The organism is Mycobacterium sp. P7213, assembly GCF_900604305.1.
In the GTDB taxonomy this organism is placed as follows: domain Bacteria; phylum Actinomycetota; class Actinomycetes; order Mycobacteriales; family Mycobacteriaceae; genus Mycobacterium.
The window spans coordinates 1-57,671 of record NZ_UWOA01000018.1 but is presented as its reverse complement, the minus strand read 5'-3'; the positions used below and the strand labels follow the sequence as shown (position 1 = coordinate 57,671).

Below are 57,671 nucleotides of genomic sequence, written 5' to 3'. Positions count from 1 at the left end.
GGCCACCGTGGCCGCGGCCGCGATGGTCGCGGTGCTGCTGAGCGTCACCGGCGGCGGCTTCGTGCTCGGTGGGGCGGTCATCGCCCGACACCGTGCCCAGGCCATCGCCGACTTGGCGGCGCTGGCTGGTGCGGGCCGGCTTCCCGCCGGGCCCGCCGAGGCCTGCGCACGGGTCAAGATGCTGGGCGCGCGGATGCATGCCGGTGAAATCACCTGCACAGCAGATGGTCTCGATGTAGTGGTCACCGTCGCAATGCCGGTTCCCGGCTGGCGCCTCGGTCCCGCCTCGGCGACGGCGCGGGCCGGGCCGGTCGGCTAGGGAGCCTCCCCAGCGGCGCTCAAGCCGGCTTCGGCGAGTTCGGCGTCGTCAGGCAGTCGCAGCGCGACCATCCCGGCCACGGTCCCCTCGTCGAGTTCCACCTGGGTGATGGTCACGTGGACCGGCGCCCAGCCGCCGTCGTGCTGGCGCAGTCGCAGCACCCCGCTGACCGGCCCTTGCGAGCGGGCCATCTCGTTCTCCATCCGGGTGGCCTGCTCCTGGTCGTCTGGGTGAACCCGCGATGCCGCCGGACTGCGCCAGTCGTAGAGCGGGCACGGCTCATCCAGCCACTTCAGCAGTCGCCGGTTGGACAGATCGCCCATGACCCGGTACACGCCCGGCTGGGCCAGTGCGCGCAGGATCTGCTGCGCCAAGTAGTCGGGGCGTTGCACTACGCCATCGAACTGGCAGCGCCAGTTCATCCCGCGTGTCACCAGATGCACCCGCCCGCCGGGGACGGTCTCGCGCGCCGTGCGGACCACGAAGCCCACCCGAATGGTCTCACCGGTGAAATCGGTGACATCCCAACTGCTGCAGATGGTCTGTCCGGGCTCGGCGCGGATCGCCAGGGCCAGCACCTTGTTCTCGTTCGGGCTGAACTCACGGGCGGGCAACTCTTCGACGAACGCGCGGCCGTGAGTGGCCTCCACCTCCGGGTCCTTGCCGCTATTGATCAGCGACTCCCTGGTGTCAGTGGCCACCCCCAGCGTCAGGTCCCACTTCAACGGGCCGGGGATGGGGCGCTCGGGCGGCTCCATGTCGGCCGGTCCCGTCCAGACGTGCACCCCGTGCACCCGGCCATCGGACATCACCACCGGTTCGGTGCGGATCACCCGATCGCGGCGGGGCGTGATGCTGGCCAGGGCCTGCCCGGTCCGAACCGATTCGGCGATCGCGGTGTGAATAGCCGCGAGGTGTGGGCTGCGTCTCAGGAACTGGGCCAGCGACACGAGATTCTTCAGCTGGCGGCCCTGCGCGACGACTACCGGTTCACTCCCGAGAGTTTCTACCAGCAACCAGTCGTGCGCCATAAGTCGGGATATTACGACTACTGCCCTTCTACCAGCGTCAACAGTGAGCAATTTCCCGGATTCGACGCTCGCTTGCCGCCGTGCGCCGCGCCCCCGAGTTGCGGGGGGTCCGTTGCAGCCGGTAACTTACGGCCGCATCCGGTCATGTGCCGGTTTGGGAACGGATCGCATCTCTCGACCGTTCGTCTTACTGTCCCGCGTGTCCTTTCGCGCGGTGACGCTCGTCACTGCGACGCAGTCGACGGGGTAAGGGCTCGGGGGAGTCGGCCGTTCGGGGGGTCGGCCGACTCCCGCAGTCATTCCGGGCCCGCATGCGAGCCGTCGAGGTTGCCGAGCACCAATCGCAGCACTCGCACCGCGCCTTCCTTGTCCAACGGGTCATTGCCGTTACCGCACTTGGGCGATTGCACGCACGACGGGCAGCCGTGCGGGCACTCGCAGGATTCGATCGCCTCCGCGGTCGCGGTAAGCCAGGTGGCTGCCGCGCGGAACCCGCGCTCGGCGAAACCGGCGCCACCGGGGTGACCGTCGTAGACAAAGACACTGGGAAGGCCTCCCAGCGCGTCCGGGCCCGCCGCGGTGGACAGGCCGCCGATGTCACCGCGGTCGCAGCTGGCCACCAGCGGGAGCAGGCCGATGGCCGCGTGCTCGGCGGCGTGTAACGCCCCGGGGATCGCAGGTTCGGCGATCCCGCGGTCCGCCAGCGCGTCGGCAGTGATGGTGTAGACCACCGCCATGGTGGGCAACGTCGCCGGCGGAACGTCCAGGTCGATGAAATCCAGTACCTCCCCGGTCGGCAGCCGCCGCAGATAGCCGACGATCTGGCGCGTCACCGTCACCGGCACCAGGCCGAGACTGACCGGACCGAACCAGGCGCGTTCGCCCTCCCCCGTCACGTCGATGTCGGTGATCTCGCGTGCGAACGTGGCGTAGCCGGGGTCCTCGGCGTGCACGAACGCGATCTGCCGCTCGGTATCCAGCGAATCGACCACATAACTTTCACCCTGATGCAAATACACCGCGCCGGTGTGCACCGTGGCCGGCGCTCGCCCGGCGTCGACGCTGCCCAGCAGGCGGCCGGTGTCGGCTTCCACGATCACCACCTGCCCGCCCGCCGACCCGCGGATCTCCACCGTCGCGTGCGGGTCGAGCCCGGGCGCCGGGAAGTACTTCTGCGACCGCCGTCGCAACAGTCCGTCGTCGACCAGACCGTCGGCCACCTGCTCGGCGCCCAACTGCGCCACCTCGGCGACGGTCAACGGCAGTTCGGCGGCCGCACACAGCAGCTGCGGCCCCAGCACATAGGGGTTTCCCGGGTCGATCACCACCTGTTCGATCGGCTTGTCCAGCAGCGCCGCGGGGTGATGCACCAAATAGGTGTCCAGCGGGTCGTCGCGAGCGACCAAGACGATCAGTGCCGTCTGGCCCCGCCTACCCGACCGGCCGGCCTGCTGCCAGAACGAGGTCACCGTGCCGGGAAAGCCGGCCATCACCACCGCATCCAACCCGGCGATGTCCACACCGAGTTCCAGGGCGTTGGTAGTCGCCAGGCCATAGAGCTCACCGTCGGCCAGCGCGCGCTCCAAGGCACGGCGATCCTCGGCCAGGTAGCCGGCCCGGTAGGAGGCGACCTTGTCGACCAGCGCCGGGGCGACCGATTCCAGCCGGGTGCGGGCCGCCAGCGCGGTGAGTTCCGCCCCGCGACGCGAGCGCACGAAGGTCAGGGTGCGGGCCCCCTCGGCGATCAGGTCGGCCATCACCCGGGCCGCCTCGGTACCGGCGGCGCGGCGCACCGGCGCACCGTTCTCACCCGTCATATCGGTGCGCAGCGCCGGCTCCCACAGCGCCACCGTCCGGGCCCCGTGCGGCGAGCCGTCCTCGGTGACCTCGGCGACGGGCCGGCCGATCAGCGCCGACGCGCTGGCGCCCGGTGCCGCGGTGGTCGCGCTGGCGAAGATCAGGGTGGGCCCGGCCGCCGCACCCGGCGCCGCATAGCGCTCGCACAACCGCAGCAGCCGTCGCAGCACCATCGCCACGTGTGAGCCGAAGATTCCCCGGTAGTAGTGGCACTCGTCGACGATCACGAAGCGCAGCCCGCGCAGGTAGGCCGCCCAGCGGACGTGGTTGCGCAGCAGCGACAGGTGGATCATGTCCGGGTTGGAGAACACCCAGCGAGACCGCTCCCGGGCGAACCGGCGGATCTCGGCGGCGCTGTCGCCGTCGTAGGCGGTGGGCGCCACGGCTCCGGCAGCGCCACTGAGGCGTGGCACCGCCGCGGTCAGGCTGTGCGCCGCGCGCAGCTGATCGTGCCCCAGCGCCTTGGTCGGTGACAGGTAGAGCACCCGGGCGCGCGGATCGGTCGCCAGTGCCTGCAGCACCGGGAGTTGATAGGCCAGCGATTTCCCCGACGCCGTACCGGTGCTGATCACCACGTGACTCCCGGCGTGCGCCAGGTCGGCGGCGGCCAGCTGATGCGACCACGGCGCCTCGATCCCGCGCCCGGTAAAGGCGCTGATCACGTCGGGATCGGCCCACTTCGGCCAGGCTGCGGTACGGCCCGCCGACGCCGGCAGGTCGGCGACGTGACGCAGTGGATCCTCGCCCGTTTCCACCCCGGCGAGCGCGGCGGCCAGCAATTCACCGCCGAAATTCGCCATCGTTGGTCCCATCTTAAATTGCCCGGTTTATGCGGCGGTCCCAGCTTCGCCTCTCCTACGTCGAGCCTCGCTGAACCGCCCGGTTTATGCGGCGGTCCCAGCTTCGCCTCTCCTACGTCGAGCCTCGCTGAACCGCCCGGTTTATGCGGCGGTCCCAGCTTCGCCTCTCCTACGTCGAGCCTCGCTGAACCGCCGGGTTTATGCGGCGGTCCCAGCTTCGCCTCTCCTACGTCGAGCCTCGCTGAACCGCCGGGTTTATGCGGCGGTCCCAGCTTCGCCTCTCCTACGTCGAGCCTCGCTGAACCGCCGGCCTCGAATGCCCGCTGCCGTATTGTTCACCCTTCGGCCGAGATTTCGGCACCGCAGTCTGTCCTCGGCGCGACGAACATGGTTGACTGATGGACGGTCGTAGCTTCTGTGTTCGTGTTAAGCCTTCGCAGGATCTGTGGTTGCGGCCGCAGTACCCGCGGGGGTGTGTCGGTGGCAGCATCGACCGACCGCCAGGGTACGGCGGCCGGAACAGGCCCGGGGCAGCGAAAATCGGTGCCCCGAACAACGGTGCGCACTGCATCGGGCAAGAAGAGTAAGGAAAGATCGACAAATGCCACAGGGAACTGTGAAGTGGTTCAACGCAGAAAAGGGCTTCGGCTTCATTGCGCCTGAAGACGGGTCGGCGGACGTGTTTGTCCACTACACGGAAATCCAAGGGTCCGGCTTTCGCACCCTCGAGGAGAACCAGCGGGTGGAGTTCGAGGTCGGCCAGAGCCCCAAGGGTCCTCAGGCCACGGGCGTCCGCGCCGTCTGAGCCACGGAATTTGACGTCACCCCCCGGGCAGCTCCCGCCAACGGAGCTAAGCCGGGGGGTTTCGTTTCGGGCAGGTAGGACCGCCCCGGCTGCCGCCGGATGGTGGACCGGCTTACTGTCGGTGACGTGAGCCAGCTTTCCTTCTTTTCGGCAGAGTCGGTGCCGCCCAGCGTTGCCGACCTCACCGGGGTGCTGGCTGGCCCGGGACAGATCGTCGTGGTGGGCGATGGCGCGCGACTGTCGGTCGTGGTCGACGCCCCCTGGCGAGCTGTGGCACTGGCCGAGTTGATCGGCGAAGCCGGTCTGCCGTCCGAGGTCACGCGCACCGAGGAAGACACCCCGCTGGTGCGGACTGCGGTTGACACGCGCCTGCGCGCGCTGGCGCAGGCCTGGACCCGCGGGGCGGTCAAAACGGTGCCGCCGCAATGGCTGCCGGGACCACGTGAACTACGAGCATGGACACTGGCGGCCGGAACCGCCGAGGACGACCGATACCTACTCGGCCTCGACCCGCACGCGCCGGACACCCATGAGCCGCTGGCCTCGGCGATGATGCGGGTGGGGATCGCGCCCACGCTGATCGGGACTCGTGGCGGCCATCCGGCGCTGCGGATCACCGGCCGCCGCAGGTTGTCGCGGCTGGTCGAAAACGTCGGGGAACCGCCCGCGGACCCCGAGGCGTTGGGTCAATGGCCGCGTGTCGGAGCCACGATTCCGGGCCATGCGGGCGGTCTTTGAGACAATGCACTGCTGAGCGCCGGTTTGCATCGGCACGGGCGTGAGTGCGAGATTGTCAGTTGTCCACCGGCGGCGTGACGCGGCGGTGCGGACAGAAGTGGAGTGGTAAGCGCAAGGTGGCTGACTCTAAGACGGTGAGCGCCCGCAATGGCGATCAAACACCCGTGCGGCGGCTCGTCATTGTCGAGTCGCCGACCAAGGCACGGAAAATTGCGAGCTACCTGGGACGCAATTACGTCGTGGAGTCCTCCCGAGGACATATCCGAGACCTGCCGCGCAACGCCGCCGACGTACCGGCGAAGTACAAGACCGAAGCCTGGGCGCGATTGGGCGTCAACGTCGACGCCGACTTCGAACCGCTCTACATCGTCAGCCCCGACAAAAAGAGCACCGTTGCCGAGCTCAAGGGCCTGCTCAAAGACGTCGACGAGCTCTATCTGGCCACCGATGGTGACCGGGAGGGCGAGGCGATCGCCTGGCACCTGCTGGAGACCCTGAAACCGCGCATCCCGGTCAAACGGATGGTGTTCCACGAGATCACCGAGCCGGCGATCCGCAACGCCGCGGAGAACCCCCGCGACCTGGACATCGACCTGGTCGACGCGCAGGAGACCCGACGCGTCCTGGACCGACTGTACGGCTACGAGGTCAGCCCCGTGCTGTGGAAGAAGGTCGCACCGAAGCTGTCGGCGGGCCGCGTCCAGTCGGTGGCCACCCGCATCATCGTGCAGCGCGAACGCGAGCGGATGGCGTTCCGCAGTGCCTCCTACTGGGACGTGGTCGCCCAACTGGACGCCAGCGTCTCCGACCCGTCGGCCTCCCCGCCCAACTTCAGCGCCCGCCTGGTCGCCGTCGACGAGCTGCGGGTGGCCAGCGGCCGCGACTTCGACTCGCTGGGCGCGCTGAAGAAGCCTTCCGAAGTCACCGTCCTCGACGAGGCCGCGGCCACCGCCCTGGCCACCGGCCTGCAAGGCGCGTCGTTGTCGGTCACCTCGGTGGAGGAGAAGCCCTACACCCGGCGGCCCTACGCGCCGTTCATGACCTCGACGTTGCAGCAGGAAGCCGGCCGCAAGCTGCGGTTCTCCGCCGAGCGGACGATGAGCATCGCCCAGCGGCTCTACGAAAACGGCTACATCACCTATATGCGTACCGACTCGACGACGTTGTCGGCCAGCGCTATTGATGCCGCCCGCACGCAGGCCCGCCAGCTCTACGGCGAGGAGTACGTGTCGCCCTCGCCGCGGCAGTACACCCGCAAGGTCAAGAACGCCCAGGAAGCCCACGAGGCGATCCGGCCGGCCGGCGAGACGTTCGCCACCCCCGACGCGGTGCGCAACGAGCTGGGCAGCGACGAGTTCCGGCTCTATGAGCTGATCTGGCAGCGCACCGTCGCCTCGCAGATGGCCGACGCCCGCGGCACCACCCTGAGCCTGCGGATCGGCGGGAACTCCGGGTCTCAGCAGGTGACGTTTGCCGCCAGCGGCCGCACCATCACCTTCGCCGGCTTCCTCAAGGCCTACGTGGAGACCGTCGATGAGCTGGCCGGCGGTGAAGCCGACGACGCCGAGCGGCGACTGCCCCAGCTGACCCAGGGCCAGCGGGTGGACGCCACCGAGCTGACCCCCGACGGGCACGCCACCAACCCGCCCGCGCGCTACACCGAGGCCTCACTGGTCAAGGCGCTCGAAGAGCTGGGCATCGGCCGGCCGTCGACGTACTCCTCGATCATCAAGACCATCCAGGACCGCGGCTACGTCTACAAGAAGGGCAGCGCCCTGGTGCCCACCTGGGTGGCCTTCGCGGTGATCGGCCTGCTCGAGCAGCACTTCGGCCGGTTGGTCGACTACGACTTCACCGCCGCCATGGAGGACGAGCTCGACGGGATCGCCGCCGGGCGCCAGCGCCGGGTCGACTGGCTGCACAACTTCTACTTCGGTGGCGACTACGGGGTCGAGGACTCGATCGCCCGGGCCGGCGGCCTGAAGAAGCTGGTCGGGGTCAACCTGGAGGGCATCGACGCCCGAGAGATCAACTCGATCCGGCTGTTCGATGACGCCGAGGGCAGGCCGGTTTATGTGCGGGTGGGAAAGAATGGGCCCTACCTGGAACGGATGGTCACCGGTGACGACGGCGAGCCGACTCCGCAGCGGGCCAACCTGGATGACTCGCTGCCGCCGGACGAGCTGACCCTGGCGCTGGCCGAGGAACGCTTCGCCACCCCGCAGGAGGGCCGGTCGCTCGGCATCGACCCGGTCAGCGGGCACGAGGTCGTCGCCAAGGACGGCCGCTACGGACCGTATGTCACCGAGGTTCTGCCGCCGCCCCCGGACGACGAGTCCGGCAGCACCGCCAAGAAGGGTAAGAAGCCGACCGGCCCGAAGCCGCGCACCGGTTCGCTGCTGCGCAGCATGACCCTGGAAACCGTCACACTCGACGACGCCCTGAAGCTGCTGTCGTTGCCGCGGGTGGTCGGTGTCGACCCAGAGTCCGGTGATGAGATCACCGCGCAGAACGGCCGCTACGGTCCATACCTGAAGCGCGGCACCGATTCTCGGTCGCTGGCCACCGAGGAGCAGATCTTCGAGATCTCCCTCGAAGAGGCGCTGAAGATCTACGCCGAGCCGAAACGCCGTGGCCGCCAAGCAGCGGCGACCGCGGCGCTGCGGGAGTTGGGTGCCGACCCGGCGAGCGGCAAGCCGATGGTGATCAAGGACGGCCGATTCGGTCCGTACGTGACCGACGGCGAGACCAACGCCAGTCTGCGCAAGGGCGATGAAGTGGCCACGATCACCGATGAGCGTGCCGCCGAACTGCTCGCCGACCGGCGGGCGCGCGGGCCGGCTAAGAAGGCCGCCAAGAAGACCGCCCGCAAGGCGCCGGCGAAAAAGTCACCGGCGAAGAAGGCTGCCGCGAAGAAGGCCGCCAAGAGCTGAGTCAGTCGGCTGCGGCCGCGGGCTCGGCGTCCTCGGCCGGAATCGGTTCCAGCGCAGCGAGATTCAACGGTCGCGCCAGCTGAGTGGGAGCGGCACGTCCGCGCAGTTCGACGATCTCGCCCACTTCCCAGCACAGCGCCTCGGCGTCGACCGCGCCGCTGACCGCCACCGCCGAAGCCAGCACGTGGCCCGGCTCCAGCTTGGCCAGCTCGGTCAGCCGGGCGGCCTCGTTGACCGGGTCGCCGATCACGGTGTACTCGAAACGGGCACGGGCGCCGATGTGCCCGGCGATGGCCCGTCCGGCCGACACCCCGATGCCGAACTCTTCGGACTCAAGCACCGGCAGCAGGCCGTCGTGCAGTTCGCGGGCCGCTGCCAAGGCCGCGCTCGAGGCGTCCGGATGCTCGATGGGCGCTCCGAAGATGGCCAGCGCCGCGTCGCCCTGGAACTTGTTGACGAAACCGCCGTGCCGTCCAACGGCCTCGACCACGACCCGGAAGAACTCGTTGAGCAGGTTGACGACCTCGCTGGGCGGCCGAGTCGCGGCCAGCTGGGTGGAACCCACCAAGTCGATGAAGAGCACCGCCACGTCACGTTCCTGGCCGCCCAACTCGGTGCCACGCTCCAAGGCGCGCCGCGCCACATCCTCGCCGACGTACCGGCCGAACAGGTCGCGTAGCCGCTGCCGCTCGGCCAGGTCACGCACCATGTCGTTGAACCCGGCCTGCAGCAGCCCGAGCTCGCTGGCGTCGTAGATCTGCATGTGCGCGTTGTAGTTGCCGCGCTGCACCTCGCCCAGCGCCCAGCGCAACTGCCGCAGCGGGTCGGCGATCGACATGGACACCAGCACGGTGCCGGCCAGACCGATGACCAGGGCAGCCAATGCCATCAGCAGGATCGGGGTGAACAGTTTGTCCGGTGAGGCGTTGAGCAACGACGCCTTGTCGGCCAGCACCGAAAGCACAATCGCCAGTACCGGTACCCCAGTCGACAGCAGCCAGGTCAGCAGCTGGCGCAGGATGACTCCGGGTGCCCGCAGATTCTCCGGCGTGCCGTCACGCAGCGCCGCGACGGCCACGGGGCGCAGCACCCGCTCGGACTGCAGGTAGCCGATGATCGCGGTGGCGGCGGCGCCCAGGGCGGTCGCGGTCACCACGATCGGTACGACGTCGTAGACCACCTGCCAGCTGATCACGACGAACACCACGCCGCCCACGGCCCAGTAGCAGATGCTGATCAGCGAGCGGTAGAACGGCATCCGCAGCGCCCGCGACCTCGCCAGCTCGGTATCTGCCGGATCGAAGTCGCCGTTGGTCTCCAGATCGGCCAGCAGGGCCTCGCGGCGTTGCCAGCGGAACACCGGCATCAGGAGGGCGGTGCTGACCGAAAAGCCGAAGGCGAACAGGCACAGCAGCACCACCGCGAACAGCGCCAGGTTCAGGCGCGGCAGGTCCTGCAGATTGATCCGGTCCTCGTCGGGCAGGCCGAACCGCAGAAAACCGAAGACGAACAGCGATCCGATGATGTCGGCCTGCAGCATGCTCAGCGTGAAGACCGGCCAGGGAGTGCGCACGACCCAGCGGACGAATCGGTTGATCCGCCCGACCAGGGTCGTGGTGCTCACCAGCACACCGTATCGGGCGAGAGGGGGAATGACCGAGGCTGATGGCTTGTCATGTCCGGGGCATGTCCGGTCAAGCCACTACTGTGACCGATGATGTCCGGGGTTTTCGCGCGTTTGGTGGGCCAGCAGTCGGTCGAAGCCGAGCTGCTGGCTGCCGCGCGGGCATCTCGACGTGATTCAGCACACAGTGGCATGACCGCCGGCGGTATGTCGCACGCGTGGCTGATCACCGGCCCGCCCGGATCGGGCCGGTCGATCGCAGCGGTGTGTTTTGCCGCGGCGCTGCAGTGCACGGCCGACGAGTCCGAGGGTGGGCCCGGCTGCGGCCAGTGCCGTGCCTGCACCACGACGATGGCCGGCACCCACGCCGACGTGCGGCGGGTGGTGCCGGAGGGGCTGTCCATCGGCGTGGACGAGATGCGGGCGATCGTGCAGGCCGCCTCCCGGCGTCCCGGGACCGGCCGTTGGCAGATCGTGGTGGTCGAGGACGCCGACCGGCTCACCGAGGGCGCGGGCAACGCCCTGCTCAAGGTCGTCGAGGAGCCGCCGCCTTCGACGGTGTTCCTGTTGTGCGCTCCCTCGGTCGACCCCGAGGACATCGCCATCACGCTGCGGTCCCGGTGCCGGCACGTTGCGCTGGTGACCCCGCCGCCGGCGGCTATCGCCCAGGTGCTGATCGACGCCGACGGGCTTGACCGGGAGACCGCGGACTGGGCGGCCGCGGTCAGCGGCGGGCACGTGGGGCGGGCCCGGCGGCTGGCCACCGATTCTGAGGCCCGGCAGCGTCGCCAGCGGGCCCTGTCGCTGGCCCGCGACGCGGCGACCCCGTCGCGGGCGTTCACCGCGGTCGACGAGTTGGTGGCCGCGGCGGAGTCCGAGGCCCGGGACCTGACCGCCGACCGCGACGAAGCCGAGACCGAGGAACTGCGCACCGCGCTGGGCGCCGGCGGCACCGGCAAGGGCACCGCCGGTACGCTGCGCGGCACCGCCGGGGTGATCAAAGACCTGGAGCGCCGGCAGAACTCGCGCCAGAAGCGGGCCGCCCGCGATGCGCTGGACCGGGCCCTGATCGACCTGGCCACCTACTTCCGCGACGCCCTGCTGGCGGCCACGGGATCGGCCGGCATCGCCCGGCCGAACCATCCGGACATGACCGATGCGGTGGCGGCGATCGCCGCTCACGCGTCGCCGGATCGGCTGTTGCGCTGCATCGAGGCGGTGCTCGAGTGCCGCGACGCGCTCGCGGCCAACGTCAAGCCCCGCTTCGCCGTCGGAGCCATGGTGGCAACCGTCGGGCAGGCGCTGCGAGACGACCTGTAGACTGACCCGGCCCGGTTTAGGCGGGGCGCGCCACCTTAGCTCAGTCGGTAGAGCAATTCACTCGTAATGAATAGGTCAGGAGTTCGATTCTCCTAGGTGGCTCCACCAGCTCGACCCTCACGTTATTGACAATGATTGTCAATAACCGGTGCTGCGCGCTAGCCTGAGAGCCGCGCACCGCACCGGCCCAACGGTCGTTGCCGATGCGCGCCAGACCGCGCCGATGAAACGAGCAATCCCGTTGTCCAGCAACGCCATGCCTGAAGTTTCCTCACTCTTTCGCTACGTGGAGACCCTGCACGCCGACCGAGAGTGGGGCGCCATGCTGGATTCCGGCGCCGGAGTGAAGTCCCTGCAATGGATCCAGGCGCTGCCGACCGACCGGTGGACGGCGATCACCGCGGCGCCTGGCATGGCCGAGGCGACACGTGCCGCGCTGGGCGACGGAATCCGGTCACAGGACCAGCTGTTGGTCGGCAACTGGATCGATGACGGCCTGCTTGCCGGCGAAACCTTCGACACCGTGCTGGTCGACTATCTGGTCGGCGCGATCGAGGGTTTTGCCCCGTACTGGCAGGATCGGGCGTTCGAACGATTGCGTCCCCTGGTCGCCGACAATGGCCGGCTCTATGTCATCGGGCTGGAACCCTACGTTCAGTACAAGCCCAAGACCGAAAGCGGCCGCATCATTTGGGAAATCGGCCGGGTCCGCGACGCGTGCCTGTTGCTGGCCGGCGAGCGGCCCTACCGTGAGTACCCCCTCGAATGGATGCTGCGGCAGCTCGAACGGGCCGAGTTCCGGGTCGTGGAGAGTCGACGTTTTCCGATCCGATACGGGTCCCGTCATGTCAACGGCCAGCTTGATATGTGCCGCAGGCGACTTGAACGCTTCAATTCCTCTGCAGTCGGCAGCTCGATGCTCCAGTATGTCGAAGAGCTACGGCTTCGAGCGCTGATCGTCCTCGCGCGCGAAGGTGGCCTGCGGCACGGTCACGACTACGTGATCGCCGCGGAACCGCTGCCCTGAACGTGGCTTTAGATGTACATCGCCGGGTCGATGTAACTGGTCGGGTCCACCAGCGGCTCCCGCTGTTTCTCGGTGCGATGGCGCACCGCAGCCGGGATTCCGGTGGCGATGCAATCCTCCGGGACATCCTGGGTGACAACGGCATTGGCGCCGATCGCACTGCCGTCGCCGATGGTGATCGGGCCGAGGACCTTCGCGCCGGCGCCCACCGTGACACCGTTACCGATGGTCGGGTGGCGCTTGCCGTGACTCAGCGAACGTCCGCCGAGGGTGACGCCGTGATAGACCATGACGTCATCGCCGATCTCGGTGGTCTCGCCGATCACCACGCCCATGCCGTGGTCGATGAAGAACCGCCGCCCGATGGTCGCGCCCGGGTGAATCTCGATGCCGGTGGCGAATCGGGTGGCCTGAGCCAGCAGGCGGGCCACCCCGCGCAGTGCCGGCCTGGCCCACAGCCGATGCGCGATTCGATACGACCAGATCGCATGCAGACCCGAATAGACCAGCGCGTTCTCGAAGTCCCCGCGCGCGGCCGGGTCATGCTCGCGGGCGTTGCGCAGGTCCTCGCGCAGCCGCGCCAACACACCACTCATAGGTGTGATCATTCCCGAATGTGCTCGAACAGCGGCGTGGAGATGTAGCGCTCGCCGAAGTCGGGGACCACCACCACGATCAGCTTCCCGGCGTTCTCGGGGCGCTTGGCCAGCTCGAGGGCGGCCCACACGTTGGCGCCGGCCGAGATTCCGCCGAGGATCCCTTCCTCGGTGCCCAGCGCGCGAGCAACCCGGATGGCGTCGTCGAATTGCGCGTCGATGATCTCGTCGTAACAGTCGCGGTCGAGTACCTCGGGGACGAAGTTGGCGCCCAGGCCCTGGATCTTGTGCGGACCGGGGTCGGCGCCGTGCAGGATCGCGGAGTCCTTGGGTTCCACGCCGACGATCTGGACCTCGGGCTTGTGGGCCCGCAGGGTGTGCGAGACGCCGGTCAGCGTGCCACCGGTACCGATGCCGGCGACGAAGATGTCGACCGCGCCGTCGGTGTCCTTCCAGATCTCTTCGCCGGTCGTCCGTTCGTGGATGGCCGGGTTGGCCGGGTTGGCGAATTGGTCTGCGGACAGGGCGTTATGGGTGTCGGCGACTATCTGCTTGGCCTTGGCCACCGCACCGGCCATGCCCTCCGAGCCGGGAGTCAGCACGATCTCGGCGCCGTAGGCGCGCAGCATCACCCGGCGCTCGGTGGACATGGTGTCCGGCATGGTCAGGATCACCTTGTAGCCGCGGGCGGCGCCGACCATCGCCAGGGCGATGCCGGTGTTGCCGCTGGTGGCCTCGACGATGGTGCCCCCGGGGCGCAGCTGGCCGGATTGCTCGGCGGCGTCGATGATCGCGACGCCGATGCGGTCCTTGACGCTGTTGGCGGGGTTGTAGAACTCCAGTTTGGCCGCCACCTGGGCGCCCAGGCCCTCGGTCAGCCGGTTGAGTCGCACCAGCGGGGTATGACCGATCAGGTCGGTGACGTTGTCGTAGATCCTGCCCATCAAATGCCCTTTCCTACCAAGGCCGTCATAGGTGCTAGGCGCTCCCTTCGGCGATACGCCGTACGGCCTTGATGAAGACGTCGATCTCTTCGAAAGTGTTGTAGAACGCGAACGACGGTCGCACGGTGGCCTCCAGGCCGTAGCGGCGCAGGATCGGCTGCGCGCAGTGGTGACCTGCGCGCACCGCGATGCCCTCGGAGTTGAGCGCCTTGCCCACGTCCGCCGGGTCGTGGCCGGCCAGGACGAACGACAACACGCTGGCCTTCTCGTCGGCGGTACCGACGAGCCGCACCCCGGGGATATCGGCCAGGCGTGGGGTGGCGTACTCCAGCAGGGCGTGCTCGTAGGTGGCGATGCGTTCGATGCCCACCCGTTCCACATAACGCAGGGCTTCGCCCAGGCCGACCGCGTCGGCGATGTTTCCAGTGCCCGCCTCGAACTTGTTGGGCGGTTCTTGATAGATAGAGCGTTCCAGGGTGACGTCGGCGATCATGTTGCCTCCACCCTGCCACGGCGGCGTCTCGGCCAGCGCCTCGGCGGTGCCGTAGAGCGCTCCGAGACCGGTGGGACCGAAGATCTTGTGTCCGGAGAACGCGAAGAAGTCCGCGCCCAGTGATTGCACATCGATGGGAATGTGCGGGATCGACTGTGCCCCGTCGATCAGCACCCGCGCGCCGTAGCGGTGTCCGAGCTCGACGATGTCGTGCACCGGGGTGACGGTGCCCAGCGCGTTGGAGACATGGGTGGCGGCAACCAGTTTGGTCCGCGGACCCAGCAGGTCCTCGAATTCGCCCAGCAGCAGGTTGCCCGCGTCGTCCACCGGGGCCACCTTCAGAATCGCCCCGGTCTTCTTCGAGATCATTTGCCACGGAACGATATTGGCGTGGTGCTCCAGATGAGTGATGACGATCTCATCGCCGGGGCCCAGATTCTTGCCGCCCCAGGCGTAAGCCACCAGGTTGATCGCCTCGGTGGTGCCGCGCACAAAGACGATGTCCTCACTGCGCGGTGCCCCCAGGAATCGCCGCACGGTGTCGCGGGCGTCCTCGTAGGCGTCGGTGGCGCGGGCCGCGAGTTCGTGCGCGGCCCGGTGGATGTTGGAGTTCTCGTGGGCGTAGAAGTACGACAGCCGGTCGATCACGGCCTGCGGCTTCTGTGTGGTGGCGGCGTTGTCGAACCAGATCAACGGCTTGCCGTTGACCGTCTCGCGCAGGATCGGAAAGTCGGCGCGCACCGCGTTGACGTCGAAGATCTCATGCGAGTCCGGCACCGTCGGAGCCGGTTGGGCGGCCGGCACCCGATGCGACAAGAAGGCGTAATTCGCCTCGTCGCCACCCGCGGCCGGCGCGGCGGTGTCATGCCAATCCAGCTGCGGAACCACCGGCACCACCCCGGGCCAGCCAGGAGCCGACCCACGTGGCGCAACCGGGACAGCCCCGGCCGGCGAGCCGGCCAGCACCCCCGGCACGGTCGGCACGATGCCGCTCGGCACCGCGAACGCCGACAGGTCGGCCAGCCCCGGCGGCAGCAGCCCGGACGGGTCGGGAACACCGCCGCGCGGTGCCACCGCGGTGGTCTGCGGCGGCGAGTCCGGACCGGGCCGGGCGGCATACAGCTGGTTAGCCAGTAACTCCAGCTCAGCGGCGCTGACCGGTGGGGTTACCGGCCCGGGATCACTTGTACTCATGGAAACGGTCCACCGAGACGTCGTCGAGCACGGCGAGCGCATCATCGGTGAGCACGGCCAGCGAGTTGTACAGCGTCACCAGGTAAGACGCGATCGCCGACCGGTTGATACCGGTGAACCGGACCGACAGGCCCGGCGCCTGCTCACCGACCAGGCCGGGCTGGAACAGCCCGACGACACCCTGGCGTTCCTCCCCGGTGCGCACCAGCAGGATCTTGGTCTTGGAATCCTCTACCGGCACCTTGTCGCTCGGCACGATCGGGATGCCGCGCCAGGTGATGAACTGGGCGCCGAACAGGTTCACCACCACCGGCGGGACCCCGCGGCGGGTGGCTTCGCGGCCGAAGGCGGCCACACCGAGCGGGTGGGTCAGGAAGAACCCGGGGGTCTTCCACACCTTGGTGATCAGCGAGTCCAGGTCGTCGGGGGTGGGCGGGCCGGTCAGCGTGGAGATGGTCTGCTCCGGTGTGACCTGCGCCAGCAGGCCGTACTCCGGGTTGTTGACCAGCTCGTACTCCTGGCGTTCCTTGATGGTTTCGATGGTGAGTCGCAGCTGCTGAGCGACCTGGTCGTGCGGGCTGGAGTACAGGTCGGAGACCCGGGTGTGCACATCCAGCAGCGTGGAGATCGACCGCAGGGTGTACTCCCGCGGGCTGGTCTCGTAGTCCACGAACGTCTGCGGCAGCGGTTCGGTCGAACCGGCGCCCTGCTCGGCTGCAATGGCGACCTGGCCGGGGTTGACCACCCGGTTGACCCGGTAAATACCGGCTTCGACCGCGACCCAGTTCAACAGGTGCAGCAACCAGCGCGGCGTGATGGTGGCCAGTTGCGGGACAGTCTTGGTCGCATTCGCGAGTTGCCGTGCGGCGAGGTCCCCGAGCGCCTGAGATTCGTTCTGAGCGGACGTCATTGCTTTCCTCCTGATGAGTGACGGCGCCAATCATGGACCATGGTCCGGGTTTGCCCACCAGTTGCGCTCAGGGCGAATTGAATCCCTCGCAGTTCGCGCCGCTGCGGTACATGTCGTAGGGTATGTGTATGTCGAACATCACGCTGCCACAGCCGCACGCTTTGTGCCGCCGCGCCGCGTGTTGTTGTTGTTGATTCTCTGACGCCCTGATTCCTTAGCGTCGCAGCCCGCCCCTTTTCTCGGCGAGATGCTGCCGTGCGCGCTTCAGACCAGAAAGTCGACTCGGCATGACCGTTTCAACCTCCCTTTTTCCCGTTCTCGACACCGAGCCCGTGGTGACCGTCCGCCGCAGGGTGCAACCCCGCCCGGCCGCCGATATAGACCGAATGACCCGCTATCACGGCGGCACGTATTCGCACACCGTCGACCGGATCGTGTTCACCGACGGCACCAGCGCGCGCACCGATCTGATTCGCCTGAACCCCGGCATCGCGGCATATTCGCTGGACTTCCACGGCATCGCCCCCACTCGGCCGTCGGCGTACCGGATCGACACCTGGTCGGCGGTTCCGAACCTGCGCAGTCCCGGACAGGGCGCCCGTGACCCCCGCGAAGTTCAAGTCGACTGGATCCTGCGCAACTCGGTCCCGCGGTTGACCACCGTCGAATTGAGCCGTCGGCTGCGTGCGGCCGGCCACCAGCTGGGCCGCGGCAACATCACCGAGCACGAGGCGATAGCCGCCACCCAGGCCGCGATCTGGCGGCTGACCAACGGTCTGGAGCTGGACACCCGTGCCCGCACCGAGCCGGTCCGGGTGCTGCGCGACGCCGACGGGGTGACCGTCGAGTTCGAAGAGGCGCTCGAGTTGGGCGGCTACGCCCTGGAACTGGTCGCCTCGGAGCCGGTGACGCTGACCCTGCACAAATCCGACGACGGCCGTACCTGGCGAGAGGTGCCCTCGTCGCGGCTGGCCGTCGAAGCCGCCGGCGCTCATCGCAAGGCGCTCGGCGTGGGCGCAACCGTCGGGGGCCACCGGTTCTACCGCCTGTCGTTGGCCGGGCCGGGGCCATCGGCCACCCTCGGTGACGTCGACTTCTGGCTCAACGGCACCAGCACCTATCGCAATGCCGACCGCATCGTGGCCCTCTACCGGTACCTGCTGGCCGGTGCGGCACGGGCGCGCACCACCGCACCCGGCTTGAACGTTTCGGCCGCCACCATGGCCGACGGTCTGCTCGGGCCGCTGCGCCTGGCCGTCGCAGACTCCGCCGCGCTGAGCGCCGAGGGGGCGGTGTTGCTGGACGCCGACGGCAACGAGCTGACCGGCCCGGTGGAGCCGGGCAGTGTTTTCTACCTGCGGCCACACCCGGGCGCGGTGTCGGCACGGGTGCGCGTGACGGTGCCCGGTACCGAAGACGGCTACGGCGGCCGGGTTCTCACCGGTATTGCCGCAGAACAGGACTCGCAGATGTTCACCCCGGTGGCGCTGGCGGTGCCGGCCGCGCTGGTCGTCGACTTCGACCTCAGCTGGTCAGCGGGGGCACCGCAGTGGAATACAGCCAGGCCTGCCACAAGGCTTGCAGCGGTTCGCCCGCGTATCCGGCGGCCAGCGCGGTGAAGTCTTCGGTGCCGGCGTTGCCGTGGCGGTAGCGCGACGTCCAGTCCCGCAGCAGGGCGAAGAAGGCGTCGTCACCGAGCCGACCGCGCAACTGATGCAGGGTGATCGCGCCGCGCTTGTACACCCGGTCGTCGAACATGTCGGCCGGCCCGGGATCGGCCAACAGCAGATCCTGCGGCAGGCCCGCTAGCTGGCGGTGATAACGCCGCGCCAGCTGGTCGGCGTTCGGCCCACCGGAATGCTCCGACCACAGCCATTCGGCGTAGCACGCGAACCCCTCATGCAGCCAGATATCGCTCCAGCGTCGCAGGGTGACGCTGTTGCCGAACCACTGGTGGGCCAGTTCGTGGGCGATCAGTCGGTTGGATCCCCCGGTACCGTCGCAGTGGTTGGCGCCGAAGATCGAAAGTCCCTGTGCTTCAAGGGGGATCTCCAGGTTGTCGTCGGTCACCAGCACGGTGTAGCCGGCTGCCAGCGGGTAGGGCCCGAACAGGCGCACGAACAGCTCCATCATCTGCGCCTGCGCGGCGAAGTCCTGTTCGAACTCGGCCTGCAGCCGGGCCGGCAGCACCGCGCGGATCGCCACCGTCGAGCCCGGCAGCCGGCGGGTCACGTATCGGCCGATCTGCAGGGTGACCAGATAGGTCGGGGTCGGCTCGGGCTGCTCGTAGGTCCAGGTGGTGCGGGTGGCCCGGGCACGCCGCGATATCAGTTCGCCGTTAGCCACCGCGTAGTACGGGCTGTCGGTGCTGATCTGGATCCGGTAGCTGGCTTTTGAGTAGGGGTGGTCGTCGCAGGGGAACCATGACGGTGCGCCGTTGGGCTGGCCGGAAACCAGCGCTCCGTCGGACAACTCCTCGAAACCCACTTCACCCCAGAGTGTTTCGTTGGGGCGCGGTGATCCCGCATACCGGACGACGATCACCAGTGCGGCGCCGGGCGGTACCGTGGCGGCCAGGGTGATCCGCAGCTTGGCTGCCGAGGTCGCGAACCGGCTGGGTGGGCGACCGTTGACCCAGACCTTGGCCACCGACAGCGTGTCGGCAAGGTCGAGGGTGACCTCGCGCAGTGCGTCCAGCGCGACCGCGGTGATGGTCGCGGTGCCCGAGAGCCGGTTGCTGCTGACCTTGTATTCCAGGTCGAGTTCGTAGCGCGAGACCCGGTAACCGCTGTTGCCGTTGTCGGGCAGGTAGGGGTCAAGAACAGGCGCCGGGGCCTTGGCTGGCTTTGCCGAAATCTTCGTGGGTTTGCTCATGCCGCGGGCTCCTGACGCGCGGCAGCCGAAGCCCCGCGCTTCTTGCCCGACACCGGCCACGGCGCAATCGGATTGCCCTGCCAGCGCGTTGCTGCCGGTACCTCGTCGCCGCGCATCACCAGCGAGGCCGGCCCGACGGTGGCGCCGGCGCCCAGCCGGGCCGCGGGCAGCGCCACGCAGTTGGGGCCCAGCGTGGCGCCTGCATCCAATGTCACCGTGTCCATCTGCATGATCCGGTCGTGGAACAGGTGGGTCTGCACCACGCAGCCGCGGTTCACCGTCGCGCCGGTGTCCAGCGTCACCAGGTCGGCTTCGGGCAACCAGTACGTCTCGCACCACACGCCGCGGCCGATGGTGGCGCCGAGCGCCCGCAACCACAGGTTCATCACCGGGGTGCCGGTTGCGGCGCGGGCGAACCACGGGGCAGCCACCGTTTCGACGAACGCGTCGGAGACCTCGTTGCGCCACACGAACGACGACCACAGCGGGCGCTGTGACGCCCGGATCCGGCCCACGATAAGCCATTTCGCGACCACCGCGCTGCCGCCGGCCACCGCACCGGCGGCCAGCAGCGTCACGCCGCTACCCAGCGCGGTCCAGCCGTAGCCGAACGTGGTGGCCCCCCACTGCAAGGCGCCCAAAACCGCCGTTCCGATCGCAAATGTGACGATGACCGGGACCAGCCGGAATGTCTCCATGACGGCGCGCATCAGTTTCAGCCGCAGCGGGGGTTCGAAAGTGCGCTCGGCATCGAGGTCGGCGGCTTTACGCCGCAGGCGTACCGGCGGGCTGCCCAGCCACGACGAGCCGGTCTTGGCCTTGTGCGGTGCCGTCGACAGCACTGCCACCAAGGAGTTGTCGGGAACCCGCCTGCCCGGCTGAGTGATCCCGGAATTGCCCAGAAATGCGCGCTTGCCGATGGTGGCCGGTGCGACGTGGATCCAGCCGCCGCCCAATTCGTAGGAGGCCACCATGGTGTCGTCGGCGAGAAAGGCGCCGTCGGCGATCGTGGTGAACTTCGGGATCACCAGCGCGGTGGAGATCTCGGTGCCGTGGCCCACCTTGGCCCCCAGCAAGCGCAGCCACCACGGCGTGATCAGGCTCGCGTACACCGGGAAGAGATAGTCGCGCGCGGCGTCCATCAGACGTTCGGTGGCCCACAGCTGCCAACCCACCCGGCTGCGCACCGGGTGGTAGCCGTCGCGCAGCCCGATCGACAACAGCCGCACCCCGGCCATGGTCAAAGCGGCGTAGCTGAGCATCGCGACCAGCGCGGCCGGCGCAGTGGCCAGCGCCGCGGGCCGAATCGCTTCGATCAGCGTGGTGCAGTCCCGCACCGCCCAGCCCACCACCGACAGCCCGACACCTAATGCCACCAATGGCAAGCCGCCCAGCAGGATCGATGTCACCCCGTACACCGCCGCCCACACCGGGCGCGGCGGTGGCCGGTGATCCGGCCAGGGGTGGTGTGCCTTACCGGATTTCACCGCCGGCGAGCCGGTCCAGTACTGGCCCTTCTTCACCTCGCCGACTACCCCGGACCCAGGCGCGACATCGGCGTCCTTGCCGATTACGGCGCCGGGCAGCAGCGTGGTGCGGGCACCGATCGTGGCGTCGTTGCCAACCGTGACAGGGCCGACGTGGAACGTATCGCCGTCGATCCAATGCCCGGTCAGGTCCACCTCCGGCTCGATGGAACACCGGTGGCCCAGGGTCAGCATCCCGGTCACCGGCGGGGCGGAGTGCAGATCCACGCCCTCGCCGATCTTGTTACCCAGCGCTCGCGCGTAATACACCAGCCACGGTGCGCCGGAAAGATTCTCGGCGCCGCTGGCGGCGGCAAGCCGTTCGGCGATCCAGACCCGCAGGTGCTCGGGGCCGCCGCGCCGGTACGTTCCCGGCGCCAGATTGGACAGCAGCGCACGCGCCCCCAGCGCGGCGATACCCATCCGGCCCAGCGGTGTCACGAACAGTACGAAAGCGGAGATCACCCACCACCAGTCGAGTCGCGCCAGCCAGGGCAGCGGATGCATCACCGCCATCACGTTGTTGATCAGCGCCAGCCACGTCACCCATTGCAGCCCGGTCAGCGTGGCCAGCGGCACCGACAGCAGCACCTGCGCGGCCTGGGCCCGCCGGGGCGTGGGTTCGACCGCGCGGGAGGCTGCCTCGGCCCCGGGCTCACTGCGGCCCATGTCGTCGAGAAACCCGGCCAGGGAGCCGAGTCGTGGGCGGTCGTAGAGCTGGGCGACGGTGGTCTGCGGGTACCGCTGCCGCACCGCGGCCACCAGCTGAGCGGCTTGCAGCGATCCACCGCCGAGCGCGAAGAAATCGGCCTGTTCGTCGTCGACCGGGGCGCCCAGCACGTCGCGCCACAGTCCGGCCAGCCAACCCAGAGTGCTGTCCGGGTCGTCGCCGAGACCTCCGCCGGGCAGGGCACCCGGCTCCGGCCCCACCGGCCACGGCAGCGCATCGCGGTCCACCTTGCCCGACGTGCGAGTGGGCAGTTCGTCGACCAGCACCAGCCGGGGAACCAGCGCGGCGGGCAGTCGCCGGCCCAGTGCGGCGCGTGCAGCACCCAGGTCGAAGTCCGGATCGGTGCTGGCCAGGTAGCCGACCAGCAGCGGGGTCCCGGCGGCGCTGGTCCGCACCGCCGCCGCACCGCCGCTGACGCCGGGCAGCGTCACCAGGGCGCTGTCCACCTCACCCAGCTCGATGCGCCGGCCGCCGACCTTGACCTGGTCATCGGCCCGGCCGCAGAACACCAGCCCGTCGGCATCCAGCCGCACCAGATCACCGCTGCGGTAGGCCCGCGGCCAGTCCAGCTCGGGCAGTGCTGCGTACTTCTCGGCGTCACGGCCGGGGTCCAGGTAGCGGCCCAAGCCGACACCGCCGATCACCAGCTCGCCGACTTCGCCGGCGGCCACCGGGGCCCCGTCGGGCCCGAGCACGGCCAGGTCCCAGCCCAACAGCGGCAACCCGATCTGGACCGGGCCGGTGCCGTCGAGCTGCGCCGCGCACGCCACCACCGTGGTCTCGGTGGGGCCGTAGGTGTTCCATACCTCGCGGCCCTCCACCGCCAGCCGGGCTACCAGCTCCGGTGGGCAGGCCTCACCGCCGAAGATCAGCAGCCGCACCGCCTCCAGCGCCTCGGCCGGCCACAGTGCCGCCAGGGTGGGCACGGTGGACACCACGGTCACGTCGCGCGACACCAGCCACGGACCCAGGTCCATGCCGCTGCGTACCAGCGACCGCGGCGCCGGCACCAGACAGGCGCCGTAGCGCCACGCCAGCCACATCTCCTCGCAGGACGCGTCGAACGCGACCGACAGTCCCGCCAGCACCCGGTCGCCGGGCCCGATCGGGTTGTCCTGCAAGAACAGCTGGGCTTCGGCGTCGACGAAGGCCGCCGCGTTGCGGTGCGTGATCGCCACGCCCTTCGGGGTTCCGGTGGACCCCGAGGTGAAGATGATCCAGGCGTCGTCGCTGGTCTGCGGCGCCGTGGCCCGCCAGCCGCGTGACGCGCCGGGGCCGCGGGTCAAACCCTGTTCGGTGATCACCGCCGCCACCTGAGCTTCGTTGAACACCAGCTCGGCGCGCTCGGGCGGATCGTCGGCATCCACCGGCACGTAGGCCGCGCCGGTGGCCAGCGTGGACAGGATCGCCACGTACAGCGCGTAATTGCCGGACGGCATCCGAATGCCGATGCGATCGCCGCGGCCCAGACCGCGGGCGGCCAGCCAGGCGACACTGTCGGTGATGTCCTCGATCAGCTCCCCGTAGGTCAACACCACATTGCCGTCGTCGATGGCGGGAGCGTCGGGGTAGCGGGCGGCGGTCTCTTGCAGAATGTCGATCAGGGTGCGGGGCTGCGGCGCCGAGGAGCCGCGCAGATATTGCGCGGGGACTTGCAGTGAGGGCACGACTGTAGAACGTACCCAGCACGGTCGGGGAGTGCAGCGCGTCATTGTCAGCTCGGCGCGTTGTTCGCCGCGGTCGCGGACTACCGGCGCCCGAGCCGGCCCGATCGACGGTGCACGCCGTAAGCGGCAATACCCACGCCGAGCACCGCGAGTCCGGCCAGGACCGAGCTGACGGGCAAGGCGAACGCGACAACGATGCAGCCCACCAAGCCGATGATCGGGATCAGGCGCGGGGGACGGCCCTCGGCGGGGGACAGGGTCCAGGCCGCGGCGTTGGCCACGGCGTAGTAGACCAGGACCGCGAACGAGGAAAACCCGATGGCACCGCGGATATCGGTGGTGGCGGCCAGCACGGCAACCACCAGGCCGACCGCGATCTCGGCGCGATGCGGCACCCCGAACCGGGGATGCACCGCGGTCAGATACCCGGGCAGATGCCGGTCGCGGGCCATCGCCAGGGTGGTACGCGACACCCCCAGGATCAGGGCCAGCAGGGACCCGGTCGCCGCGAGAATCGCTCCGATCTGGACCATCACGGTCAGTTTGGCCGCCCCGGCGACCCTCACCACCTGCACCAAGGGCGCCGATGCTCCGGCAAGACCTTCTGCGCCAAGCACATTCAGTGCCGCTACCGCCACCAGGGCGTACACCACCAGGGTGATGGCCAACGCGGCCGGGATCGCCCGCGGAATGGTGCGGGCGGGGTCGCGTACCTCCTCACCCAGCGTGGCGATCCGGGCGTAGCCGGCGAACGCGAAGAACAGCAGACCCGCCGCCTGCAACACCCCTGGCACCGACACTGACGAGTGGCCGAACCGAGCGGTTTCAACGCCCTGGGAGCCCAGGGCGGTCACCACAACCGCTGCCAATACCGCCAGCACCACTACCACGATCAGCCGGGTCAGCCACGCCGATTTCTGCACCCCCAGCACGTTGATTGCGGTCAGCCCCAGCACCACCGCCACCGCGATCGCGTGCGCGTGTGCGGGCCATGCGTAGAAACCCACGGTCAGTGCCATCGCCGCGCACGATGCGGTCTTGCCGACGATGAAGCCCCACCCGGCCAGATAGCCGAAGAACGGTCCGAGCCGTTCGCGCCCGTATACGTAGGTACCGCCGGAGGCGGGATACTGTGCCGCGAGCCGCGCCGAGGAAACCGCGTTGCAGTAGGCGATGACCGCCGCCACGATCAACCCGATCAGCATCGCCGCACCGGCCGCTGCGGCCGCCGGCGCCAATGCCACGAAAATGCCGGCACCAAGCATCGAGCCCAGCCCGATCGTCACCGCGTCGAACATGCCCAGCTGCCGGCGCAGCGCACCGGACGTCGGCTGCGGATCAGGGGTCGTGTGACCGTCCATCAGCTCAAGGTCTAGCTGATCGTGTGGCCGACCAGCTGGCCGATCAGGTACGTGGTGCCCAGCGCGAGCGCCCCGCCGGTGGTATTGCGGACCAAGGCGTTTCGGACGTTTGCGCCCCCCAAGCGTGCCGAGACCACACCGGTGAGCATCAGTGCCAGCAGCACGACCAGGACGGTCAACGGGACTCGCCATGTGGTCGGCGGCAGCAGGATCGCGACCATCGGCAACAGCGCTCCCGCCGTGAACGCGAGGGCTGACGCCGCCGCGGCCAGCCACGGGTTGGTCAAATCGTCCGGGTCGATGCCCAATTCAGCCTCGGCGTGCGCAGCGAACGCATTGTGGTGGGTCAGCTCTTCGGCCACCAACCTGGCCGTCGCCGCCGACAATCCCTTGGCCGCATATAAGTCGGCAAGTTCCTCGAGTTCGGCCGCCGGGTCTTGTTGCAGTTCGCGGCGCTCCTTATGCAGCACAGCCTGTTCGGTGTCACGTTGCGTACTCACCGACACGTACTCACCGAGGGCCATCGACACGGCGCCGGCGGCCACGCCGGCGATACCGGCGGTGAAGATCGGACCCCGTTGCGCGGTGGCGGCGGCGACGCCGACCACGATCCCCGCGATCGAGACGATGCCGTCGTTGGCCCCCAACACCCCGGCGCGCAACCAATTGAGTTTCGACGCCAGCGAGCCGTTATGGGGCTCGGCCGAGTGCGGTGAACGCATGCGCATGCGCGACACCGTAGCGCCCACCCTGTCCTCGTGACCAGCGATTACTCGCAGGTGGTTGCAGCGACGCTACCGGGGCGCGAGGTAGCCGACCGGGCCGGCCGCGATACACACCGACAGCGCTGCGGTGTCGGCGCGCGCGGACACGTTGTATCCGGCGCCCGGCAGCCGCACAAAGACACGGTTGAGCCCCGGCCGGACCCGCACCCGCACCTCGGGGCCGTCCGACAGTGACAGGGTCATCGCACCGTCGACGTTGGCCAGGTAGTTGATCTCGGCGGTCCAGTCCGCGGGCAGCAGTGGGCCGTCCAGCGCCAGGGTCGCCGGCCGGTCCGGCTGGATCAGATAGCCGCAGTGGGGCACCGGGCCGGGAACTAGAGAGCGGACCCAGGTCACTTGGGCGTCGGCCACCGTCCCCGTGTTGGTCAGCATCCGCAACTGCGTCGTCGCCGAGGCGAATTCGGGGCGGTCCCGCAGTAGGGCGAACATGTGGCTGGCCAGGTTCTCCGGGTAGACGACCCGCTGCAGCACCAGCGGGTCGACCTCTTGGTCCAGCATCGGCGCGTCGGAGGCGGCATGTGCCGCGGCCAGACCGTTGCGGGCATTCTGCAGGTACCCGCGAGCCGGATCGTCCCGCCAGCAGGTCAAGAACGTCCCTGTCGAATACAGGCTGCTCACGGTGAACGCGGCGGCCAGGCCGGTCACCGCCACGGTGCGCAGCGGTGAGGTGTCCAGCCGGCGCGACGAGGCGCGGTTCGGGGCGCACAACCCGACCGCGCCCAGGATCGCCAGCACCACGACGAGATCGGCCAGGTAGCGCAGGGTTTGCGCCAGCTCCAGCGCGGTGAACGCCGAGGAGCGCATCAGATAGATCGGTACCTGGCAGGCCGCTGCGTACCCGGCTGCGGCAAGCCATACCGGCACCAGCCGGTGTTTGCGCGCCAGCGACACCGCCACCAGCGCGGCCAGCACCAGCCACCCCAGCGTCATCACCACCGGCCCCGGCAGCGCCCACGGCGAGGCCGGCGCCCAGCGCGCCCAGGTCCACGGGCCACCGGCCAGGCTCGGGACGATGCCGTGGGTGATCGAGCGCAGCAGCAGGTCGCGGGTCATATCGAGGTCGAAACTCCACCGCTTCTGATTCACCACTACCAGGTAGACCCCGATCCACCCCGCGGTCACCGCCAGCATCGCCGTCCACATGCGGGACCCGGCCCGCCACGCCCCGACAATCGCTCCGGCCAGCGGCTTACCGGACACATAGCCCAGCAGTGCCGTCACCGCGAAGGCTACGAACGGGATCACCGCGGACTTCTCGAAGAACACCAACCCGCCCAGGTAGGCCAGGGTGGCGGTGCACGCGTAGCGCCGATTCCCGGTGCGCGCCAACAGGATCGCGTCCGCGCACACCCAGGACAATGCGGCGCTCAGCGGTAGATAGTTCAGCGCCGCCGCCCACCAGGCGAAGGCCGGCAGGCCCAGCGGAGTCCACAACGCGGAGGTCAGCGGTATCAGCAGCACCGGCCGCCAGCCCAGAATCACCCACAGCACGCGCAGCAACGCGCACGACGACAGCAGCTGCAGCACCACCAGGCTGATCGCCGGCGCGGCCCACTGCAGCGGCCACAGCTTGGCCAGTGCCCCGGCCACCAGGAACGCGCCCGGCATCACATGACCGTCGTGGTCGTCGAACAGGTACGCCGGCGACAACAGCGGGTGGGTTCCGGCCCGGCCGACCAGGATCAGGTCGTCCCAGTAGAAGTAACCCCCGAAAGCCACGACCGCCCGAACGACCAGCTGGGCGGCGACCAATCCCACCGCCGCCCAGCAGACCCAAGGCAGGGCAGTGAAACGCGTGCGCATCAGTCTTTCTTACCTGTCGGTATGGTGGGCCGGTGCGAGCACTGGTCACCGGAGCAGCCGGGTTCATCGGATCGACGTTGGTCGACCGCCTGCGGGCGGACGGGCACCAGGTAGTCGGGCTGGACAATTTCGCCACCGGGCGTGCCGGCAACATCGAGCACCTGGCCGAGGACGCCGACTTCAGCTTCGTCGAGGCCGACATCGTCTCCGCGGACCTGAACGCGATCCTGGCGCAGCACCAGCCCGAGGTGGTCTTTCACCTGGCCGCCCAGATCGATGTGCGTCATTCGGTGGCCGACCCGGTCTTCGACGGCTCGGTCAACGTCATCGGGACGATCCGGCTCGCCGAAGCCGCGCGGACGGCGGGCGTGCGCAAGGTCGTGCACACCTCGTCGGGCGGCTCGATCTACGGCACCCCACCGTGCTACCCGACCGGGGAAGACGTCCCGACCGACCCCGCTTCGCCCTACGCCGCCGGCAAGGTCGCCGGTGAGATCTACCTCAACACCTTTGGCCACCTCTACGGGCTGCAGTGCTCCCACATCGCACCGGCGAATGTCTATGGCCCCCGCCAGGACCCGCACGGCGAGGCCGGGGTGGTGGCGATCTTCGCCCAGGCGCTGCTGGAGGGCAGGCCCACCAAGGTGTTCGGGGACGGATCGAACACCCGCGACTACGTGTTCGTCGATGACGTGGTGGACGCTTTCGTGCGGGCGTCGGGCGAGGCCGGTGACCGGCAGCGGTTCAACGTCGGCACCGGGGTGGAAACCTCCGACCGGCAGCTGCATTCCGCGGTGGCCGCGGCCGTCGGTGGACCCGACGACCCGGAGTTCCACCCGCCGCGCCTCGGTGACCTGAAGCGGTCCTGTTTGGACATCTCGCGGGCCGCGGAGGTGCTGGGCTGGCGCCCTCAGGTCGCGCTCGCCGATGGCGTGACACGCACCGTGGAGTACTTCCGGCAGATGAAGTCCATCTGAACCTTTGTGGCATACTGGCCGGTCGGAGGGGAGTATTCCCCAATTCGCAGTGTCGTCATCACGTCGCCTGTCATCGGGTGACCGGGGCTGTGGGCCGGACAACCGGCGGAAGAGACCTCCAGCGCTGCTATGACGCTGGAGGCCAGCCATGGATGTTTTCGCAATCGGCCGTTTTGGTCTGGACGCCATCGGCGCCGCCGCATCCTCCGTTTTGGGGGCCAGCGTTGACCTCGCCGCCATCCCACTGCGCGAAGGCGCCAAGATCCTGGCCGGTGAGCGTTCCGATCTGACCAGCCGACGAAGCTGGCGCGGCGCCGGGCGGGCCTGGATCGAAGTGCACGGGCTCGACGACTCCGACGGCGTGGACATCGGTGCCGAGGTTCTGGCAGCCCTGCGGGCCGAGCCCGGCGTCACCTCGGTGCGGCTGAACCGCCCGCTGTCCCGGGTAGTCGTCGAGATCGGCGACCACGTTGCGCTGGCGGACCTGTGCGCCGCGGTGGAAGCGGCCGAGAAAAGCATCGAACTTTCCCCGACCGACACCGCGGCATTGCCGGGCGATGGACTGCTGCTGGCCACCAAGGGCGCGATGGTGGGGGCCAACGCGGTAGGGCTGGCGATCGCGACCGTGGGCAGCGCGATGCGCTGGCCGGCCGCGCCCAAGATCTTCGACGCCGCGGCGTCGGTGGCCCGCTACCAGCCGCTGGTCCGCAACGCGCTGGCGAGCCGGATCGGTCCGGCCAAGACCGACCGGGTGCTTTCCCTGGTCTCGCTCGGGTCGCACGTCATCACCCTGTCCCCGGCGATCCTGGCGGTGGATCTGATGGTGGAGGGCCTCAAAGCCTCCGAGACCCGCGCCGGGGCGCTGGCCTGGAATCGCTACGAGCCGGAGCTGGCCCGGTACGCCGACCACCCGGACGTGCACACCACTGCGCGGCCTGTCCCGCGGCCGGACGGTCTGGCTGAGCGCTACCTGAAGCGCACCGCGGTGGCGCAGGTAGTCGCGGCCGGGGCGGTGGGCGCACTGACCCGCAACCTGGACGTGACGTCGAGCGCGATCCTGGCGACCTCGCCGAAAGCGGTGCGCACCAGTTGCGAATCGTTCGCCGCGACTTTGGGACAGGGCCTGGCCGACGCGCACGGAGTGCTGCCGCTGCAGCCAGACAGCCTGCGCCGCCTCGACAAGATCGACACCGTGGTCATCGACCCGCGGACGCTGACCGGTGAACAACGCAGGGTGGTACAGATCCGCGGTGCCAGCGAGCACGAGCTGCCGAAGGCCTGGAACAGCGCGCAGAGCCTGCTCGACAAGCCCGGATTGCGTCCGGGCTGGCACCGGGTTCCGGGCATGACAGTCCGCGGCTCGACCCGCACGCAGCCGGTGGACGCGCTGATCCTGCCCGCGCATCACGCGCTGGCCTCGGCGGTGGTCCTCGAAGCACGTGCCTCCGGCGCTGAGCTGGTCACGGTGGACACCGAGATCCTCAGCGAGCTGCGCCCCGGTTTCGACGACATCCGGCCGGTCTCGGGTGAGGATATCGACGCCGCGCTGGCCGCGGCGGTGGCCGACCTGCAGCAGGCCGGCCGCACCGTCGCGGTGTTGTCCACCTCGGCAGCGCAGGCGCTGGCGTCGGCGGATCTGGCGCTGGGTGTGATGCCGACGAGCGAGCATGCCGACACCCCACCACCTTTTTATGCCGATCTGCTGCTGGCCGACCTTGCCGGCGCATGGCAGGTGCTGCGCGCGCTGCCGGCTGCCCGGACGGCCACCGAGCGTGGGGTTGCGATCTCGATCGGGGCGTCGTCGATCGCCGGGCTGCTTTTGGTTCGCGGGGTTCGGGCGACGATCCCCGGTGTCGGGGCGGGGCAGAGCCGCGGTCCGGGGCCGGTGACCGTCGGTGCGGGCGCCGGAATGCTGTCGGGGTATCTGCTGGCCCGCCGGGTGTTGCGTGCGCAGGCACCGAAGCCGGCACCGGCCTACGAATGGCACGCCATGACGGTCGAGCAGGCGCGCGAGCTGTTGACGCCGGAGGCCATGCTGCCGTTGGCCGAACGCGCGCCGGTCGACGCGGAATCCCAGGGCATGTTCTGGCCGTACTTCCACGCCGTGCGTGAGGAGTTGTCCGACCCGATGACGCCGATCTTGGCGCTGTGCTCGGCGGCGACGGCCATGCTGGGTTCGCCGATCGACGCCGTGATGGTGGGCACGGTGCTCACCGGTAACGCCATGTTGGCCGCTTACCAGCGGTTGCGGGCAGAGAGCCGGCTGAACACCCTGCTGGCACAGCAGGCTCCGCCGGCCCGGGTCGTGTTGATGGGGGGCGATGGCACGCCGGCCTACCACGAGATCCCCGCCGAACAACTGCTGCCCGGTGACCTGATCGAGGTGCGCAGCAACGAGGTGGTGCCCGCCGACGCCCGGACGATCGAGGTGTATGACGTCGAGGTCGACGAGTCCTCGCTGACCGGCGAATCGCTGTCGGTCGGCAAACAGCTGGACCCGACGCCCGGCGCTGAACTGGCCGAGCGCAGCTCCATGCTCTACGCGGGCACTACGGTGATCGCCGGTAAGGCGCTGGCGATGGTGACCGCCGTGGGCGCCGACACTCAGGCCCGTCGGGCCTCCGAACTGGCCTCTGGCGAGCTGCCCGAGGTCGGGTTGCAGCACCATCTGTCTCAGTTGATGTACCGGACTTTCCCGTACAGTGCCGCCGGCGGTGTGGCGGTCGGTGCGCTCGGTCTGCTGCGTCAGGGCGGGCTGCGGGTTGCGCTCGGCAACGCGATCGCGGTCGCGATCGCAGCCGTCCCGGAGGGCATGCCGCTGATGGCTACCTTGGCCCAGCACGCGTCGTCGCAGCGGTTGACGAAAACCGGTGCGCTGGTGCGGATTCCGCGGTCGGTGGAGGCGCTCGGCCGGGTCGACGTGGTCTGCTTCGATAAGACCGGAACGCTGTCTGAGAACCGGCTGCGGGTCACCACGGTGCGCCCGCTTGCGGGATATTCCGACGACGACGTCCTCGGCACGGCCGCGCAGGCGGCTCCGGCTCCCGACGGTGCGGCGCATGCGCACGCCACCGACCAGGCCATCGTCGAGGGCGCGGCATCCGCAGCCGGTGCCCGGCCGTGGATCGAACCGGACGCGCACCTGCCGTTCCGCTCCGGCCGGGCCTTCTCGGCGTCGGTGCTGGGATCGGAGCTGCTGGTCAAGGGGGCACCGGAAGTCGTGTTGGAGGCCTGCAAGAACGCCGGCGCCAAGGCCGAGCAGCAGGTGGCCGCGATGGCGGCCCAGGGGCTGCGGGTGATCGCGGTCGCGCACGGCAAACTGACCGCCGCGCAGGTGCGGGCCGTGCAGGACGATTCCGACCGGCTCGTGGAGGTCAGCGCCTCCGGCCTGACGCTGATCGGGTTCCTCGGCTTGGCCGACACACCCCGGGCCGACGCTCCGCAACTGCTGGCCGATCTGGCCGCCCGCGGCGTCGACATCCGGATGATCACCGGTGATCACCCGATCACGGCCACCGCGATCGCCGCCGAGATGGGCGTGACGGTCCGCCCCGAGGAGGTCATCACCGGCTCGGAGTGGAATGCCTTGAACCGCAAGGAACAAGAGCAGGTGGTCTGCGAACGGGTGATCTTCGCCCGGATGTCGCCGGAGAACAAGGTGCAGATCGTGCAGACCCTGGAGCGCGCCGGCCGAGTGTCGGCGATGGTGGGCGACGGCGCCAACGACGCCGCCGCGATCCGCGCCGCCACGGTGGGGCTGGGTGTCGTTGCGCACGGCAGCGACTCGGCACACGCCACCGCCGACGTGGTGCTGACCGACGGGAAGATCGGTGCGCTGGTCGACGCTATCGACGAGGGCCGGCGCCTGTGGCGGGGTGTGCAACTTGCCATCTCCGGGCTGCTGGGTGGCAATGCCGGGGAGGTGATGTTCTCGGTGATCGGTACCGCGGTCACCGGCAATTCGCCGCTGAACACTCGCCAGCTGCTGTTGATGAACACCCTGACCGACGCGCTGCCGGCCACCGCTGTGGCGGTGAGTACGCCGGCCGGCCCAATCGGTGACGCGGTGCCCGGACTCGAAGAGCGGAAGCTATGGCGCGCAGTGGCGTTCCGGGGCGGGGTGACCGGCGCGGCAGGCACCGCCGCCTGGGCGATGGCATCCGTGACCGGTACACCGCAGCGCGCCTCGACGGTGGCGCTGATCTCGCTGGTGACCACCGAGCTCGGTCAGACCGTGGTCGACTCGCGGGCGCCGATGGTGCTGGCCACCGCGGCCGGATCGTTCGCGCTGTTCGCGGCGATCGTCTCCACGCCCGGGGTCAGCCAGCTGTTGGGTTGCACGCCGGTCGGCCCGATCGGCTGGGCCCAGGGCCTCGGCACGGCCGCGGCGGCCACCGCCGCGGTTGCCGTGGCGAGCCGGTTCTCGACTCCCGCCAAGGAGATCGCCGCTCCCGCCAGGGAGACCGAGGCCCCCATCAAGGCGGCGTCGGCGGTTCCGGCGAAGAAGGCTCCAGCGAAGAAGGCCCCGGCGAAAAAGGCTCCGGCCAAGAAAGCCCCGGTGAAAAAGGCTCCGGTCAAGAAGGCCCCGGCGAAGAAAGCACCGGTGGCCAAGGAAACGCCGGTGGAGAAGGCCCCGGCCGGAAAGCCGGCCAGAAAGTCCGCCGCGAAGAAGTCGTCCGCGAAGCTGGAACTGGTGCGCTGAGCCTGTCCCGTTACGCCGGCTGTCGCACTCTCACCTGCGGCTGTGGTCGCTTGGCCGCGGGAGGTCGCACCTGCAGCAGACCGGCGCGCCAGAGCACTGCGTAGAGCTCGACCGCCGGCACGGTCAGGAGTGCCGCTGTCGCGTCGGCCAGGGGTTCTGCCAGGACTTCGGTCGTCCTCATACCTGCAACGGTGCGGGCTGGAATCGGCCGTGCGGCAAACCCGCTGTTACCGCTGAGACAATTGTTGCCGAATTACTGTGTTTCAGGCGGTTCGGGCAGCCCGGGCGGCTGGGCTTGGGTAAGCGCTATGACCCTGGCCAGCCGGGCATAGCGCAGCTCCAGATCGCGGAATCGCATATAAGTGCTCAGCGTGGTGAACGCGAACACCATGATCAGCACGTAGAGCATCAGATCGGTGCCGCGGCGCACCCCGAGCCAGTTGGCTAACACGGTGGTGTCGTCGGGACGCAGCACCGCATAGATGCCGGCCACCACGAACACCAGGTAGCCGACTTTCACCCAGGCTCGCGACTGAGCGGACCGGCGCGACAGCAGCAGGTAAACCAGCAGCATCAGCACCGCCGCGATCAGCAGGACCTTGATCCAATTCATCGCAAGATCCTGTTCATCGCGACATCCTCTTGCGCAGCAGCCCGTCGAACAGGATGTTGACGCCGTTGAGTAGTGGCTGCCCCTTCGACTTCGAGTAGTCGGTGTAGAGCACCTCGACCGGCACTTCGCCCACCCGCCAACGGTTCTCGGCAATCAGGGCGATGAACTCCCCGGCGTGGCTCATCCCGTTCATGGTGAGGTCGAGACCATCGGCCACGCGCCGGTTGAACACCCGCAGCCCGTTGTGGGCGTCGGAGAGCCCCAGTCGGCGAATCCGCGGGTTGAGCAACACCGCGGCCCGCAGCACCGCTCGTTTGAGCGGCGGTACCGTCGCGGCTGCGTCGGGTGCGGCGAACCGGGTGCCGATCACGATGTCGAGGTCGGCGGTGTCGAGGTGGTCGATCATGCGTACCAGGTCGGCCACCCGGTGCTGACCGTCGGCGTCGAAGGTGGCGAACAGTCGGGCGCCGGGTTGCCGGCGGGCGAACTCGACCCCGGTCTGGATGGCCGCGCCCTGACCGAGGTTGACCGGATGGCGCACCACGTAGGCGCCCGCGCGACGCGCCGTGACGGCGGTGTCGTCAGCGCTTCCGTCGTCGACGCAGACCACGTAGTCGAAATTCGCACGGATCCCGGCGATCACGTCACCGATGACGGTCGCTTCGTTGAACGCCGGGACGATGATCCAGACATCGGGGTAGCGGGTATCGATGGTTTAGAAAATACACGCCTGCCCGACTTACGAATCGGTGCGCAACGCGGCCAGATGCACGGTGATTCCCACCAGGGGACCGCACAACAGGGCCACCACGGTTCTGGTCGGCAGGTCCAGCGGCAGCAGCAGGAGCAAGGTCGAGGCCACTGTGGCGCCCACCCAGCCCAGCGCGTAGGCGCGATGCAGTGCGGCGGCCACCGTCGCCGCCCCGGTCAGGGTCAGCAGCGCGATCGCGGTGGCTGCCGTCGTCAGTCCCGCCAGCAGCAGCCCGTCCGCACGGTAATCCGCGCCGAACACTGTGCGCAGCAGCCAGGGACCGAGCAGGCCCGCGGCCACCGCGCCCACCGCGCCCAGTGCGGCAACGGCCGCCGCCGGTGTGCGCAGTGCCGGCAGCCGGCGGCCCCGCTGGTCGACGAAGTGCGCGATTAGGTTGCCCTGCATGGCGGTCAGCGGCACCAGCAGCGGAGCCCGGGTCACGGTGACCGCCAGGATCACCACACCGCCCGCAGCGCCCAATTCGCCGTAGGTGGCCTGCAGCAGCACCGGGAAACCCATCACCAGGACCGCGCTGGCCCCGGCTGCGGTGATCGAATGCGCGGCACCGCGCAGGAATCCCGCCGTGCTCACCGGAGTCAGCAGTCGCGCTGCGGAGCGGGTTGAGGGTGAGGCGGCCAGCAGCAGCAGCCAGGCCAGCGCGCCGGCCACGGTGGCCCACAGGAACCCGACCAGGCCCCAGCCGACGACGAACGTCGCGGTGGCCACCGCCACCCGGACGCTCGCATCGGTCACCATCAGCGCGCCGTACTGTGTCCAGCGGTTGGCGCCGGCCAGCATGCCGAGCAGGGTGGCGTGGATCGCGAAGTTGGCCAGCCCGAAGCAGAGCAACACCACCGACAGCCAGCGCGCCTCGACGAACACGTGGCCGCTCCACAGTGGGGAACTGGCGGCCACCACCCCGGCCGCGGCCAGCCCAGTCAGACCGGCCACCCGCAGGGGGCGGGTGTGCGGGGTGGATGCGGGGTGTGTCCCCGCGTCCCGGGCGAACCGGACTTCCCGGGTGGTCTCCTGCAACAGACCGTTGGCGGCGCCGTTGACCAGCCCGAACGCGCCCCAGAACACGCCGAACACCGAGAAGCCCGCCGGGTCGAGGTCGCGCGCTGCCAGATACAGCACGGCGTAGCCGCACAGGGCGCTGAGCAGGGTTGCGGTGCCGACCCGGGCCATGCTGGCTCGGGCGACGGGACCGGTCGCCAGCCCACGGGGGAACCCGGAGGATCCGGTACCACCGACATCGGTCACCACGGCGCAAATAATAAGCGGGTCGCGGGGTACGGTCGGTCAGCCCGCTGAACTGACTCGACCACCGGAGGACCCCGTTGGACCCGTCGCTGTTGGAATGGCTGGTGACATTCGCGGGCGTGGGAGCGGTGCTCGGTTTCGATCTGTTCCTGGTGGCCCGCCGCGTACACGAGCCGTCGATACGCGAAGTCGCGATCCGGCTGTCGTGCTACATCGGGCTGGCGGTGGCTTTCGGCATCTGGGTGTGGCATTTTCACGGCGCGAAGTACGGCATGCAGTTCTACGCGGGCTGGCTGACCGAGTACAGCTTGTCGGTGGACAACCTGTTCGTGTTCGTGATCATCATGAACAGCTTCAACGTGCCCAAGAAGTATCGCCAGGAGGCGCTGTTCGTCGGCATCATCCTGGCGCTGTCGTTCCGGGCGGTATTCATCGCGCTGGGCGGGGTCGCCGTGCAGCGGTTGTCGTGGACGTTCTATGTCTTCGGCGCATTCATGGCCTACACCGCCATCAAACTGCTGCGTCATTCCGACCCCACCGGCGACGGGGAGGGCGAGGGCGGCAACAACGCCGTGGTGCGGTTTGCGCGAACCCATTTCAACGCCACCGATCGCTGGGCCGGCGTGCGGTTCTTCGTCCGGGACAACGCCGGAGCGTGGGCCATCACCCCAATGTTTCTGGTCGCACTCGCGCTGGGTACCACCGATCTGGTGTTCGCGATGGACTCCATTCCGGCCATTTACGGGCTGACTCGCCAGCCGTACCTGGTGTTCACCGCCAACGTGTTTGCCCTGATGGGACTGCGGCAGCTGTTCTTCCTGCTCGGCAAGCTGCTGAGCCGGCTGGTGTACCTGTCGCAGGGACTGGCGCTGATCCTGGGCTTCATCGGGGTGCGCATGGTGTTGCACGCCCTGCGCACCAACGAGGTGTGGTTCATCAATTCCGGCCGTCCGCTCAATGTCCCGGAGATCCCGACCCCGGTCAGTCTGGGGGTCGTCGTGGCGGTGTTGCTGCTGACGACGGGGGCCAGTTTGTACCGGACCCGCGGAGCTACCTCAGTGGAGTGAGAAGACCGGAATCGACGGCGCCGCGATCCGCAGTTCGTCGTCGCTGGAATCCGGTGTCAGCTCCGCCACGTAGCCTTTGACCTGCCAATACCACCGCTTCAGATAGCGGCGCAGCACCTCCGGCTTGTCGTCGTCGGCCACTTCGGTGACCTGGGCCGGCGTCGGACGCCGCCGCGGCCCGATCTGGATTTCGCCGGCGGCTCGCACATTGCGAACCCACTCGGTGTTGCCGCGCGGCGACACCAGGTAGTCCACTCCGTCGACGGTCAGCAGATTGACCACGACACCACGACGCTTGCCGCTCTTGCGGCCGCGCACGGACAGGGCGCGGGTGCCAGCGATGCTGATCCCTGTTTCGGCCAGCTTGCGGATCACCGTACTGGCGATGCGGGCGGCTGCATTGGGTCGGTCGTATCCGGCGGTCATGGGTGTTCCCCTTGCTCGCGATATCGAGAGCGGCGCTCTCGTTTTTCTGATCGTGGCACATCGTAGGGGGCAAATCAAGAGCACTGCTCTCATATCTGTCACACTAGTGCCGTGGGAAAACGGCAGGAGTCGCGGGAACGCATCGAGGCGCAGGTCATCGAGGTCGGACGGCGTCATCTGCGCACCCACGGGGCGGCGGGGCTGTCGCTGCGAGCAGTCGCCCGCGAGGTGGGCATGGTGTCTTCGGCGATCTACCGGTACGTGGGCAGCCGTGACGAGTTGATCACCCTGCTGCTGGTCGACGCCTACAACGATCTGGCCGATTCCGTGGGCCGCACCCGCGCATCGGCTTCGTGGCGCGAGGACATCGTCACCATCGCCCACGCGGTGCGGGACTGGGCGCTAGCTCATCCGGCCGGGTGGGCGCTGCTGTACGGCAGCCCGGTGCCCGGCTATCACGCGCCGGCCGAGCAGACCGTTGCGCCGGGCACCCGGGTCGTCGGCGCGTTCTTCGAAGCGATCGCTGCGGGCATCGCGGCCGGCGAGATCACGTCCGGGAAAAACGATGCAGCGCAACCGTTATCGTCAGACTTCCAGCGACTCCGCCAAGAGTTCGGCTTTCCCGGCGACGATGCCGTCGTCGTCAAATGCTTCCTGCTGTGGGCCGCCCTGGTGGGCGCGGTCAGCCTGGAGGTGTTCGGCGGGTACGGCGAGGACACCCTGTCGGCACCGCGGGCGGTGTTCGACGCCCAGCTCGCGCTGCTGCTGGGGATGCTGACCCAGCCGCCGGATTAACGCGGCGGTCCCAGCTTCGGCTCTCCTTCGTCGAGCCTCGCTAAACCGCCGGATCAGTGACCGGAGGTCTTGAACCGCTCGATCGACCGGGTGATCTCGGCCTCGGCTTCGGCACGGTCAACCCAGTCGGCGGCCTTGACGAACTTGCCCGGCTCCAGGTCCTTGTAGTGCACGAAGAAGTGCTTGATCGCGTCCAGCTCGTAGGCCGGTACGTCGCTGATGTCCTGGATGTGGTCCCACCGGTGGTCACCGGCCGGCACGCACAGCACCTTGGCGTCGCCGCCGGCTTCGTCGGTCATCTGGAACATCCCTACCGGGCGTGCCTCGACCAGCACACCGGGGAACACCGACTGGGGCAGCAGCACCATCGCGTCCAGCGGGTCGCCGTCCTCGCCGAGGGTGTCCTCGATGAAGCCGTAGTCGGTGGGGTAGCCCATCGGCGTGTACAGGTAGCGGTCGAGCTTGACCCGCCCGGTGGCGTGGTCGACCTCGTACTTGTTGCGCTGGCCCTTGGGGATTTCGATGGTCACGTCGAATTGCACCGGGTCAGTCTAGAGCGGCCCGGATTCACGCCCGGACTCCGCCCGTCCGGCACAATTGCGCCTGACAGGGGAGGAGAGACATGCAACCCACTCGGTGGCGACACAGCAGCGCCCATCTGGGTATCGCGGCCGCGGTGCTGGCGCTGGCCGCCGCCGTGGTGGTCGTGGCGGTCGTTGTGCTCCCGGACGAATCCGGCGCAGGTGCGCGTGTGGTGTCGCCGGCACCGGTGGCGTCCGCCAAGCCCGGGGTGGTGCCGGTCTCCGACGACGCCCCGGTGCCGGTCGGTAGTGCACTGGCCGCAGCCATGGCCCAGGCGCTGGCCGACCCGAATCTGGGCCGGCTTACCGGCCGCATCACCGACGCGTTGACCGGCAAGGCGCTGTGGACCCAGCAGGAAGACCTGCCGATGCAGCCGGCGTCCACCAACAAGGTGCTCACCGCAGCGGCCGCCTTGCTGGCGCTGGATCGGGATGCCCGGGTCACCACCCGGGTGACCGCAAGCGATCAGCCCGGAGTGGTGGTGCTGGTGGGAGGCGGCGATCCCACGTTGTCGACGGCCGAGGTCGGCCAGGACACCTGGTATCGCGAAGCCGCGCGCATCAGCGATCTGGCCGATCAGGTGCGCCGCAGCGGGGTGAGCGTCACCGAGGTGCAGGTCGACACGTCGGCGTTCACCGGCCCGACCATGGCCCAGGGCTGGGACGCTGACGACATCGAGGGCGGTGACATCGCCCCGATCGAGGCGGTGATGGTCGACGGTGGCCGCGTGCAGCCGACCACCGTTGAGTCCCGGCGATCGACTACACCTGCGCTGGACGCCGGAAAGGCGCTGGCCGCGCAGTTGGGTGTCGACCCCGACAATGTGAGCATCGCGTCGTCGTCGGTGACCGGCCGCGAGCTGGGCGCGGTCCGATCGGCACCGCTGGTGGTCCGGCTCGGCGAGATGATGAACGCCTCGGACAACGTGATGGCCGAATCCATCGCCCGCGAGGTGGCAGCGGCGATGGGCCGGCCGCGCTCGTTTGCCGGAGCGGTTGACGCGGTGATCAACCGGCTGGCCACCGCCCACATCGCCGTCAGTGGAGCCAACCTGCAGGACTCCAGCGGGTTGTCGGTCGATGACCGGTTGTCGGCGCGGACCCTCGATGCGGTGGTGCAGGCGGCCGCCGGACCGGACCTGCCCGAGTTGCGTCCGCTGCTGGACATGCTGCCGGTCGCCGGCGGCAGCGGCACCCTGTCCGAGAGGTTTCTCAACCCCAAGACGGGGCACGGTGCGGCCGGCTGGCTGCGGGCCAAGACCGGCTCGCTGACCCGCACCAATGCGCTGGCCGGAATCGTCACCGACCGCGACCAGCGGGTGCTGACGTTTGCGTTCATCTCCAACGACGCCGGACCCACCGGACGGACGGCGATCGACGCGCTGGCGGCGGTGCTGCGAACCTGCGGGTGTGGATGAGCGGGTCCGACGTGGGGAGCGCGGTGGACTTCGACTTCGCCGCGACGGTCGGTGGCTGGCTGGCACGCCCCGCGCCGCCGATGACCGACTACACACGCTGCCAGGTCGTCGAGGAACTGCACGCCAGTGCCCGCGCGGCCGAACCCCTGGTCCGAGAGGTCACCCGTCTCGGCCGGGAAGAGTTGGACGGCCCCGTCCCCGACGCCCGCGTGGTCGACCGGCGGCAGTGGATCGCCGCCGCCGCCGAATCGATGCGGGTGATGATGGGCGGCTCGGAGCGGCCCGCCGGTTTCCTCACCAGCCGGCTGACCGGGGCGCAGACCGGCGCGGTGTTGGCGTTCGTGTCCTCGGGCATCCTCGGCCAATATGACCCGTTCTGTGCAGGCGGCGGGGCGCTGTTGCTGGTCTATCCCAACGTGGTGGCCGTCGAGCGTCAGCTGCAGGTGACGCCGGCCGACTTCCGGTTGTGGGTGTGCCTGCACGAGGTGACCCATCGCGCGCAGTTCAGCGCCAACCCGTGGCTGGCCGGCTACATGTCGGATGCCCTGGCGGTACTGACCGGTGACAACAGTCCGGACCTCACCCAGGTGGTGGGCCGGCTGGCGGACCACCTGCGGGGCCACCGGGGAGACGCCGAATCGCCGGGCCCGTCAGGGATTCTGGGCCTGGTGCGGGCGGTGCAGTCTGCCGAGCAACGCACCGCGCTGGACCAGCTGCTGATGCTGGGCACGCTGCTCGAGGGTCACGCCGACCACGTGATGGACGCGGTCGGGCCGCTCGCGGTGCCGTCGGTGGCGGCCATTCGGAGTCGCTTCGAGGAACGCCGGCGGCGCCGCCAGCCGCCGCTGCAACGATTGTTGCGGGCGTTGCTGGGCCTCGACGCCAAGATGAGCCAGTACACCCGCGGCAAGGCCTTCGTCGACGCCGTGGTCGGCCGGGTGGGCATGGACCGGTTCAACGCGGTGTGGGCGAGTCCGCACACCCTGCCGTTGCCCGCCGAGATCGAAGAGCCGCAGCGGTGGATCGACCGGGTGCTGTAGCCGCGCTGCGCGCCGCACTGGGGGCGTTCGCCGAGCAGTATCTGCCGCAGGCGGGAGGCTGGGCGGTCGCGTTGTCGGGCGGACCGGATTCGCTGGCGCTGACGGCCGTCGCCGCCCGGATGCGACCCACCACCGCGCTGATCGTCGACCATGGCCTGCAAGCCGGCTCGTCTCAGGTGGCCGAGACCGCACGCCGTCAGGCACTCGAACTGGGATGCGTTGATGCACAAGTTATTCCGGTGACCGTCGGAACCGAGGGTGGTCCGGAAGCCGCGGCGCGCACCGCCCGTTACGCCGCACTGGCCGAGGGCCGCGGTCGGAACCCGGTGTTGCTGGGACACACGCTCGACGATCAGGCCGAGACAGTGCTGCTCGGGCTGGGCCGAGGTTCGGGAGCCCGGTCGATGGCCGGGATGCGGCCGTACGACCCGCCATGGTGCCGGCCGCTGCTGGGGGTGCGGCGCGCACTGACCGCGCAGGCTTGCACCGAACTGGGGCTGACGCCCTGGCTGGATCCGCATAACAGCGACGGTCGTTTCATCCGGGTGCGGCTGCGCGCCGAAGTGCTGCCGCTGTTGGAAGACGTGCTGGGCGGCGGGGTGGCCGAAGCCCTGGCCCGGACGGCGATCGCGCTGCGCGAGAACACCGAGCTCATCGATGCCTTGGCTGAGCAGGCGCTGCCCGGCGCCACCGCGGGCGCCGCGTTGGACGCTGCTGCACTGGCGGCCTTGGCGGGTCCGGTGCGCCTGGCAGTGATCCGGCGCTGGCTGATCGGCGGTGGTGGCCGCGGCCTGACCGATCTTCAGATCCGCGCGGTGGACCGGCTGGTGACCGCCTGGCGCGGCCAGGGCGGGGTGGCTATCGGATCGGACCTGCGGGGACAGCGGCTGTTCGCGGTTCGCAGTGACGGCCTACTGCGGCTGCGCGCCGAGCCGGTCTGAGCCCCGGACGGGAATTTCCTCCGCTGCAGTTGGTTGTCGAACTCTTGCCATGGCACGCTGTGCTGGTGGCTGCGATCTTGCCGGGGGAGAAACCTGAGTTGTACGCGGGTGACATCAAATCGGTGTTGCTGACCGAGGAGCAGATCCAGACCCGCACTGCCGAACTCGCCGCGCAGATCGCCGAGGAGTACGCCGATGGCCGTGCCGAGTGCGGCGACCTGCTGCTGATCACCGTGCTCAAGGGCGCGGTGCTGTTCGTCACCGATCTCGCCCGGGCGATTCCGCTGCCCACGCAGTTCGAGTTCATGGCGGTCAGCTCCTACGGTTCGTCGACGTCGTCGTCTGGGGTGGTGCGCATCCTCAAGGACCTCGACCGCGACATCAGCGACCGCGACGTGTTGATCGTCGAGGACGTCGTCGACTCCGGCCTGACCCTGTCGTGGCTGCTGCGCAATCTGGCCACCCGCCGGCCGCGTTCCCTGCGGGTGTGCACTCTGCTGCGCAAACCCGACGCGCTGGGCGCCGGCGTCGACATCGCCTACGTGGGCTTCGACATCCCGAACGACTTCGTGGTCGGCTACGGCCTGGACTACGCCGAGCGCTACCGCGACCTGCCGTACATCGGCACCCTGGACCCGCGGGTGTATGAGGGCTGAGCCCCGTCAGAAGGCCGGTGGCAGCGGATCTTCAGAGCTGGTGCATCGTCGGCTTGCGTCGGCCCCGCGACAGGAATCGAGTCAGGCTCGCGATTCGCCCTATGGCGCTGCCGGCGATCTGCGCATCCTCAGCCGTGAGGGCCCGTTCCGATGCCAGCTCGCCCTGGTAGCCGGCGTCCGCAATGGCCCCGCACAATTCTGCGACGCTGACGGCGGAATCGGCGTCGATGGTGGCAGTCGCGCTCGGAAAGTCCACCGAGGCCCGCACTCCGTCGATCGAGTTCAATTTCAGCTCGATGTGCGCCGAACACATCCGGCAGGTCATACCGGTCACGTCGAGTTGGATCCGTCGAATTTCGGACAAGGCTTCTCCTTCTGCAGGTCCTCTGTTAGTGGTCGTCAGAAAGGGCTGTCGGGTTCCACGCCGCAGCCGTGCGCGACCAGCTCGACCAGCCGCGAAGGCGGGGCGGTCAATTCGGTGACCGCATCGACCTGCAGGTCCAAACTGGCGTGGTCAGCAAGGTATTGCGCGTAGGACCGTCCCCCCAGGCGCAGGCCCAATGTGAGCCAGGCGTCGATAACCGCCCACCGGCGCGGGTTGCGTCTGGCCCAGTCGCTGGTGTCCAAGTGCTGCTTCCAGCGTTCGACGTCGTATTCGCGCGAACCGAAGTGAGCCAGAAATTCCGAGTACTCGACGGGTGTTCCCCGCAGCACGGTGACGGTGCGTCCCACGGGTGCCGACAGCATGCCCAGAATCGCTGCCGCTGCTGACCGGTTGCTGGTGACTTCCTCGGTCAGCCGTACGGCGGGGTAAGCGCGCACTGCTGAGCAGGCATCGGCAAGTGCGACCAGAATGTCGGCCGATGTCCGCAGTTGGTGCGGCTCGCCCAACACCCGGGGCAGCCGCACAAGGGAAAAGGCCAGATGGCCAGCGTTGCGCGCGACAATCAGCTCGGCCAGCGACTTGGACGCCGCGTAGGGATAAGGCGCGGCACGCGGATCGACAACCCGCGATGTTGCCGGTTGCGGACTCACCACTGACGTCGACAGATGCACCAGCTGGGCGCCCTGTGCCGCGCAGGCTGCAGCGATGGTCGATACCGCTTGGACATTGGCCGGCCGCAGCTCCCGATAGGGCACAACCACATTGGTATTGCCGATCGCGTTGACCACGGTCGCAGCGTGGGTGGTGCGGATCAGCTCAGGAATGCTTTCCGGGGCAATGTGTTCTATGCGAACGCCGTCGACCCCGGGCAGCTCCCGCCAGGGACCAACATCGGGCAGTTCGGAGGTAGTGGCCAAGACCAGTTCCGAATCGAATCCGTGAGCGCGCAGCTCGGTCGCAGCTCGAGCAAAACCGGTACCCAAGATTCCTGAGGCGCCGAGTACCACGACGGTGCCGCTGTTCGCGGAGCTCGGGCTTGGCGCGGGGTAGGGCAGTGCCGGGGCCAGGCCGGCGAGATCGTCGCCGATCTCGGCCGCGGTGACCTCGTCCATTCCCATTCCGTCGGTGCTTTCGATGAGCCGGCGGGCACTGTCGGCGCTGATTACGTCCAGCAATGACACGTGCCGGTCGAGGTAGCGGCGGGTGGACGGCAGGATGCGGATCAGGTCCAGCGAGCCGACACCTTCGGCCAGCAGTGACGAATCCGGCCGCAGGTCGCGGTCCAAGTGCCGACTCCACAATTGAGCCAGGCCGATTGCTTGGGCCGGCGCGGTGCCGGTGTCTTGCGGTTGAGTTTTGGGCAGACGATCGGAATCGACCTTGCCGCCGGGCTTGCGGGGAATCTCCGCGACTGCCGAGACTGCGAATCCGGGGACCCGGGCGGCCCGCAGCACTCCGCGAATTCGCTGCTCGGTTGCGGGGTCGGCGGCTCCCTCACGGCTGAGCAGACTGGTAAACCAAACTTCGAGCCGTGTCTCGGCGGGTTCCAGGACAACATCGCAGATCGCGGGATCCTCGGCGATCAGCCGGGTGATTTCGGCGGTGTCGACGCGCTTGCCGGCAAGCTTCACCACCGCGTCCTTGCGACCCGCAAATACCGGGAAGCCCGCGTCGGCAAAGCTCACCCGGTCGGCGGTGGCGAACGCACGCAGTGGTGGACCGTCGACAGACAGCACGGTGCCAAAGTCGGGGCTGGCCTTACCCAGGTATCCCGGAGATACCTCGTCGCCGAGCAAAACCACCTCACCGAATGCAACGAAGACGGTGTTTTCGGTCAGCGGCTGGCCCAGGCGCCGCCGACAACTGGACTCGACCCCGTTCATCGGTAGGTACGTGACCACCACAGTCGCCTCGGTGGGGCCGTAGCTTGAGATCAGCGCGATGTCCGAAACACCGCGAAACGCCTGCCACCTTTCGACAGCGCGGGAGCGAACCGCCTCTCCGCCGATCACGACTTGGCGCACGCGTGATTCCGCCAGGGTGGCGAGCATGTCGGGTTGGTCGCAGCACAGATGCCAGATGGCCGTGGGTAAATCGAGGACGGTAGCGCGGTGGCGCGTCAGGTCTTCTCCCAGTTGCGTGAGATCTCCGGTTCGAGTTGCCGCCGAGCGAACCAGAGTGGCGCCGGATTGCGCGGAGCCGAAAATCTCTTCGACACTGATGTCTGAAGTAAGGGGCGAACATTGCAGGACGGTGTCGTGCTGTTGCCATCCGTAGGCCTGGCGCGCTCCGCGGCAGAAGATGGCAAGTGCGCCGTGGGTGATCGGCACCAGTTTGGGGCTGCCGGTCGACCCCGAAGTCGGCATGATGTAGGCGATCCGCTGTGCCAAGTGGTCGTCGTCGCGGACCTGTTGATGTCGGTCCGGCAGGCCGATGGGCTGTGCCGGCAGGTCGGCATTGCTGACGTCGACCAATCGTGCTGAAAGCCCAGCTTCCGAGCCGATGGCGGCTATGCGGCCTGCGACTTCGTCGGCGTGCTCGCAGACGCTGTAGCCGCAACCGGCCAGATGGCAGGCGACCAAGAGATCGATGGTCTTGTCGGTGTGATCGTCGTTGAACACCAACAGTTCACCGGGATTGACGCCGGAACTCACCAGCCAAGCGATCCAGGAATCGACATACTTACGGCGCTGCCGCCAGCTGTCGATATCGGCGTTCGGGTCGAGAAACCATGCCGACACTTCCGGCCCTGTTGGGCTGGGCGGGATATCGGTGGAATGGCACCTACCGTCGGTGTGAACCTCGAACCACTGGTTAACACTCATCGCGACGGGCTGATTCCACTGGGCTGGCATTTTCAGCAACACCTGGGCGATCTCGGCTGCGATGCCCAGGGATTGGGGTCGGTCTTTCTGGTGATCGCCCTCCCAGATCGACAGTGTCAGGATCTGGTGCGGATCGTCTTGAACGGCTGCGATCGTCAGGCTCTCGATCGGTCCGATATCTGTCGTAGTCGGCATACCGTCGAGAAACGGTCGCAGTTCGGGCGCGCAGGGCTCGGAGAGAAAGTTGAGCGCCAAGGCGTCGGTCTCGGGAGTCCGGTTGATCGTCAGATAGATGCGGCGATATAGCTCCTCCCGGAACCAGCGCCGCCGCACCGCTTTGACGTATCCGCGGTCTACATTGGCCACCAGATCTCGCACTGAGGCGAATGCTGGGAAGCGAACGGACTGGGCAACCGAGTTGACGATGCAGGTGGCCACGTCAAGAGCTGGCTCACCGAACCGATTGTCGATGGCGTGCACCACCAAGGCATCGGTATTGCTTCGACGGCCCGCGTCGACGGCGACGGCGGCTGCCGTCACCAACACATGTAACGGGACTTGTTCCCTGGCAGCTAGTTTCGTGAGCGTTTCGTAGGCGGATCCAGTGACCTGGATGGACTCGCGCAGTACCCCTCGGCGAGCACTTCCTGACGTCGGTGGCGATTGCGGATAGCCGCCAGTGGCTGCCGCGCCTGCCAACTCCCGCTGCACCGATTCGGTCAACCGCTGCTGTGCGGCGGCAACTAGTTCGGCTTCGCGGCGGTGGGCGTCGGCCAGGCGCTCAAGCTCGGCGGCCACGTCGGGAAGTTCGGAGCTCAGGTTTGACAGGTTGCGGCCCAGCTCGGCTTCGATCAGCCCAGTCGCGCCACCGTCGAGCAGAAGGTGGTGTGCGTGCATATCCAAGCCCGTGACGTCGCCGCTCGAATTGACATGCATCCTGTAGCGCACCAAGGGGCGGGAATGAATGCCCGAATGCCATTCCTGCACAAGCAGCTCTGTGTCTTCATTGGGCATTCGTATTAGATCTTCCGTCCGCAGCCGCGGAACCAGGTGAGGATATTGGGCTTCGTCCTGTTCGAGAACGCACAATTGCACCGGGTTGCGTTGGACAGCGACTGCCAACGCGGACCGGAACCGGGGAAGCGGTATGGGCGACAAGCGATACCGGCGGCCGATCAGATACAGCGTGGGATCGGCATCCTGGAGCACACCCCGGTAGATGTTCTGCTGGGAGACAGATAGCGGAATGGGCGCCGGGGAAGGGGAGTCAGGCATGCGGGCCGGGATCTTCCAGCTCGGCGACCCAGCCGGCGATCGAAAGATCGCGCGCCAAGCGTGCTGGCAGCTCAGAATCGCGATCCACTCCGAGGCGCTTCATCAACAAGACGAATCGAACCGAGTCCAGGCCGAGGTCGCGAAGATCGGTGTCGTCGCCGTCGAAGAGGTCGGCGTCGTCGATGTAGAGCACGTCGCAGACCGCGGCGAGGACCCGCTGACGGATGGTCTCAACCATGTGCGCGGGAGTCGATCGCTGCGGCCAGGGACGTGCGCATGACTTTGCCGGACTGGGTTCGCGGAATGCTGCTCACCAGGACGATCCGCGACGGGCGGGCGGCGGACTCCACCTCACTGCGGTATCGGGCTGCAATGGCCTTTTTGAGGCTGCGAGCACCGGCCTCGTCCAGTACATCCGGCGCGACCACTGCGAGGCCGACGAGAGCTCCGAACTCCGGGTCGGGGATCTCGTAGCACGCTGCCTCGTGGACTCCCGGGACGGATTCTGCGATGCGATCAACCTCGTCAGGAGCGACATTGACTCCGCCGCAGATGATCATCTCCGAAGCACGCCCCCGGATGTAGAAGTACCCGTCGCTGCCTTCGTCGAGTAGGTCACCGGTGTTCACCCACCCGTCGCTCAGCACTTCGTGGGTCCGGCCCGGGTTGTTCCAGTACCCCAGCATGTTTGCCGGCGACTTGATCCACAAGGTTCCGGACGCGGCCGGCGGGCCTGCCGGTCCGCTGCCATCGCCGTCGAGGTGAACCTGCACGCCGGGGTAGGGTCGTCCGACCGCGCCTGCCTCGATGGCGGCGATCGACCCCGGTGCGGTGGGAAGACACATTGCGGTGCAACCAGTTTCGCTCAGTCCATAGACCTGCGCGGTGCGTATCCCCGCGGCCTCGACGAATTGCACGTCGGATGCGATAGCCCGCGATCCGCCATAGCCGAGAAATCGCAGCGACGGCGGCATCGATGTGCCGGTTACTTTCAGCTCGGCGACCAGACGTGAGAGCAGTGTCGGGACCAGGCAAACCGTAGCGACCTCGTTGGTCGTGAGTATCTCCAGCAGCGACGCTGACCCTTCACCTCCGGTGACGCATGTACCGCCTTGCATCAGGCAGTTCAGAATCCACCACAGGCCACCGATGTGCGTGGCCGGCAACGGCGAGTACGCGACTTCGCCTATCACCCAATCGATCCACGTCAAGCCGGTCTCCCGCAGGATGTCGGCGACGGCATAGAAGGTCCGATTGGCCAGCAGCACAGCCTTCGGCTCGCCGGTGGTGCCGCTGGTGAGGATCATCGCCAGCGGGTCATCGGCACCGGTGTTCGGCTTCGGGAGCACGCCGAGGTCTGTGCGCGAGGGGCTGTCTTCGGCAACCGACAGTGTCGGTACCGCGGCGAGGGACTCCGGCGGGTCCGAAAGGGACAGACGGGCACCCTCGGTACACAGAATTGCGGCGGGTTGCGTGAGATCGGCGAACCGTTCGACGGTGGCAATGGGCAGATTGCCGTCCGCCAAAACAGCTATGGCGCCCAGTCGGGCACAGGCAAGGACCGCCAAGTATGTCTGCGGTCCGTTGTCGGAAACAACCAGTACGCGAGAACCCGGCGACACCCCACTCGCCTGCAGCGCTACTGCCAGGCGCTCCCATTCGGCAGCCAGCTCGCTGTAGCGCAGCGGACTGCTTCCGTCGCAACGGCGTAACGCGATGGCAGCTGGCCGCTGGCGTACGTGTTCGACAATGCGATCCAGTACGGAGCTGGGGACCGGACTTATCATGTCTGCGAACCTATTCTGGTTTGTCAGCCGGGGATGTTCAGAGCGGCGAGTTCGAACTCGCCGAACGCCGAGCCGCCGTGTTCGTCCCAGAACTCGATAGCGCACGGCACCCGCAGATAACGCACTGTGCGTTGCACGATCTCGAAGTCTCGGCATTCCAGCCTGGCGCTGAACTTGTTGGCATCAATCGGCCTTTTGAACAGTGACGATGAGTTCCTGATGAACATGCTGGAGAGCTGATGCTTGCAATAATCTTCGAGCCCCCAGCCGCGGAAGGCCGGAATGACGCCATCGCAGATAGCCGGCGCGAAAGCGCTGTAAGCGAGCTGGTTGAAGCACAGCACCAACTCGACCGCATTGAAATGCCCAGTGCTACGGATGTAGGCAGACTCGGCGATCGCGAAATTACCTTGAGCTAGCACAGAATCAGCGCTTGCTTGCGACACTGCATCGACCAGATACCGACAACTCTTGTAGGTATACGGCTCCAATACGGTGGCCAGCACGTCTTCGGCGATCGGTGCTGCATCGCTTAGTGTGGTATGGGATGAAGCGACAGTGCTCATACTGCGTATCCCGGAGTCTGGTGGCCGTCGAGCATGGTCAGTCGATACGTCGTCAAAGTTCCTTCAGAGCTGCCGTGTTTGGCACGATGCATCAGAACTCGGTTGTCCCACAAGATGATATCTCCGACCTCGTAGTGTTGTGTGTGGATGAAGGGATGCGTGAAATCCGGGTCAAGTTGCCCGGTCGCCTCCATGAGCTGTTGCAGGACTTCTTGATCCAGTTCCCGCCCGTCCTGGTCTTCGATTCGAGTGGTCCCCGACGCGCAGATGTAGAGGATCTCTTCGCCGGTCTTCGGATGCCGGATCACGGTCGGCCATTTGATGGGCGGTGTGGTCCGGGTAATTTCGTCCCACACTTCCCCGATCGGCCGGTATACATCGTCGGGGCGGATCTTGATGTGCCGCCGGGGATCATGAGTGCTCAACGTTCCTCGGGCGGCGTCCTGTAACGCGGCGGGTACCGACGCCCAGGCCTGACTGAGGTCGATGAAATAGGTTCCGCGGTCGGCTCCGGGAACGCTCAGAGGTAACACCATCGAGAACGCGAACGGCTCCGGCATGAACATGTAGTCGATGTGCCAGAACGCGCCGGTTCGCGGAACGCCTTGGTGTTCCTCGGTGGAAGATACGAAGATCTCCGGAAACTCGTGATGGTGGTACATCGATTCGTAGTAGGGCACGATGTCGCCGACGATCCTGCCCAACTGCAGGTACTGCTCCGGCGATGGGTGAACGCCTTTGAGGATGACGAGCTTGTTGGTATATACGATCTCGCGAATTTCGTCGCGGCTGATGGTGCTCAGGTCCGTGGGGTCGACCCCGGTGATCTGCGCTCCAAGGCCGGTGCCGGTGACGGTCAGTGTCATCCGAGGTGGCTTTCCTTGCTCATTCTTCTTTTCCCTCCTTCATCGGTTGGGTCAGTTGCTCCACCTGGTCGGAGGCGCTCCAGCTGGTGGGCAACATCGGTACTCGCCGGATCTCGTCAGCGTGTCCCGTGAGTCCAGCGGCGCGAGTGGAGGCGACCACTGCCGCGATGGCCTCGGGGCGTTCGGCGGGGCGGGCATCGGACTCCGTGGCCATGACAGCGCCGTCGCCAGCTTGGAGGAACTCGTAACGGTTGCCGTGCATACGAACCCGCCCTGTGCTGCGTCGATTGCGCCGGCCGCGGACATCAGCGGCGACGGTCCGCGGAGCGGTCGTGCGGCTGGAAGCCGCGACGCTGTTGGAGGCAGTCATATCGTCTTTGGGGCCGGTCTCGACGCCGGGTGGTCCCCAGCCGGAGACGACATAGGGGATCAGCGCGGCAACGCCGTCGGGGCTCGGGATGACGGCGGGTGCGCTCGGTCCTGGTGCACCGGCGGTGCCGCCCAGGCCAGCGGAGGAGCCGGCCGCAGCGGGCGGTGCCGCAATCGCCGTAACGGGGATGTCCACGCTTCCCTCACCGGCCAACGGAGCGACGATGGCTGGTCCTTTATCAGCCGGGATCTGTTGGCCGTTCAGCAGCGGCAGCAACTTCAAGGCGCTCAGCGCGCTGAGCGCGGGAGCGAAGAACGGCAACAGCAGCAAGCCGTATGACGCGTAGTAGGGATACCACAACACGTCGTAGGCGATCAACGCGACCGCCGCCAAGAAGGTAGCGATCACCGGGTTGAAACCCAGGTTCTGGAAGAAGTCCTCGAAGATGCGCAGCAATTCTTCGACATTGCCGGCATTGTCGAGAAGTTCAGTGATGAGGCGGGTCAGCTCCTGTAGCCAATTGGGGTCTTCAGCGCCTGCTGGGGAGGTGGCCGCGGCGGGGTTGGAGACGATGGGTGGAGCGGGCCGGATCTGCGGGTTCGCTGCGACGGCTGCAGTGGCGGTGCCCTGATATACGGACATGGTCTCGGCGGCCTGCACCCACATCCGCGTGTAGTCGGCCTCGTTAGCGGCGATCGGGACGGTGTTCACTCCGAAGAAGTTCGTGGCGAGCAGCACCGTGTGAACCGCGTGGTTGGCGGCCAGCTCGTCGAGGCTGGGCATCGAGGCCACTGCGGCGCTGTATGCGGAGGCAGCCGTCTGGTGTTGTGCAGCAGTCGTGGCACTGTCGGCGGCCGCTTGTTCCAACCAGGTCAGGTACGGGGTGTGCGCGGACAGATACGCCGTGGCGCTCGGGCCCTGCCAGTGGCTGCTTTGCACCGCGGCCAGTACCCGGGTCAGTCCGGCGGCGGTGTCGTCGTAGATGACGCTGAGCCGCTGCCATTCCGCGGCGGCTGCCAAGAGAGGTCCTGGCCCTGGTCCGGCGGCAAGCATGGCGGAGTGCGTTTCGGGAGGCATTGCCATCCAGATCGGGGCGGTCAAGGATGGCACCTCCTCTGATGTCGTGGATTGCGCGGAACGCAAGGTGCGGGCCAGTTCCCGCCACCGAGGTGGTCGGATGTGAGAATCAAAAAGTTCCGGTCGATCACGGTTAGGTTTCTCGCAGCGACTCACGGGGGTCCGGCGGGTACGGTCTGAAGGCGTGCCAGTCATTGACGCCCGTCATCTTGAGGGGATATCGGAGACGGCATTGCTCACGCTGTATCAGCGGGCGGCCGAGGCTAAGCGGCCCGACGGGGTGATCGACGATCCCATGGCGATCGAGTTGTTCAACAGTCTTGATTACGATTACGCCGACTTCGGCAGGACTCACCAGGCCACCGCGATGCGGGCATTGGTGTTCGACCAGGCCACCCGCGAGTACCTGGCGGTGCATCCCCGCGCGACTGTCGTTGCCCTTGCGGAGGGTCTGCAGACAAGCTTCTGGCGTGTCGACAACGGCCAGTTGAACTGGCTTTCGGTGGATTTGGAACCCATCATCGCACTTCGCGAACTGTTGCTGCCGGCATCAGACCGGCTGCGCTCGTGTGCCCGGTCGGCACTCGACTACTCGTGGATGGACCAGGTCGACGACTCCGCCGGGGTGTTGATCACGGCCGAGGGGTTGTTGCAGTATCTGGATCGCGAAGCGGTGTTTGCTCTGCTCGCCGCCTGCGCCGAGAGGTTTCCGGGCGGCCGGATGATCTTCGACAGTGTCCCGAGACTGCTGAGCTCCTACTCACGCTCGCGTCGCGGGATCAAGCTCAGCGACAACTACACGGCGCCTCCAATGCCCTTCTGGTTCACGGCGAAGGACTACTGCGAGCTGCGTGCGGTGCCTGGCGTTCACGCTGTCTCTGAGCTGGGTGTACCGCCCGGGCGAGGCAGGGTGGTCGGCAGGGCACTTGCGTTGGCCTATCGGTCCAAGCTCCTGAGCCGGTTCCGCGCCCCGACCAACCTGGTCGAATTCGCCCGCCCGGGGTGTGATGTCAGCCACAAGAATCCGGGGACTTGAGTGATTCTTATCGAAGCCTGGAACTTTTTTCATATCGGCTCGACTTATTGGTCATGACACAGTTTCGCCACTCTCAGGTCAGCACAGCACAACTCAGCAATCGGGGATTGATGGTCGCCGGCGCCGCGTTAGCCGTTACCGGAATACTCGCGGTCAGCCCCGCGACCCCCGCGCTGTCTGGCGGCACCGCAACGCCCGCGGTGCAACTCGCCGCTTCGATCGACCCGTTCGGTCCGTGGGTGGATGTCCTCAACGCGACGGTGGCCAACGGGTCGCAGGTCTTTGACGCGATCAAGGACGCTCTAGGCGGGTTTACCGACACGCTGGAAGGGCAGTTCGCTGCGGCGACGTTCCTCGGTGTCGACGTGGCAACGCCAGAGGGTTCGGAGTTGGCCGCTCAGACCCTCGACTGGAATCATCTTTGGGGCCTGCAGTATCTGGCCGGGATGGACTTCGGCATGGGGATCCCGCAGATCGACCCGGTGGAACCCGCGGCAACGTTCCTGACCCTGTTGTCCTCGCCGCTCAGCGGTGTCCTGATGGGGCTCATCGGCCCGCTTGTCAGCCCCGGGGTAGAACTGATCAACAGCATCGGATCGATCGTCGACAGTGTCGGCGCGGGAGACCTCGAGGCGGCGTTGCAAGGGCTGCTGGCCGCTCCGGCCAACGTCGTGGGCGCGTTCTTCAACGGGGCAACGTTAGACCTCGATGCGTTGGTGCCGTTGTTGAACGACGTTCTGCAGGTTCCGGAAGGCAATGCGGTCCTCGGCGCCAGTTTCGCCTTTGGCGGTCTGCTCACGCCGGGAGAAGCAGACGCCGGCAACGTCGGCGGTTCGCTCTACAACTCGCTTGGTCTCGATCTGCAGATGCAGGGGATGGGAATGCCCTACCTGGCCCCGGGTGAGGGTGTCGGGCTCATCGCGTCGTTGGTCAATCTGGTGGAGATGTTCGCCGCCGGGATGGGCTGACAAGAAGTCATTTTCGGGCAGTAGTCACCCAAAGCGGGCGCTCCATACCGGAAGCGCCCGCTTTTGGCGATCACGACTGGCCGCGGAACGTCGTCGCCGCCAAAGGTTGGATCAGCCCACGGTTTGTGGCGCTGGTGGTGCATCTTCGCGCTGCCCAACCGTATTCGGATTCGGCCAGCGGGCCGGGAATGGACGCGGGCGAACCCGTTGCGGCCACCAGAACCACCTGCCGAGCAGGGCAGCCAGAGAAGGCATCACGAACGAGCGAATCACCAAGGTGTCGAAGAGCAGACCGATGGCGATCGTCGTTCCGATCTGTGCCACGACTGTCAGATCACTGACGGCCATCGACAGCATCGTCAGGGCGAACACCACGCCGGCCGAGGTCACCACCGAGCCAGTGCCGCCCATCGCCCGGATGATTCCGGTGTTCAGCCCGGCGTGGATCTCCTCTTTGAACCTCGCCACCAACAGCAGGTTGTAGTCCGAGCCCACGGCCAGCAGGATGATCAGCGACATCGCCATCACCATGAAGTGCAGCTCCAAGCCGATAATGTGCTGCCACAACAGGATCGACAGGCCAAAAGACGCCCCCAGTGACGCCAGCACGGTTCCGACGATCACCGCGGCGGCGATCGCGCTTCTGGTGATGACCAGCATGATGATGAAGATCAGACACAGTGCGGCGATCCCGACCGCCAGCAGGTCGTAGTTGTTGCCCTGCTGCATGTCCTTGAACACCGATGCCGTACCGCCGACGTAGATCTTCGACCCCTCCAGCGGCGTGCCCTTCATCGCCTCCTTGGCGGCCTGCTTGATGCCGTCGACGTGTTTGATCCCTTCCGGTGTCAGGGGATCGCCGTCATGGGTGACGATGAACCGGACGGCGTGGCCGTCAGGTGACACAAACACCTTCAGGCCGCGCTGGAACTCCTGGTTGCCGAACACCTCCGGTGGCAGATAGAACGTGTCGTCGTTCTTCGAGTCGTTGAAAGCGGTGCCCATAGCCGACTGGTTGTCCAGCATGACCGCGGTTTGGTCGAGCAGGCCGTTCTGCGCGGAGAGCATGGTCAGCATGGTCGTCCTCGTCGACGTCAATGCCTGAATCTGTCCGGGCAACTGCTCAATCATTTGTGGCACTAGCGCATCGAGCCGGTCGAGTTCGGGCAGCAATCGATCGATGTCGCCGGTCAACACGTCGGGGCCGTCGAGGGCATCGAAAATCGATCGTAGAGACCAGCATGCCGGGATGCCGAAGCAATGTGGTTCCCAGTATAGGTAGCTGCGCAGCGGCCGCATGAAATCGTCGAAGTCGGCGAGGTGGTCGCGTAATTCCGCGGTGTCGTCGGCCAATTGGTGTGTCTTGCCGACCATGCTGTGGGTGGTGGCGCTCATCTCGGTCATCAACAGCTGCATCCGCTGCATGGTGTCGATGCTGCGCTGCAGGTCTTCGGCGCTTGAGCCAAACTCGCTCATTCGGTCCCGCAGGTAGCCCTGATTCAGGACCTGCAGGGTGCCCTGAAGGCTGAGCTGAGCAGGCAGCGTGCTGAACTTCAGCGGTGTGCCAGCCGGCCGGGTAATCGTCTGTACCCGGCTTATCCCCGGTTGCCGCACAACCGCCTTGGCGATCTTGTCGATCACCAGGAAGTCCGCCGGATTACGCAGATCCCGATCCGTCTCCACCAGCAACACTTCGGGATTCATCCGCGCGGCGGAGAAGTGCTGCTCGGCTGCCGCATAGCCGGCGGTGGAAGGCAGGTCCGCAGGTAGGTACCGGCGTTCGTTGTAGCTGGTGCGGTAGCCCGCCAGGGCGACCAGACCGATAAGGGTCAGCGCCATGCTCGCCACGAGAACCGGAGCCGGCCAACGAACGATGACCGCACCGAGTTTGCGCCAGCCGCGGATCCGCATCGCCCGCTTGGGTTCCAGCAGCCCGCGCCGACTGGCGACGGTGATGATTGCCGGACCGAGGGTCAGCGCCACAAGCATGGCGACGACCATGCCGGCGGCCAGGGGGATACCGAGCGTCTGAAAATAGGGGAGCCGCGTGAAGTGCAGACAGAATGTGGCGCCGGCGATCGTCGATCCCGAGGCCAGGATCACGTGCGCCGTGCCGTCGAACATGGTGTGGTACGCCGTCTCACGGTCTTCACCTGCAGTGCGGGCCTCTTGGTAGCGGCCGACCAGAACGATCGCGTAGTCGGTCGCGGCAGCTATGGCCAAGGTGACCAGAAGGTTCGTTGCGAAAGTCGTCAGGCCGATGAGATGGAAGTACGCGAGCCAGGCCACCACGCCGCGCGCCGCGGCGAGTGCCAGAAACACCAATGCCAAGACAATCAGCCCGGTGCTCACTGACCGATACACCAAAAGAATCATCGCGGTGATGACCAAGAAGGTGAGACCCACGATGACTTGCGCGCTGTGGTCACCGGCCACCTGCTCGTCGGCCGCCAGCGCCGCCGGGCCGGTGACATACGTGGTCACCTCCGGTGGGGCGTCCACCTCGGCGACGAGATTGCGGACCGCCTCCAGCGATTCGTTCGCCAGCGTCTCGCCCTGGTTGCCGGCCAGGTAGACCTGTACGTAGGCCGCCCTGCCGTCGTTGCTCTGCGCCCCGGCGGCGGTCAGTGGATCACCCCAGAAGTCCTGGACATGCTCGACATGAGCGGTGTCGGCGCTGAGCCTGCTGATCAGAGCGTCGTAATAGCGGTGCGCATCATCGCCGAGTGGCTGTCGGCTCTCGAGGAGAATCATCGCCGAACTGTCGGAGGTGTACTCGTCGAAGACGTGACCGACCCGCTTCATCGCGGTCACCGACGGCGCGAAATCCGGACTCATCGGCACCGAGCGCATCTGGCCTACGACTTCGAGCGGTGGCACCGCGGTGCTGAGGACGACGACAAAGGCGACCCAGCCAAAGATGATCAGGACGGCAAACCGCCGAACCCATCTGGCGACGACGGAGCGTTCTTCCCGGGGAGGCGGGGCCGTTGCAGGCGATGTGATCTCAGGACCAGCAGACGATCTCATCGATGGCGGCAACTTCAAGTGGGCACCACTAGTCGATGACGAGGTTCATGACCCCGGGGGCGAACAGTTCCTACAGCGCTGTTCCTCTCTGCTCGGACACCTGTCGTATTCAGCAGTAGGTGGTCGGCGCAAGTCATCGCCTAATGGGTCGGATGAGACACAGGGAAAGTTCCCACGCCTGCCGCGGGAGGTTTTCTGGGCTGAGACGCGCTAGAAGGGCGGCGGGTCGTCGTCTTGGGTAGCCGGGGTCAGGGTCGGAAACCAGGTCGCTTGGCGGGCGGCGCGTCGTGCTTGGCGGGCCTTGTGATTTTGGTTGCGTTCGGTGGCGATGCGGGCCGCGCGGTGTTGGGCGCGGGTGCGTCGGCGGCGGGGCATCATGGCGGTGCGGTCGCCGCAGCGGTCATCGTCGCGTCGCTGCGGTGTTGGCAGTTCCCCGGTGGGTGCACACAGATGCGGGAACAGCAGGGAACTGCCCGGGGTGGTGACGTAGGTCTGCCCCGACGGCGAAGTCAGGATCAGCGTGCCGTCGGGCAACTGCTGATCTCGCCACCCCCAGAAGGTTTTCACCAGATGATGTGTGCGGCAATAGCATTTGAGGTTCGATGGATGGGTGACACCGCCGTCGCCACGAGGAATCGTGTGGTCGATGTCGCAGTCCAGGGCCGGGGGGCGTGTCTCATTGACTGTGTAAGTGGTTTGGCCTGAATGGTGGTGGCAGGCTGCTACCACCGGACAGGAGAGATCATCTTGCCGACCTCTGATTCGAACGCCGCTGCCGAAAAGCTGTCGAAGTTGTTGCCCCCGGCAGCCGTGGATGCGCTGCTGGCTGACGCCGAAGCCTCTGGAACGCCGCTTGATGGCCCCGACGGGCTGCTGGCCGCTATCACCAAATCCGTGCTGGAACGGGCCCTAGACAGAC

General features: G+C 67.7%; 42 protein-coding genes, 1 tRNA gene and 3 pseudogenes. 19 read left to right on the top strand and 27 right to left on the bottom strand.

What is annotated here, in order from left to right; translation table 11 throughout:
- Positions 1–7 precede the first annotated feature (7 nt).
- The gene (locus tag EJK91_RS08960) at positions 8–319 is read left to right on the top strand and encodes an Rv3654c family TadE-like protein (protein WP_125078752.1); all 312 of its coding nucleotides are present in this window, start codon (positions 8–10) and stop codon (positions 317–319) included.
- Here EJK91_RS08960 and EJK91_RS08955 read toward each other — a convergent pair.
- Both EJK91_RS08955 and EJK91_RS08950 read right to left on the bottom strand, forming a co-directional pair.
- On the bottom strand, positions 316–1,350 hold the full coding sequence (locus EJK91_RS08955; protein WP_125078751.1) for a PAS domain-containing protein: 1,035 nt from the start codon (positions 1,348–1,350) through the stop codon (positions 316–318). The two genes, EJK91_RS08960 and EJK91_RS08955, sit on opposite strands and share 4 nt — an antisense overlap.
- Before the next feature lie 296 nt (positions 1,351–1,646).
- Positions 1,647–4,007, bottom strand: coding sequence for a DEAD/DEAH box helicase (locus EJK91_RS08950; protein ID WP_125078750.1), 2,361 nt, complete (start codon positions 4,005–4,007; stop codon positions 1,647–1,649).
- Between the two features lie 601 nt (positions 4,008–4,608).
- Here EJK91_RS08950 and EJK91_RS08940 point away from each other — a divergent pair.
- The 3 genes from EJK91_RS08940 to topA all read left to right on the top strand — a co-directional run bounded on the left by EJK91_RS08940 (position 4,609) and on the right by topA (position 8,483).
- The gene (locus EJK91_RS08940; protein ID WP_005138711.1) at positions 4,609–4,812 is read left to right on the top strand and encodes a cold-shock protein; all 204 of its coding nucleotides are present in this window, start codon (positions 4,609–4,611) and stop codon (positions 4,810–4,812) included.
- A gap of 126 nt (positions 4,813–4,938) precedes the next feature.
- Positions 4,939–5,550, top strand: coding sequence for a hypothetical protein (locus EJK91_RS08935; RefSeq protein ID WP_024441730.1), 612 nt, complete (start codon positions 4,939–4,941; stop codon positions 5,548–5,550).
- Between the two features lie 116 nt (positions 5,551–5,666).
- Positions 5,667–8,483: a type I DNA topoisomerase gene (gene topA / locus EJK91_RS08930; protein WP_046300280.1), complete on the top strand. Its 2,817-nt coding sequence runs from the start codon at positions 5,667–5,669 to the stop codon at positions 8,481–8,483.
- A 1-nt stretch (position 8,484) separates the two neighbouring features.
- On the opposite strand, the gene EJK91_RS08925 is transcribed toward topA, so the two are convergent.
- Positions 8,485–10,137, bottom strand: a complete 1,653-nt coding sequence (locus EJK91_RS08925) for an adenylate/guanylate cyclase domain-containing protein (RefSeq protein WP_125078749.1) — start codon at positions 10,135–10,137, stop codon at positions 8,485–8,487.
- A 63-nt stretch (positions 10,138–10,200) separates the two neighbouring features.
- Between EJK91_RS08925 and EJK91_RS08920 the strand changes: the two genes are divergently transcribed.
- The 3 genes and pseudogenes from EJK91_RS08920 to EJK91_RS08910 all read left to right on the top strand — a co-directional run.
- A complete protein-coding gene (locus EJK91_RS08920; RefSeq protein WP_024441727.1) occupies positions 10,201–11,427 on the top strand; it encodes a DNA polymerase III subunit delta' in 1,227 nt (408 codons plus the stop codon).
- Positions 11,428–11,456: 29 nt separating this feature from the next.
- Positions 11,457–11,532: transfer RNA gene (locus tag EJK91_RS08915), tRNA-Thr, on the top strand.
- A gap of 160 nt (positions 11,533–11,692) precedes the next feature.
- A pseudogene (locus tag EJK91_RS08910) lies at positions 11,693–12,454 on the top strand (class I SAM-dependent methyltransferase); the annotation flags it as partial.
- A gap of 8 nt (positions 12,455–12,462) precedes the next feature.
- On the opposite strand, the gene epsC reads toward EJK91_RS08910, so the two are convergent.
- The 4 genes from epsC to EJK91_RS08890 are packed head-to-tail and all read right to left on the bottom strand — an operon-like array spanning position 12,463 to position 16,591.
- A complete protein-coding gene (gene epsC / locus EJK91_RS08905; RefSeq protein WP_125078748.1) occupies positions 12,463–13,050 on the bottom strand; it encodes a serine O-acetyltransferase EpsC in 588 nt (195 codons plus the stop codon).
- A gap of 8 nt (positions 13,051–13,058) precedes the next feature.
- Entirely contained in the window at positions 13,059–13,994 is a 936-nt protein-coding gene (gene cysK, locus EJK91_RS08900) for a cysteine synthase A (protein ID WP_125078747.1), read from the bottom strand.
- 34 nt (positions 13,995–14,028) lie between these two features.
- On the bottom strand, positions 14,029–15,681 hold the full coding sequence (locus EJK91_RS08895) for a family 2A encapsulin nanocompartment cargo protein cysteine desulfurase (RefSeq protein WP_125078746.1): 1,653 nt from the start codon (positions 15,679–15,681) through the stop codon (positions 14,029–14,031).
- A complete protein-coding gene (locus tag EJK91_RS08890; protein WP_125078745.1) occupies positions 15,668–16,591 on the bottom strand; it encodes a family 2A encapsulin nanocompartment shell protein in 924 nt (307 codons plus the stop codon). The genes EJK91_RS08895 and EJK91_RS08890 overlap by 14 nt, the downstream gene beginning before the upstream one ends.
- Before the next feature lie 287 nt (positions 16,592–16,878).
- Here EJK91_RS08890 and EJK91_RS08885 point away from each other — a divergent pair, with 287 nt between their 5' ends.
- Positions 16,879–18,210, top strand: coding sequence for a TQXA domain-containing protein (locus EJK91_RS08885; RefSeq protein ID WP_125078744.1), 1,332 nt, complete (start codon positions 16,879–16,881; stop codon positions 18,208–18,210).
- Here the strand turns inward: EJK91_RS08885 and EJK91_RS08880 are convergent.
- The 5 genes from EJK91_RS08880 to EJK91_RS08860 all read right to left on the bottom strand — a co-directional run bounded on the left by EJK91_RS08880 (position 18,116) and on the right by EJK91_RS08860 (position 27,337).
- The gene (locus tag EJK91_RS08880) at positions 18,116–19,465 is read right to left on the bottom strand and encodes a M1 family metallopeptidase (protein ID WP_125078743.1); all 1,350 of its coding nucleotides are present in this window, start codon (positions 19,463–19,465) and stop codon (positions 18,116–18,118) included. The two genes, EJK91_RS08885 and EJK91_RS08880, sit on opposite strands and share 95 nt — an antisense overlap.
- Positions 19,462–23,433 carry a Pls/PosA family non-ribosomal peptide synthetase gene (locus EJK91_RS08875; protein ID WP_125078742.1) on the bottom strand — a complete coding sequence of 1,324 codons (3,972 nt, stop codon included), beginning with the start codon at positions 23,431–23,433 and terminating at the stop codon, positions 19,462–19,464. The genes EJK91_RS08880 and EJK91_RS08875 overlap by 4 nt, the downstream gene beginning before the upstream one ends.
- A gap of 35 nt (positions 23,434–23,468) precedes the next feature.
- The gene (locus EJK91_RS08870) at positions 23,469–24,749 is read right to left on the bottom strand and encodes an APC family permease (RefSeq protein ID WP_125078741.1); all 1,281 of its coding nucleotides are present in this window, start codon (positions 24,747–24,749) and stop codon (positions 23,469–23,471) included.
- Between the two features lie 11 nt (positions 24,750–24,760).
- Complete coding sequence (locus EJK91_RS08865) at positions 24,761–25,471, bottom strand: VIT1/CCC1 transporter family protein (protein ID WP_024441717.1); 711 nt, start codon at positions 25,469–25,471, stop codon at positions 24,761–24,763.
- A 72-nt stretch (positions 25,472–25,543) separates the two neighbouring features.
- Positions 25,544–27,337 carry a hypothetical protein gene (locus EJK91_RS08860; protein WP_125078740.1) on the bottom strand — a complete coding sequence of 598 codons (1,794 nt, stop codon included), beginning with the start codon at positions 27,335–27,337 and terminating at the stop codon, positions 25,544–25,546.
- 32 nt (positions 27,338–27,369) lie between these two features.
- Between EJK91_RS08860 and EJK91_RS08855 the strand changes: the two genes are divergently transcribed.
- A complete protein-coding gene (locus tag EJK91_RS08855; RefSeq protein ID WP_024441715.1) occupies positions 27,370–28,314 on the top strand; it encodes an NAD-dependent epimerase/dehydratase family protein in 945 nt (314 codons plus the stop codon).
- A 148-nt stretch (positions 28,315–28,462) separates the two neighbouring features.
- Entirely contained in the window at positions 28,463–33,016 is a 4,554-nt protein-coding gene (locus EJK91_RS08850) for a cation-translocating P-type ATPase (protein ID WP_125078739.1), read from the top strand.
- A 10-nt stretch (positions 33,017–33,026) separates the two neighbouring features.
- On the opposite strand, the gene EJK91_RS21730 is transcribed toward EJK91_RS08850, so the two are convergent.
- The 4 genes from EJK91_RS21730 to EJK91_RS08835 form a co-directional block, all read right to left on the bottom strand.
- On the bottom strand, positions 33,027–33,197 hold the full coding sequence (locus EJK91_RS21730; RefSeq protein WP_164517918.1) for an Rv1535 domain-containing protein: 171 nt from the start codon (positions 33,195–33,197) through the stop codon (positions 33,027–33,029).
- A 72-nt stretch (positions 33,198–33,269) separates the two neighbouring features.
- Positions 33,270–33,629 carry a DUF2304 domain-containing protein gene (locus EJK91_RS08845; protein WP_024441713.1) on the bottom strand — a complete coding sequence of 120 codons (360 nt, stop codon included), beginning with the start codon at positions 33,627–33,629 and terminating at the stop codon, positions 33,270–33,272.
- A gap of 13 nt (positions 33,630–33,642) precedes the next feature.
- Positions 33,643–34,341, bottom strand: a complete 699-nt coding sequence (locus EJK91_RS08840; RefSeq protein WP_024441712.1) for a glycosyltransferase family 2 protein — start codon at positions 34,339–34,341, stop codon at positions 33,643–33,645.
- Positions 34,342–34,368: 27 nt separating this feature from the next.
- Positions 34,369–35,568 carry a hypothetical protein gene (locus tag EJK91_RS08835; RefSeq protein WP_125078765.1) on the bottom strand — a complete coding sequence of 400 codons (1,200 nt, stop codon included), beginning with the start codon at positions 35,566–35,568 and terminating at the stop codon, positions 34,369–34,371.
- 152 nt (positions 35,569–35,720) lie between these two features.
- Here EJK91_RS08835 and EJK91_RS08830 point away from each other — a divergent pair, with 152 nt between their 5' ends.
- Positions 35,721–36,710 carry a TerC/Alx family metal homeostasis membrane protein gene (locus EJK91_RS08830; RefSeq protein ID WP_046300265.1) on the top strand — a complete coding sequence of 330 codons (990 nt, stop codon included), beginning with the start codon at positions 35,721–35,723 and terminating at the stop codon, positions 36,708–36,710.
- Here the strand turns inward: EJK91_RS08830 and EJK91_RS08825 are convergent.
- Positions 36,699–37,136, bottom strand: a complete 438-nt coding sequence (locus EJK91_RS08825) for a nitroreductase/quinone reductase family protein (protein WP_024441709.1) — start codon at positions 37,134–37,136, stop codon at positions 36,699–36,701. The two genes, EJK91_RS08830 and EJK91_RS08825, sit on opposite strands and share 12 nt — an antisense overlap.
- A 111-nt stretch (positions 37,137–37,247) precedes the next feature.
- Here EJK91_RS08825 and EJK91_RS08820 point away from each other — a divergent pair, with 111 nt between their 5' ends.
- Complete coding sequence (locus tag EJK91_RS08820) at positions 37,248–37,931, top strand: TetR/AcrR family transcriptional regulator (RefSeq protein ID WP_204368851.1); 684 nt, start codon at positions 37,248–37,250, stop codon at positions 37,929–37,931.
- A gap of 53 nt (positions 37,932–37,984) precedes the next feature.
- Here EJK91_RS08820 and EJK91_RS08815 read toward each other — a convergent pair whose 3' ends face one another.
- A complete protein-coding gene (locus EJK91_RS08815; RefSeq protein ID WP_024441707.1) occupies positions 37,985–38,473 on the bottom strand; it encodes an inorganic diphosphatase in 489 nt (162 codons plus the stop codon).
- Between the two features lie 80 nt (positions 38,474–38,553).
- Here EJK91_RS08815 and dacB point away from each other — a divergent pair, with 80 nt between their 5' ends.
- Genes dacB through hpt form a run of 4 tightly spaced genes read left to right on the top strand, consistent with a single transcriptional unit; the run spans position 38,554 to position 42,567 of the window.
- Entirely contained in the window at positions 38,554–39,930 is a 1,377-nt protein-coding gene (gene dacB / locus EJK91_RS08810) for a D-alanyl-D-alanine carboxypeptidase/D-alanyl-D-alanine endopeptidase (RefSeq protein WP_125078738.1), read from the top strand.
- Complete coding sequence (locus tag EJK91_RS08805) at positions 39,927–40,970, top strand: zinc-dependent metalloprotease (protein ID WP_125078737.1); 1,044 nt, start codon at positions 39,927–39,929, stop codon at positions 40,968–40,970. The genes dacB and EJK91_RS08805 overlap by 4 nt, the downstream gene beginning before the upstream one ends.
- On the top strand, positions 40,949–41,911 hold the full coding sequence (gene tilS, locus EJK91_RS08800; RefSeq protein WP_125078736.1) for a tRNA lysidine(34) synthetase TilS: 963 nt from the start codon (positions 40,949–40,951) through the stop codon (positions 41,909–41,911). Before EJK91_RS08805 ends, tilS begins: the two co-directional genes overlap by 22 nt.
- Before the next feature lie 29 nt (positions 41,912–41,940).
- A complete protein-coding gene (gene hpt / locus EJK91_RS08795) occupies positions 41,941–42,567 on the top strand; it encodes a hypoxanthine phosphoribosyltransferase (RefSeq protein ID WP_125078735.1) in 627 nt (208 codons plus the stop codon).
- A gap of 31 nt (positions 42,568–42,598) precedes the next feature.
- Here the strand turns inward: hpt and EJK91_RS08790 are convergent, their stop codons facing one another.
- From EJK91_RS08790 to EJK91_RS08760, 7 genes are read right to left on the bottom strand one after another with little or no spacing between them, the layout of a single operon-like run.
- Positions 42,599–42,931, bottom strand: coding sequence for a heavy-metal-associated domain-containing protein (locus EJK91_RS08790; protein WP_125078734.1), 333 nt, complete (start codon positions 42,929–42,931; stop codon positions 42,599–42,601).
- Between the two features lie 35 nt (positions 42,932–42,966).
- Positions 42,967–47,052: an AMP-binding protein gene (locus EJK91_RS08785; RefSeq protein WP_125078733.1), complete on the bottom strand. Its 4,086-nt coding sequence runs from the start codon at positions 47,050–47,052 to the stop codon at positions 42,967–42,969.
- Positions 47,045–47,278, bottom strand: a complete 234-nt coding sequence (locus tag EJK91_RS08780; protein WP_125078764.1) for an acyl carrier protein — start codon at positions 47,276–47,278, stop codon at positions 47,045–47,047. The genes EJK91_RS08785 and EJK91_RS08780 overlap by 8 nt, the downstream gene beginning before the upstream one ends.
- A 4-nt stretch (positions 47,279–47,282) precedes the next feature.
- Complete coding sequence (gene fadD10 / locus EJK91_RS08775) at positions 47,283–48,839, bottom strand: fatty acid--CoA ligase FadD10 (RefSeq protein WP_125078732.1); 1,557 nt, start codon at positions 48,837–48,839, stop codon at positions 47,283–47,285.
- Positions 48,840–48,862: 23 nt separating this feature from the next.
- Entirely contained in the window at positions 48,863–49,405 is a 543-nt protein-coding gene (locus tag EJK91_RS08770) for an FcoT family thioesterase (RefSeq protein WP_125078731.1), read from the bottom strand.
- Positions 49,402–50,271, bottom strand: coding sequence for a (3R)-3-[(carboxymethyl)amino]fatty acid oxygenase/decarboxylase (gene scoE, locus EJK91_RS08765; RefSeq protein ID WP_125078730.1), 870 nt, complete (start codon positions 50,269–50,271; stop codon positions 49,402–49,404). Before scoE ends, EJK91_RS08770 begins: the two co-directional genes overlap by 4 nt.
- 19 nt (positions 50,272–50,290) lie before the next feature.
- Positions 50,291–51,718, bottom strand: coding sequence for a PPE family protein (locus EJK91_RS08760; protein ID WP_369797588.1), 1,428 nt, complete (start codon positions 51,716–51,718; stop codon positions 50,291–50,293).
- A gap of 184 nt (positions 51,719–51,902) precedes the next feature.
- On the opposite strand from EJK91_RS08760, the gene EJK91_RS08755 reads away from it, so the two are divergent.
- Entirely contained in the window at positions 51,903–52,754 is an 852-nt protein-coding gene (locus tag EJK91_RS08755) for a class I SAM-dependent methyltransferase (protein WP_125078728.1), read from the top strand.
- Between the two features lie 53 nt (positions 52,755–52,807).
- Positions 52,808–53,722 carry an outer membrane porin GjpA gene (gene gjpA / locus EJK91_RS08750; protein ID WP_125078727.1) on the top strand — a complete coding sequence of 305 codons (915 nt, stop codon included), beginning with the start codon at positions 52,808–52,810 and terminating at the stop codon, positions 53,720–53,722.
- Positions 53,723–53,833: 111 nt separating this feature from the next.
- Here the strand turns inward: gjpA and EJK91_RS08745 are convergent, their stop codons facing one another.
- Positions 53,834–56,752 carry an MMPL/RND family transporter gene (locus EJK91_RS08745; RefSeq protein ID WP_125078726.1) on the bottom strand — a complete coding sequence of 973 codons (2,919 nt, stop codon included), beginning with the start codon at positions 56,750–56,752 and terminating at the stop codon, positions 53,834–53,836.
- Positions 56,753–56,962: 210 nt separating this feature from the next.
- Positions 56,963–57,418, bottom strand: a pseudogene (locus EJK91_RS08740) (HNH endonuclease signature motif containing protein); the annotation flags it as partial.
- 117 nt (positions 57,419–57,535) lie between these two features.
- Between EJK91_RS08740 and EJK91_RS08735 the strand changes: the two are divergent.
- Positions 57,536–57,671, top strand: a pseudogene (locus EJK91_RS08735) (IS256 family transposase); the annotation flags it as partial.

Coding starts and splice junctions, on each gene's coding strand:
- EJK91_RS08955 (WP_125078751.1), bottom strand. CDS start 1,350: ATGGCGCACGACTGGTTGCTGGTAGAAACTCTCGGGAGTGAACCGGTA.
- EJK91_RS08950 (WP_125078750.1), bottom strand. CDS start 4,007: ATGGCGAATTTCGGCGGTGAATTGCTGGCCGCCGCGCTCGCCGGGGTG.
- EJK91_RS08940 (WP_005138711.1), top strand. CDS start 4,609: ATGCCACAGGGAACTGTGAAGTGGTTCAACGCAGAAAAGGGCTTCGGC.
- EJK91_RS08920 (WP_024441727.1), top strand. CDS start 10,201: ATGTCCGGGGTTTTCGCGCGTTTGGTGGGCCAGCAGTCGGTCGAAGCC.
- epsC (WP_125078748.1), bottom strand. CDS start 13,050: ATGAGTGGTGTGTTGGCGCGGCTGCGCGAGGACCTGCGCAACGCCCGC.
- cysK (WP_125078747.1), bottom strand. CDS start 13,994: ATGGGCAGGATCTACGACAACGTCACCGACCTGATCGGTCATACCCCG.
- EJK91_RS08895 (WP_125078746.1), bottom strand. CDS start 15,681: ATGAGTACAAGTGATCCCGGGCCGGTAACCCCACCGGTCAGCGCCGCT.
- EJK91_RS08890 (WP_125078745.1), bottom strand. CDS start 16,591: ATGACGTCCGCTCAGAACGAATCTCAGGCGCTCGGGGACCTCGCCGCA.
- EJK91_RS08885 (WP_125078744.1), top strand. CDS start 16,879: ATGACCGTTTCAACCTCCCTTTTTCCCGTTCTCGACACCGAGCCCGTG.
- EJK91_RS08880 (WP_125078743.1), bottom strand. CDS start 19,465: ATGAGCAAACCCACGAAGATTTCGGCAAAGCCAGCCAAGGCCCCGGCG.
- EJK91_RS08875 (WP_125078742.1), bottom strand. CDS start 23,433: ATGACGCGCTGCACTCCCCGACCGTGCTGGGTACGTTCTACAGTCGTG.
- EJK91_RS08870 (WP_125078741.1), bottom strand. CDS start 24,749: ATGGACGGTCACACGACCCCTGATCCGCAGCCGACGTCCGGTGCGCTG.
- EJK91_RS08865 (WP_024441717.1), bottom strand. CDS start 25,471: ATGCGTTCACCGCACTCGGCCGAGCCCCATAACGGCTCGCTGGCGTCG.
- EJK91_RS08860 (WP_125078740.1), bottom strand. CDS start 27,337: ATGCGCACGCGTTTCACTGCCCTGCCTTGGGTCTGCTGGGCGGCGGTG.
- EJK91_RS08850 (WP_125078739.1), top strand. CDS start 28,463: ATGGATGTTTTCGCAATCGGCCGTTTTGGTCTGGACGCCATCGGCGCC.
- EJK91_RS21730 (WP_164517918.1), bottom strand. CDS start 33,197: ATGAGGACGACCGAAGTCCTGGCAGAACCCCTGGCCGACGCGACAGCG.
- EJK91_RS08845 (WP_024441713.1), bottom strand. CDS start 33,629: ATGAATTGGATCAAGGTCCTGCTGATCGCGGCGGTGCTGATGCTGCTG.
- EJK91_RS08835 (WP_125078765.1), bottom strand. CDS start 35,568: ATGGCCCGGGTCGGCACCGCAACCCTGCTCAGCGCCCTGTGCGGCTAC.
- EJK91_RS08825 (WP_024441709.1), bottom strand. CDS start 37,136: ATGACCGCCGGATACGACCGACCCAATGCAGCCGCCCGCATCGCCAGT.
- dacB (WP_125078738.1), top strand. CDS start 38,554: ATGCAACCCACTCGGTGGCGACACAGCAGCGCCCATCTGGGTATCGCG.
- EJK91_RS08805 (WP_125078737.1), top strand. CDS start 39,927: ATGAGCGGGTCCGACGTGGGGAGCGCGGTGGACTTCGACTTCGCCGCG.
- EJK91_RS08785 (WP_125078733.1), bottom strand. CDS start 47,052: ATGCCTGACTCCCCTTCCCCGGCGCCCATTCCGCTATCTGTCTCCCAG.
- fadD10 (WP_125078732.1), bottom strand. CDS start 48,839: ATGATAAGTCCGGTCCCCAGCTCCGTACTGGATCGCATTGTCGAACAC.
- EJK91_RS08770 (WP_125078731.1), bottom strand. CDS start 49,405: ATGAGCACTGTCGCTTCATCCCATACCACACTAAGCGATGCAGCACCG.
- scoE (WP_125078730.1), bottom strand. CDS start 50,271: ATGACACTGACCGTCACCGGCACCGGCCTTGGAGCGCAGATCACCGGG.
- EJK91_RS08760 (WP_369797588.1), bottom strand. CDS start 51,718: ATGCCTCCCGAAACGCACTCCGCCATGCTTGCCGCCGGACCAGGGCCA.
- gjpA (WP_125078727.1), top strand. CDS start 52,808: ATGACACAGTTTCGCCACTCTCAGGTCAGCACAGCACAACTCAGCAAT.
- EJK91_RS08745 (WP_125078726.1), bottom strand. CDS start 56,752: ATGAGATCGTCTGCTGGTCCTGAGATCACATCGCCTGCAACGGCCCCG.